The 56,401-nt window shown below is 64.3% G+C and carries 51 protein-coding genes and 1 pseudogene (1 of these 52 cut by a window edge); 29 read left to right on the top strand and 23 right to left on the bottom strand.

What is annotated here, in order from left to right; translation table 11 throughout:
• Nucleotides 1-278: hypothetical protein (locus tag ACIOVF_RS06305; RefSeq protein ID WP_401288254.1), on the top strand; the 278-nt coding region annotated here is incomplete at its 5' end.
• Nucleotides 279-486: 208 nt separating this feature from the next.
• Here the strand turns inward: ACIOVF_RS06305 and ACIOVF_RS06310 are convergent.
• Together ACIOVF_RS06310 and ACIOVF_RS06315 are read right to left on the bottom strand one after the other, a co-directional pair.
• Complete coding sequence (locus tag ACIOVF_RS06310; protein ID WP_045197105.1) at nt 487-1,980, bottom strand: CoA-acylating methylmalonate-semialdehyde dehydrogenase; 1,494 nt, start codon at nt 1,978-1,980, stop codon at nt 487-489.
• A gap of 72 nt (nt 1,981-2,052) precedes the next feature.
• Nucleotides 2,053-3,399 (bottom strand): aspartate aminotransferase family protein, encoded by a 1,347-nt coding sequence (locus ACIOVF_RS06315; protein ID WP_093376384.1) that lies wholly within the window; start codon nt 3,397-3,399, stop codon nt 2,053-2,055.
• 237 nt (nt 3,400-3,636) lie between these two features.
• Between ACIOVF_RS06315 and ACIOVF_RS06320 the strand changes: the two genes are divergently transcribed.
• From ACIOVF_RS06320 to ACIOVF_RS06345, 6 genes are all read left to right on the top strand, one after another.
• A complete protein-coding gene (locus ACIOVF_RS06320; protein WP_401288258.1) occupies nt 3,637-4,656 on the top strand; it encodes an AbrB family transcriptional regulator in 1,020 nt (339 codons plus the stop codon).
• 48 nt (nt 4,657-4,704) lie between these two features.
• Nucleotides 4,705-5,619, top strand: a complete 915-nt coding sequence (locus ACIOVF_RS06325; protein WP_093376392.1) for a LysR family transcriptional regulator — start codon at nt 4,705-4,707, stop codon at nt 5,617-5,619.
• A 62-nt stretch (nt 5,620-5,681) separates the two neighbouring features.
• On the top strand, nt 5,682-6,344 hold the full coding sequence (locus tag ACIOVF_RS06330; protein WP_093376396.1) for a TetR/AcrR family transcriptional regulator: 663 nt from the start codon (nt 5,682-5,684) through the stop codon (nt 6,342-6,344).
• 9 nt (nt 6,345-6,353) lie between these two features.
• The gene (locus tag ACIOVF_RS06335; RefSeq protein ID WP_401288263.1) at nt 6,354-6,938 is read left to right on the top strand and encodes an IMPACT family protein; all 585 of its coding nucleotides are present in this window, start codon (nt 6,354-6,356) and stop codon (nt 6,936-6,938) included.
• Nucleotides 6,939-7,275: 337 nt separating this feature from the next.
• Nucleotides 7,276-7,956: an SDR family oxidoreductase gene (locus ACIOVF_RS06340; protein WP_401288265.1), complete on the top strand. Its 681-nt coding sequence runs from the start codon at nt 7,276-7,278 to the stop codon at nt 7,954-7,956.
• A gap of 115 nt (nt 7,957-8,071) precedes the next feature.
• Complete coding sequence (locus ACIOVF_RS06345; RefSeq protein WP_401288267.1) at nt 8,072-9,427, top strand: 8-oxoguanine deaminase; 1,356 nt, start codon at nt 8,072-8,074, stop codon at nt 9,425-9,427.
• Between the two features lie 4 nt (nt 9,428-9,431).
• On the opposite strand, the gene ACIOVF_RS06350 is transcribed toward ACIOVF_RS06345, so the two are convergent.
• Nucleotides 9,432-10,520: a calcium:proton antiporter gene (locus ACIOVF_RS06350; protein WP_093376411.1), complete on the bottom strand. Its 1,089-nt coding sequence runs from the start codon at nt 10,518-10,520 to the stop codon at nt 9,432-9,434.
• 146 nt (nt 10,521-10,666) lie between these two features.
• Here ACIOVF_RS06350 and ACIOVF_RS06355 point away from each other — a divergent pair, with 146 nt between their 5' ends.
• The gene (locus tag ACIOVF_RS06355) at nt 10,667-11,620 is read left to right on the top strand and encodes an adenosine deaminase (RefSeq protein WP_045197089.1); all 954 of its coding nucleotides are present in this window, start codon (nt 10,667-10,669) and stop codon (nt 11,618-11,620) included.
• A gap of 209 nt (nt 11,621-11,829) precedes the next feature.
• Here the strand turns inward: ACIOVF_RS06355 and ACIOVF_RS06360 are convergent, their stop codons facing one another.
• Nucleotides 11,830-12,546 carry a helix-turn-helix transcriptional regulator gene (locus tag ACIOVF_RS06360; protein WP_045197087.1) on the bottom strand — a complete coding sequence of 239 codons (717 nt, stop codon included), beginning with the start codon at nt 12,544-12,546 and terminating at the stop codon, nt 11,830-11,832.
• Nucleotides 12,547-12,978: 432 nt separating this feature from the next.
• Nucleotides 12,979-13,896: a LysR family transcriptional regulator gene (locus ACIOVF_RS06365; RefSeq protein WP_045197085.1), complete on the bottom strand. Its 918-nt coding sequence runs from the start codon at nt 13,894-13,896 to the stop codon at nt 12,979-12,981.
• Nucleotides 13,897-14,013: 117 nt separating this feature from the next.
• Here ACIOVF_RS06365 and ACIOVF_RS06370 point away from each other — a divergent pair, with 117 nt between their 5' ends.
• Nucleotides 14,014-15,027, top strand: coding sequence for a zinc-binding alcohol dehydrogenase family protein (locus ACIOVF_RS06370; protein ID WP_045197083.1), 1,014 nt, complete (start codon nt 14,014-14,016; stop codon nt 15,025-15,027).
• 125 nt (nt 15,028-15,152) lie between these two features.
• The gene (locus ACIOVF_RS06375) at nt 15,153-15,317 is read left to right on the top strand and encodes a hypothetical protein (RefSeq protein WP_176794194.1); all 165 of its coding nucleotides are present in this window, start codon (nt 15,153-15,155) and stop codon (nt 15,315-15,317) included.
• On the opposite strand, the gene ACIOVF_RS06380 is transcribed toward ACIOVF_RS06375, so the two are convergent.
• On the bottom strand, nt 15,301-16,482 hold the full coding sequence (locus ACIOVF_RS06380; RefSeq protein ID WP_195885615.1) for a multidrug effflux MFS transporter: 1,182 nt from the start codon (nt 16,480-16,482) through the stop codon (nt 15,301-15,303). The genes ACIOVF_RS06375 and ACIOVF_RS06380 overlap by 17 nt on opposite strands.
• 114 nt (nt 16,483-16,596) lie before the next feature.
• Nucleotides 16,597-16,794, bottom strand: coding sequence for a heavy-metal-associated domain-containing protein (locus ACIOVF_RS06385; protein WP_045197079.1), 198 nt, complete (start codon nt 16,792-16,794; stop codon nt 16,597-16,599).
• Between the two features lie 147 nt (nt 16,795-16,941).
• Between ACIOVF_RS06385 and ACIOVF_RS06390 the strand changes: the two genes are divergently transcribed.
• Genes ACIOVF_RS06390 through cueR form a run of 3 tightly spaced genes read left to right on the top strand, consistent with a single transcriptional unit; the run spans nt 16,942 to nt 20,186 of the window.
• The gene (locus ACIOVF_RS06390) at nt 16,942-17,328 is read left to right on the top strand and encodes a hypothetical protein (protein WP_045197115.1); all 387 of its coding nucleotides are present in this window, start codon (nt 16,942-16,944) and stop codon (nt 17,326-17,328) included.
• Between the two features lie 54 nt (nt 17,329-17,382).
• Nucleotides 17,383-19,785, top strand: coding sequence for a heavy metal translocating P-type ATPase (locus ACIOVF_RS06395; RefSeq protein WP_401288275.1), 2,403 nt, complete (start codon nt 17,383-17,385; stop codon nt 19,783-19,785).
• Nucleotides 19,782-20,186 carry a Cu(I)-responsive transcriptional regulator gene (gene cueR, locus ACIOVF_RS06400; protein ID WP_010221738.1) on the top strand — a complete coding sequence of 135 codons (405 nt, stop codon included), beginning with the start codon at nt 19,782-19,784 and terminating at the stop codon, nt 20,184-20,186. The genes ACIOVF_RS06395 and cueR overlap by 4 nt, the downstream gene beginning before the upstream one ends.
• Nucleotides 20,187-20,191: 5 nt before the next feature.
• Here cueR and ACIOVF_RS06405 read toward each other — a convergent pair whose 3' ends face one another.
• The gene (locus tag ACIOVF_RS06405) at nt 20,192-21,085 is read right to left on the bottom strand and encodes a PA4780 family RIO1-like protein kinase (RefSeq protein WP_045197075.1); all 894 of its coding nucleotides are present in this window, start codon (nt 21,083-21,085) and stop codon (nt 20,192-20,194) included.
• 436 nt (nt 21,086-21,521) lie between these two features.
• On the opposite strand from ACIOVF_RS06405, the pseudogene ACIOVF_RS06410 reads away from it, so the two are divergent.
• Both ACIOVF_RS06410 and ACIOVF_RS06415 read left to right on the top strand, forming a co-directional pair.
• Nucleotides 21,522-22,454, top strand: a pseudogene (locus ACIOVF_RS06410) (cache domain-containing protein); the annotation flags it as partial.
• Nucleotides 22,455-22,583: 129 nt separating this feature from the next.
• Nucleotides 22,584-23,312, top strand: a complete 729-nt coding sequence (locus ACIOVF_RS06415; RefSeq protein ID WP_371128660.1) for a methyl-accepting chemotaxis protein — start codon at nt 22,584-22,586, stop codon at nt 23,310-23,312.
• Nucleotides 23,313-23,315: 3 nt separating this feature from the next.
• Here the strand turns inward: ACIOVF_RS06415 and ACIOVF_RS06420 are convergent, their stop codons facing one another.
• Nucleotides 23,316-24,104 (bottom strand): AraC family transcriptional regulator, encoded by a 789-nt coding sequence (locus ACIOVF_RS06420; protein WP_401288279.1) that lies wholly within the window; start codon nt 24,102-24,104, stop codon nt 23,316-23,318.
• Nucleotides 24,105-24,191: 87 nt separating this feature from the next.
• On the opposite strand from ACIOVF_RS06420, the gene ACIOVF_RS06425 reads away from it, so the two are divergent.
• Nucleotides 24,192-25,214: a bile acid:sodium symporter family protein gene (locus ACIOVF_RS06425; RefSeq protein ID WP_401288281.1), complete on the top strand. Its 1,023-nt coding sequence runs from the start codon at nt 24,192-24,194 to the stop codon at nt 25,212-25,214.
• On the opposite strand, the gene ACIOVF_RS06430 is transcribed toward ACIOVF_RS06425, so the two are convergent.
• Nucleotides 25,201-26,478 carry an acetyl-CoA C-acetyltransferase gene (locus tag ACIOVF_RS06430; protein ID WP_401288284.1) on the bottom strand — a complete coding sequence of 426 codons (1,278 nt, stop codon included), beginning with the start codon at nt 26,476-26,478 and terminating at the stop codon, nt 25,201-25,203. The genes ACIOVF_RS06425 and ACIOVF_RS06430 overlap by 14 nt on opposite strands.
• Nucleotides 26,479-26,594: 116 nt before the next feature.
• On the opposite strand from ACIOVF_RS06430, the gene ACIOVF_RS06435 reads away from it, so the two are divergent.
• The 7 genes from ACIOVF_RS06435 to ACIOVF_RS06465 all read left to right on the top strand — a co-directional run bounded on the left by ACIOVF_RS06435 (nt 26,595) and on the right by ACIOVF_RS06465 (nt 33,197).
• Nucleotides 26,595-27,947 carry a 3-oxoacyl-ACP reductase gene (locus ACIOVF_RS06435; protein ID WP_093376441.1) on the top strand — a complete coding sequence of 451 codons (1,353 nt, stop codon included), beginning with the start codon at nt 26,595-26,597 and terminating at the stop codon, nt 27,945-27,947.
• Between the two features lie 2 nt (nt 27,948-27,949).
• Nucleotides 27,950-28,804: a MaoC family dehydratase gene (locus ACIOVF_RS06440; RefSeq protein WP_401288287.1), complete on the top strand. Its 855-nt coding sequence runs from the start codon at nt 27,950-27,952 to the stop codon at nt 28,802-28,804.
• Between the two features lie 61 nt (nt 28,805-28,865).
• Nucleotides 28,866-29,171 carry a MazG-like family protein gene (locus ACIOVF_RS06445; protein ID WP_045197063.1) on the top strand — a complete coding sequence of 102 codons (306 nt, stop codon included), beginning with the start codon at nt 28,866-28,868 and terminating at the stop codon, nt 29,169-29,171.
• Nucleotides 29,168-29,917, top strand: a complete 750-nt coding sequence (locus ACIOVF_RS06450; RefSeq protein WP_093376449.1) for a methyltransferase domain-containing protein — start codon at nt 29,168-29,170, stop codon at nt 29,915-29,917. The genes ACIOVF_RS06445 and ACIOVF_RS06450 overlap by 4 nt, the downstream gene beginning before the upstream one ends.
• 23 nt (nt 29,918-29,940) lie before the next feature.
• Nucleotides 29,941-30,576, top strand: coding sequence for a DUF4136 domain-containing protein (locus ACIOVF_RS06455; protein WP_045197059.1), 636 nt, complete (start codon nt 29,941-29,943; stop codon nt 30,574-30,576).
• A 19-nt stretch (nt 30,577-30,595) separates the two neighbouring features.
• Nucleotides 30,596-31,156, top strand: coding sequence for a DUF4136 domain-containing protein (locus ACIOVF_RS06460; protein ID WP_045197057.1), 561 nt, complete (start codon nt 30,596-30,598; stop codon nt 31,154-31,156).
• A 103-nt stretch (nt 31,157-31,259) separates the two neighbouring features.
• Nucleotides 31,260-33,197, top strand: coding sequence for a pilus assembly protein TadG-related protein (locus tag ACIOVF_RS06465; protein WP_249744380.1), 1,938 nt, complete (start codon nt 31,260-31,262; stop codon nt 33,195-33,197).
• Here the strand turns inward: ACIOVF_RS06465 and ACIOVF_RS06470 are convergent.
• Together ACIOVF_RS06470 and ACIOVF_RS06475 are read right to left on the bottom strand one after the other, a co-directional pair.
• On the bottom strand, nt 33,182-35,878 hold the full coding sequence (locus tag ACIOVF_RS06470; protein WP_045197055.1) for an ATP-binding protein: 2,697 nt from the start codon (nt 35,876-35,878) through the stop codon (nt 33,182-33,184). The genes ACIOVF_RS06465 and ACIOVF_RS06470 overlap by 16 nt on opposite strands.
• Nucleotides 35,875-36,318: a TadE/TadG family type IV pilus assembly protein gene (locus tag ACIOVF_RS06475; protein WP_045197053.1), complete on the bottom strand. Its 444-nt coding sequence runs from the start codon at nt 36,316-36,318 to the stop codon at nt 35,875-35,877. Before ACIOVF_RS06475 ends, ACIOVF_RS06470 begins: the two co-directional genes overlap by 4 nt.
• Before the next feature lie 75 nt (nt 36,319-36,393).
• On the opposite strand from ACIOVF_RS06475, the gene ACIOVF_RS06480 reads away from it, so the two are divergent.
• Together ACIOVF_RS06480 and ACIOVF_RS06485 are read left to right on the top strand one after the other, a co-directional pair.
• Entirely contained in the window at nt 36,394-36,864 is a 471-nt protein-coding gene (locus tag ACIOVF_RS06480; RefSeq protein WP_045197051.1) for a prepilin peptidase, read from the top strand.
• Between the two features lie 138 nt (nt 36,865-37,002).
• A complete protein-coding gene (locus ACIOVF_RS06485) occupies nt 37,003-37,785 on the top strand; it encodes a response regulator transcription factor (protein WP_045197049.1) in 783 nt (260 codons plus the stop codon).
• A gap of 19 nt (nt 37,786-37,804) precedes the next feature.
• Here ACIOVF_RS06485 and ACIOVF_RS06490 read toward each other — a convergent pair whose 3' ends face one another.
• From ACIOVF_RS06490 to cpaB, 8 genes are read right to left on the bottom strand one after another with little or no spacing between them, the layout of a single operon-like run.
• Nucleotides 37,805-38,065, bottom strand: coding sequence for a DUF3613 domain-containing protein (locus ACIOVF_RS06490; protein WP_045197046.1), 261 nt, complete (start codon nt 38,063-38,065; stop codon nt 37,805-37,807).
• Nucleotides 38,066-38,072: 7 nt separating this feature from the next.
• The gene (locus ACIOVF_RS06495) at nt 38,073-38,789 is read right to left on the bottom strand and encodes a tetratricopeptide repeat protein (RefSeq protein WP_045197112.1); all 717 of its coding nucleotides are present in this window, start codon (nt 38,787-38,789) and stop codon (nt 38,073-38,075) included.
• 14 nt (nt 38,790-38,803) lie between these two features.
• Complete coding sequence (locus ACIOVF_RS06500; RefSeq protein WP_045197044.1) at nt 38,804-39,691, bottom strand: type II secretion system F family protein; 888 nt, start codon at nt 39,689-39,691, stop codon at nt 38,804-38,806.
• Between the two features lies 1 nt (nt 39,692).
• Nucleotides 39,693-40,574, bottom strand: coding sequence for a type II secretion system F family protein (locus tag ACIOVF_RS06505; protein ID WP_045197042.1), 882 nt, complete (start codon nt 40,572-40,574; stop codon nt 39,693-39,695).
• Nucleotides 40,571-41,839, bottom strand: coding sequence for a CpaF family protein (locus ACIOVF_RS06510; RefSeq protein WP_401288297.1), 1,269 nt, complete (start codon nt 41,837-41,839; stop codon nt 40,571-40,573). The genes ACIOVF_RS06505 and ACIOVF_RS06510 overlap by 4 nt, the downstream gene beginning before the upstream one ends.
• A complete protein-coding gene (locus ACIOVF_RS06515; protein ID WP_045197038.1) occupies nt 41,836-43,026 on the bottom strand; it encodes a pilus assembly protein in 1,191 nt (396 codons plus the stop codon). The genes ACIOVF_RS06510 and ACIOVF_RS06515 overlap by 4 nt, the downstream gene beginning before the upstream one ends.
• A complete protein-coding gene (locus tag ACIOVF_RS06520; protein WP_401288300.1) occupies nt 43,023-44,276 on the bottom strand; it encodes a type II and III secretion system protein family protein in 1,254 nt (417 codons plus the stop codon). Before ACIOVF_RS06520 ends, ACIOVF_RS06515 begins: the two co-directional genes overlap by 4 nt.
• Nucleotides 44,277-44,296: 20 nt before the next feature.
• On the bottom strand, nt 44,297-45,226 hold the full coding sequence (gene cpaB / locus ACIOVF_RS06525) for a Flp pilus assembly protein CpaB (RefSeq protein ID WP_401288303.1): 930 nt from the start codon (nt 45,224-45,226) through the stop codon (nt 44,297-44,299).
• A gap of 319 nt (nt 45,227-45,545) precedes the next feature.
• Here cpaB and ACIOVF_RS06530 point away from each other — a divergent pair, with 319 nt between their 5' ends.
• Both ACIOVF_RS06530 and ACIOVF_RS06535 read left to right on the top strand, forming a co-directional pair.
• Nucleotides 45,546-45,761, top strand: a complete 216-nt coding sequence (locus ACIOVF_RS06530; protein WP_045197032.1) for a Flp family type IVb pilin — start codon at nt 45,546-45,548, stop codon at nt 45,759-45,761.
• Between the two features lie 61 nt (nt 45,762-45,822).
• The gene (locus ACIOVF_RS06535) at nt 45,823-46,230 is read left to right on the top strand and encodes a response regulator (RefSeq protein WP_045197030.1); all 408 of its coding nucleotides are present in this window, start codon (nt 45,823-45,825) and stop codon (nt 46,228-46,230) included.
• A 34-nt stretch (nt 46,231-46,264) separates the two neighbouring features.
• On the opposite strand, the gene ACIOVF_RS06540 is transcribed toward ACIOVF_RS06535, so the two are convergent.
• Both ACIOVF_RS06540 and pbpC read right to left on the bottom strand, forming a co-directional pair.
• Nucleotides 46,265-47,932, bottom strand: coding sequence for a ShlB/FhaC/HecB family hemolysin secretion/activation protein (locus ACIOVF_RS06540; RefSeq protein WP_093376498.1), 1,668 nt, complete (start codon nt 47,930-47,932; stop codon nt 46,265-46,267).
• A 98-nt stretch (nt 47,933-48,030) separates the two neighbouring features.
• Nucleotides 48,031-50,385: a peptidoglycan glycosyltransferase PbpC gene (pbpC, locus tag ACIOVF_RS06545; RefSeq protein WP_401288307.1), complete on the bottom strand. Its 2,355-nt coding sequence runs from the start codon at nt 50,383-50,385 to the stop codon at nt 48,031-48,033.
• 104 nt (nt 50,386-50,489) lie between these two features.
• Between pbpC and ACIOVF_RS06550 the strand changes: the two genes are divergently transcribed.
• A complete protein-coding gene (locus ACIOVF_RS06550; RefSeq protein ID WP_038997361.1) occupies nt 50,490-50,783 on the top strand; it encodes a hypothetical protein in 294 nt (97 codons plus the stop codon).
• A 50-nt stretch (nt 50,784-50,833) separates the two neighbouring features.
• Here the strand turns inward: ACIOVF_RS06550 and ACIOVF_RS06555 are convergent, their stop codons facing one another.
• Nucleotides 50,834-55,783 (bottom strand): alpha-2-macroglobulin family protein, encoded by a 4,950-nt coding sequence (locus tag ACIOVF_RS06555; protein ID WP_401288310.1) that lies wholly within the window; start codon nt 55,781-55,783, stop codon nt 50,834-50,836.
• A 147-nt stretch (nt 55,784-55,930) separates the two neighbouring features.
• On the opposite strand from ACIOVF_RS06555, the gene ACIOVF_RS06560 reads away from it, so the two are divergent.
• Nucleotides 55,931-56,401, top strand: partial view of an MATE family efflux transporter gene (locus tag ACIOVF_RS06560; RefSeq protein ID WP_401288313.1) — the 5' end (the start) only. 870 nt of this gene lie beyond the right edge of the window; the window shows 471 of its 1,341 coding nt (coding positions 1-471); its start codon is at nt 55,931-55,933; the stop codon falls past the right edge of the window.

The following is a 56,401-nucleotide window of genomic DNA, read 5'->3' on the forward strand; positions in this document are numbered from 1 at the left end:
ACAAGCACCCACACGAATTGCTTGATTCAGTTGTTAAAGAGCGGTTGGTTAAGAGCTTTTCGTCTCAACCGAGGCGCGCATTCTACGCTTTCCTCGTGGCCTGTCAAGCGTTTATTTTGAAGTTTTTCGTTTCACTTCAAACACTTGACTCGCTGCGATCTCTCGTAGCGGGAGGCGAATTCTACAGCGTTTCAAACCGCTGTCAACTGCCTTTTTCACCGCTGCCGATCTTTCGACCGAAGCCCTTCCGGATGACCCTGGAACCGCTAACTCTTTGAAAATCAAGGAGTTTTCAGTTCCGACTGCGCCGGAAGTGGGGCGAATTATAGAGAGATCTGCGGGGGCGTCAAGGACTTATTTCAACTTTGTTTCAGCGGGGGCGTTTTGGCTATAAGCAGCAAGCTTCAAGCTGCAAGTAAAAGCAGAGGCACCGCGCTCAACTTGAAGCTTGTAGCTTGTAGCTTGCAGCTTGCAGCTGTTAAAGCCTTAAAGGCTCGGGAAGGCAAACTGCGACGCTTCATGGCTGGCACGTTGCGGCCAGCGCTGGGTAATGGCTTTGCGGCGGGTGTAGAAACGCACGCCATCCGGGCCATAGGCATGCAGGTCGCCGAACAGCGAACGCTTCCAGCCGCCGAAGCTGTGGTAAGCCACCGGCACCGGCAGCGGAACGTTGACGCCGACCATGCCCACTTCGATCTCGTCGCAGAACAGGCGCGCCGCTTCACCGTCACGGGTAAAGATGCAGGTGCCGTTGCCGTATTCGTGTTCGTTGATCAGGCGCATGGCCTCTTCCAGGCTGTCGACGCGTACCACGCAGAGTACCGGCCCGAAGATCTCTTCTTTATAGATGCTCATCTCGGTCGTCACGCGGTCAAACAGGGTGCCGCCGACAAAGTAGCCGTCTTCATTACCGGCAACCCGGTAGCCACGGCCGTCGACCACCAGCTGCGCACCAGCAGCCACACCTTGGTCGATGTAGCCAACCACCTTGTCACGGGCGGCGGCGGTAACCAGCGGGCCCATGTCCAGGCCGCAGGAGGTACCGGCACCAATCTTCAACGCCTTGATCTGTGGTTCGAGTTTGGCGATCAGCGCATCGGCCACCTGGTCGCCAACGCACACGGCCACCGAGATCGCCATGCAGCGCTCGCCGCAAGAACCGTAGGCTGCGCCCATCAGCGCGCTGACCGCGTTGTCCAGGTCGGCATCAGGCATCAGCACCGCGTGGTTCTTCGCCCCGCCCAGGGCCTGAACGCGCTTGCCGCGCTTGGTGCCTTCGGCATAGATGTACTCGGCGATCGGCGTCGAGCCAACGAAGCTCAGGGCCTTGACCTCTGGCGCCTCGATCAGCGCATCCACCGCTTCCTTGTCACCGTGCACAACGTTGAGCACGCCTTTAGGCAGGCCGGCTTCATGCAGCAGTTGGGCAATCAGCAGGGTCGAGCTCGGATCACGTTCCGATGGCTTGAGGATGAAGCAGTTACCGCAGGCGATTGCCAGTGGGTACATCCACAGCGGCACCATGGCCGGGAAGTTGAACGGGGTAATACCGGCCACTACGCCCAGCGGCTGGAAGTCGGACCAGGCATCGATGTTCGGGCCAACGTTGCGGCTGTACTCGCCTTTGAGCACTTCCGGCGCGGCGCAGGCAAACTCGACGTTCTCGATACCGCGCTTGAGTTCACCGGCGGCGTCTTCCACGGTCTTGCCGTGCTCTTCGCTGATCAGCTGGGAGATACGCGCTTCATTCTGCTCCAGCAGTTGCTTGAAGCGGAACATTACCTGGGCGCGTTTGGCCGGCGGCGTGTTGCGCCAGGCCGGGAAGGCGGCCTTGGCCGAGTCGATGGCCTGCTGCACGGTTTGCTTGCTGGCCAGGGCAACCTTGTGGATGGCCTGGCCAGTGGACGGGTTGAAGACATCGGCGGTGCGCGTGTCGGCAGCAACCAGTTCGCCGTTGATCAGGTGTTGAACAGTGCTCATGCAGAACTCCAGAAAGAGGGTATGCCTGGGCGCGAGATCACTCGCGCCCGCTGCTTATATATAGAGGGAGAATCAATCGACCTGGTTGATGGCCTCGCCGACCGCATCGAACAGGCGGTCCAGTTCCTGCGGCTGGCTGTTGAAGGTTGGGCCGAACTGCAGGGTGTCGCCGCCGAAGCGTACATAGAAGCCGGCTTTCCACAGCTTCATGGCGATCTCGTATGGACGCACGATGGCGTCACCGTCGCGGGCGGCAATCTGGATGGCGCCGGCCAGGCCGTAGTTACGGATGTCGATGATGTTCTTCGCGCCCTTGACCCCGTGCAGCACCTTCTCGAAGTGCGGCGACAGTTCGGCGGCCGATTGCACCAGGTTTTCTTTCTCCAGCAGGTCCAGCGCGGCGAGACCGGCGGCGCAGGCGACCGGGTGCGCCGAGTAGGTGTAGCCGTGGGGGAATTCCACCGCGTATTCCGGGGTCGGCTGGTTCATGAAGGTCTGGTAGATCTCGCTGCTGGCGATCACCGCGCCCATCGGGATGGCGCCGTTGGTGACTTGCTTGGCGATGCACATCAGATCCGGGGTGACGCCGAAGGCATCGGCACCGAACATCGAGCCCATGCGGCCAAAGCCGGTGATGACTTCGTCGAAGATCAGCAGGATGTTGTGCTGGTCGCAGATTTCCCGCAGACGCTTCAGGTAGCCCTTCGGCGGTGGCAGTACACCTGCAGAACCGGCCAGCGGCTCGACAATCAGCGCGGCGATGTTCGAAGCATCGTGCAGCTCGATCAGCTTGAGCATTTCATCGGCCAGGGCGATACCGCCCTCCTCCGGCATGCCTTTGGTGAAGGCATTGCCCGGCAGCAGGGTGTGCGGAATGTGATCGACGTCGAGCAACTGGCCGAACAGCTTGCGGTTGCCGTTGACGCCACCCAGGCTGGTACCGGCGATATTCACCCCGTGATAGCCACGGGCACGGCCGATCAGCTTGGTCTTGGTGGCCTGGCCTTTCAGGCGCCAGTAGGCACGGACCATCTTCACCGCGGTGTCGGCGCACTCGGAACCGGAGTTGGTATAGAAGACGTGATTGAGGTTGCCCGGGGTCAGGTCGGTGATTTTCTCGGCCAGCTGGAACGACAGCGGGTGGCCGAACTGGAAAGCCGGCGAGTAATCGAGCACGCCCAATTGGCGCGATACTGCTTCCTGGATCTGCTTACGGGTGTGACCGGCGCCGCAAGTCCACAAGCCGGACAGGGCGTCATAAATCTTGCGGCCCTTGTCGTCGGTCAGGTAGCTGCCTTCGGCGGCGACGATCAGCCGTGGATCGCGCTGAAAATTGCGGTTGGCGGTGTAGGGCATCCAGTGGGCGTCCAGCTTGAGCTGGCTGGCCAGACCGACAGGAGCGTTTTCAGGCAGATTCATCGGACAAGTCCTCGCAAGGCAATTGGGCAGCGACAAGTGTTGTTGTGCCTAAATTGGCATGGGCTTAAGGTTTGGAAAATCTGGCTTTTCTAATCTTCAGATCACCACCGGCTAAACATTAATTCACAACATCCAGCCGCAACGATGTTACAAAGTGTTTCCATGCACCCCGGCAAGGCGCATGATGCGGGCGGCCCCTTCAGGAGACTTGGCGCAGGACGCGCAAGCACACTCACCATGAAAACCATCCTGTGTTTACTGATCTGCGCCCTGGTTGGCGCCGCCGTACAGTTTGCCGGTGTGCCTCACGGGCTGTTGCTGGGCGCCATCGTCGCCAGCGCCATGTTGGTCAGCCGGCTGCGCTTTACCCCCGACCTGCGCTTTGGTCTGGAATACGTGCAACTGGTCATGGGTATCGCCACCGGCTTGATGTTCGAAGCCTGGGACAGCGACACGGTGGCCAGCATCCTGCCGAGCCTGGGTTTTCTGCTGCTGTGCCTGAGTGCGCAGATTGCCATCGCCGGCCTGTGGCTGTTCAGGGGGTGCGGCTGGAACCTCAAGGATTCACTGCTGGCGGTGTACCCCGGCGCCCTGGCTGCGGTGTTCGACTTGCTCGAGTCGGAACGGGCTTCGAGCAAGGTGATCGTTGTGCACCTGATGCGCCTGGTGTCGATTACCCTGCTGGTCAGCCTGAGCATTCGCGCCGGTAGCGATGTCCCTGCAAGCGCGAGCACCGCGCTTAATCCAGGCCTGTTGCTGACCCTGGCGTCGCTGCTTGCCCTGTGCATCCTGCTCGGGCGCCTGCTGCTCAAGCTTGGTGTTCCTGCGCCCTTCATGCTCACGGCGATCATCGCCACGGCGGCCTATGTAAAGCTGGGCTTGCTCCAGGCGTTTCATCTGCCCGGCTGGAGCGTCGATTTTGCCGCGCTGATCCTCGGTGTGCTGATCGGCGCCAGGTTCAGGGAAATCAGCCTCAAGGAGCTGGTCCGTCACGGCGGCGCCGGGCTGATGTCGGTGGGCCTGATGCTGCTGGTCGCTGCCGTCTTTGCCGGGGTGGCCGCCAAGGTGCTAGGCAGTGATCCATTCACTTTGTGGCTGGCCTACATGCCCGGGGCCATCGAAACCATTGCCATCGTCGCCTTCAGCGGTGGGCTGAATGTGGTATTCATCCTGACGCACCACCTGCTGCGGATGGTCGTACTGCACTTTGCCCCGGCCCTGCTCGTCCAGGCGCGCCGCTGGCGCGAGAATGTCTGATCAGCGTATGTTGTCTGCCTTTCATGTTCCTCAACGCAAAGGCATCGCGTGAAACGTCCACAACCCCTGGCCCAGGTCAGCGATTTCGATATCCGCCTGCTGAAGATCTACCGCAGCGTGGTGGAGTGCGGCGGCTTTTCGGCCGCCGAGAACGTCCTGGGCATCGGCCGCTCGGCCATCAGCCAGCAGATGAGCGACCTTGAGCAGCGCCTGGGCCTGCGCCTGTGCCAGCGCGGCCGCGCCGGTTTTTCGCTGACCGAGGAGGGCCGCGAGGTGTATCAATCGGCGTTGCAATTGCTCAGCGCCCTGGAAAGCTTTCGCACCGAGGTCAACGGCCTGCACCAGCATTTGCGTGGCGAGCTGAACATCGGCCTGACCGACAACCTGGTGACCCTGCCGCACATGCGCATCACCCACGCCCTGGCCCAGCTCAAGGACCGCGGCCCGGACGTGCGGATCCAGATCCGCATGATCGCCCCCAGCCAGGTCGAGCAAGGCGTGCTCGATGGCAGCCTGCACGTTGGCGTGGTGCCGCAGACCAGCCCGCTGTCGGGCCTTGAGTACCAGCCGCTGTACAGCGAACGTTCGCTGCTGTACTGCGCGGTCGGTCATCCGCTGTTTTACGCCGACGACCGGCAACTGGACGATGAGCGCCTCAACAGCCAGGACGCCATCGCCCCGACCTTCCGCCTGCCCGCCGATGTCCAGGCCCATTACCAGGCGCTCAACTGCACCGCCAGTGCCTCGGACCGCGAAGGCATGGCCTTCCTGATTCTGACCGGGCGCTACATCGGCTACCTGCCCGACCACTACGCGACCTTCTGGGTACAACAAGGCCGGCTGCGGGCACTCAAGCCCGCCGAGCGCTTTTATGACCTGAGCCTGTGCTGGGTAACGCGCAAGGGCCGGCGCCCGCACCTGGTCCTGGAAAGCTTCCTCGAAAGCCTGGCGGCTACTCGCTGAGGGCTAATGCTGGTAGGTTAGCCAGTCATAAGAGATACCCATTGCCTTGTCTGGAATCGTTCATGACCTTTGAAGTCCCTGCGCATCGCCTCCAAGCCTCGGGCAAGCCCGCCGGCCGCATTCGCCAGAAGAACGAGCAGGCCATCATCCAGGCCGCCGAGGACGAATTCGCCCGCCACGGTTTCAAGGGCACCAGCATGAACACCATCGCCCTCAAGGCCGGGCTGCCCAAGGCCAACCTGCATTACTACTTCACCAACAAGCTCGGCCTGTATGTGGCGGTGCTGAGCAACATCATCGAGTTGTGGGACAGCACCTTCAACGCCCTGACCGTCGACGACGACCCGGCCCTGGCCTTGAGCAGCTACATTCGCACCAAGATGGAATTCTCCCGGCGCAACCCGCAAGCCTCGCGGATCTTCGCCATGGAGATCATCAGCGGCGGTCAGTGCCTGAGCGACTATTTCAGCGAAGACTACCGTGCCTGGTTCAAGGGCCGTGCCGCGGTGTTCCAGGCCTGGATCGACGCCGGCAAGATGGACCCGGTCGACCCGGTGCACCTGATCTTCCTGCTCTGGGGCAGCACCCAGCACTATGCCGACTTCGCCACCCAGATCTGCCAGGTCACCGGCCGCAGCCGCCTGACCAAGCAGGACATGGAAGATGCCAGCAACAATCTTATCCAAATTATTCTTAAAGGCTGTGGCCTGACACCTCGCGACTGAATCTGCCTTATGCCTTTTACCCTGCTCGACACCTGCGAGTTTCGCGAAGAGATTCGCAAGAGCCGTTTCATCACCCTGGCTGCACCAATCAGTAGCCCGGCCGAAGCCATGAGCTTCATCGAACGCCACAACGACCTCGCCGCCACCCACAACTGCTGGGCCTGGAAACTGGGCGGGCAATACCGCAGCAGCGACGACGGCGAACCCGGCGGCACCGCCGGGCGGCCGATCCTGGCGGCCATCGAGGCGCAGGACTGCGACCAGGTGGTAGTCTTGGTGATCCGCTGGTACGGCGGCATTCAACTGGGCACCGGCGGCCTGGCCCGCGCTTACGGCGGCGGCGCCAACAAGTGCCTGCAGCAGGCAGAAAAGCGCTTGCTGGTCAGCCGCAGCGAACTGACCTGCAGTTGCAGCTTCAGCGAATTGGCACTGCTCAAATTGCGCGTGGCCGAGGCTGATGGCCTGGTGCTGGACGAACAGTTCACCGCCAATGGCGTCGACCTGCGTCTGGCCCTGGGCGAGGAACAGATCGAGGCGCTGCAACGCCAGCTGGCCGACCTCAGCCGTGGCCGCATCCTGCTGGAACGGGCCTGAACATTTGCTCACATTCACTGTGGGCCCGGCTGTGGATAAGCTCTGGGCATTCGCCTGCGAGCCTTTAACCACGGGGCCTGCAGAAGAACGATCATATTTTGATCAAGATTTCATGACAGCGCTTGAACTGGCGAAAAATCAGTAAGTTATCCCCAGTTACTGCGCATGCAAGCCACCACTACACGGCTTGTACCCAGCCTGCATGCTTGCACACAAATACTGTGGAGCAAGCTGTGGATAAGCCGTGCACCCCTGCGCCAACGGCTTGCCGGGCCACGGCTTGGCTAGACTGGTTATTCTTTGATCAACGTTTGATAACCCTCGAAAGGAGTTCTCCATGTCCACGAACAAAACCGCCCTGATCATCGGCGCCTCGCGCGGCCTGGGCCTTGGCCTGGTGCAACGCCTGGTGGAAGACGGCTGGAACGTGATCGCTACCGTGCGCGACCCGGCCAAGGCCGATACCCTCAGCGCCCTGCCCGGCGTGCAGGTCGAAACCCTGGAAATGAACAGCACCAGCCAGCTCGATGCCCTCCAGCAACGTTTGCAGGGGCAGGTGTTTGACCTGCTGTTCGTCAATGCCGGGGTCATGGGCCCGGGTGACCAGAACCCTGAGCGCGCACAACTGGCCGATGTCGGCGAGCTGTTCCTGACCAATGCCGTATCGCCCATTCGCGTGGCCCAGCGCCTGGCCCCGCAACTGCGCGAAGACGGCGTGCTGGCGTTCATGAGTTCGATCCTTGGCAGCGTCGCCATTCCCGACGGCAGCGAGATGTGCCTGTACAAGGCCAGCAAGGCGGCCTTGAACTCGATGATCAACAGCTTCGTTACTCTGCAACAGCCACAGCAAACCGTCCTGGCCATGCACCCGGGCTGGGTGAAAACCGACATGGGCGGGGAAAACGCCGAGATCGACGTGCTCACCAGCACCCGCGGCATGCTTGAGCAGATCAAGGCCAATGCCGGCAAAGGTGGCCTGCAATTCACCAACTACAAAGGCGAAAGCCTGATCTGGTGAAACCTCGCGCGGTGGGTGTAGACTCGACACCTCGCCCACCGCGGCGGACCTGGATCAGCAGACAGGGCAACACTGAGCTGGCTAACCTGAACCCACTTTCAGAGGAGCCGGCACCATGCCTGCGACCCGTATCTGGTTGAAAAACCCCCTGGCCATCTTCACCGCCAACACCCTCGACGCCCGTGGCGGCCTGGTCATCGAAGACGGCCGTATCAACGAAGTTCTCGGCCTAGGGCAAGCCCCGGCCCGCCCCTGTGGACAAGTCTTCGACGCCCGCGAACACGTGGTGCTGCCGGGGCTTATCAACACCCACCACCACTTCTACCAGACCCTGACCCGCGCCTGGGCGCCGGTGGTCAATCAGCCTTTGTTCCCCTGGCTGAAAACCCTCTACCCGGTCTGGGCCCGGCTGACCCCGGCCAAGCTTGAACTGGCGACCCGCGTGGCCCTGGCCGAGCTGTTACTGTCGGGCTGCACCACTGCCGCCGACCACCATTACCTGTTCCCCGATGGCCTGGAAAACGCCATCGACGTGCAGGTCGAAGCGGTGCGCAAACTGGGCATGCGCGCCATGCTCACCCGTGGCTCCATGAGTCTGGGCGAAGCCGACGGCGGCCTGCCGCCGCAACAGACAGTGCAACAGGGCGAAGTGATCCTGGCCGACAGCCAGCGACTTATCCACAGCTACCACGAGCGTGGCGACGGTGCGCAGATCCAGATCGCCCTGGCCCCCTGCTCGCCGTTCTCGGTCACCCCTGAGATCATGCGCGCCAGCGCTGACCTCGCCGCAGAGCTGGACGTGCGCCTGCACACCCACCTGGCTGAAACCCTCGACGAAGAAGACTTCTGCCTGCAGCGTTTCGGCCTGCGCACGGTCGATTACCTCGACAGCGTCGGCTGGCTCGGGCCGCGCACCTGGCTGGCCCATGGCATCCATTTCAATCCGGACGAGATCGCCCGCCTGGGCGCCGCCGGCACCGGCATCTGCCATTGCCCGAGTTCAAACATGCGCCTGGCTTCGGGCATCTGCCCGACCCTGGAACTGACCGGCGCCGGCGCGCCAGTGGGCTTGGGCGTGGACGGTTCGGCCTCCAACGACGCATCGAACATGATCCTCGAAGCGCGCCAGGCCCTGTACCTGCAACGGCTTCGCTATGGCGCCGAGGCGATCACCCCGGAGCGGGTGCTGGGCTGGGCCACCCGCGGCTCGGCGCAGTTGCTCGGGCGTACCGACATCGGCGAACTGGCGGTGGGCAAACAGGCTGACCTGGCCTTGTTCAAACTCGATGAACTGCGCTTCTCCGGTAGCCACGATCCACTCTCGGCGCTGCTGCTATGCGGCGCCGACCGCGCTGACCGGGTCATGGTCGGCGGCCAGTGGCGGGTGACCGATGGCCAGATCGAAGGCCTCGACGTGCAGAAACTGATCGCCGATCACCGTCAGGCCGCCGCCCAGTTGATCGCTGGCTGAAGGCTCAAAGGCCGAGCAATGCCAGCATGATGAAGGTGGCGAACAGCACGAAGTGGGTCATGCCCTCGATCGCGTTGGTTTCGCCATCGTTCAGGTTGATCGCGCTGACAATCAGGGTGATGAAGATCATCACCGTTTGCACCGGTGTCATGGCCATCTGGAACGGCTGGCCAGTGTAGAGCGCCATCGCCTCCATCAGCGGAACGGTCAATATCACCGTGGACAGCGACGCGCCCAGGGCGATATTGACCACCGACTGCATGCGGTTGGCCAATGCTGCGCGCAAGGCAGTGAGAATCTCCGGGGCGGCAGAAATGGCCGCCACCACAATAGCCATCAGCACCGGCGGCGCGCCGCTGCCTTCCAGGCCGTAGTCCAGGGTGTGCGACATGACTTCGGCAAGCAGGCCGATGATCACCACGCCGCTGACCAGAATCGCGATCGAGCGGACTTTATTCACCGGCGCCGGTGTACCGCCCTGCGGGTCGCGGCGCTTTTTCTGTGGATAGCTGTAACTGAAGAAGTAACTGTGCGGCCCGACCTGCATGCGCAGGAACAAGGCATAGAGCACCACCATCGCGGCGATGGTGAACCCCGAATAGAGCTTCCAGTCGGCCCGCGGAATGAACTCCGGCACCACCATCGACACGCCCATGGCAGTCATGATCATCACGCTATAGGTGCGCGCCGAATCATCGTTGTACGACTGCTCGCCATGCTTGAGCCCGCCCATCAGCGCGGCCAGGCCGAGGATGCCATTGATGTCGAGCATCACCGCCGAATAGATGGTGTCCCGCACCAGGGTCGGCGACGCCTGGTTGCTCATCATGATCGCCAGGATCAGCACCTCGACCATCACCGCCGACAGGGTCAGGATCATGGTGCCGTAAGGGTCGCCGACTTTTTCCGCAAGCAGCTCGGCGTGCTGGGCCACGCGCATCGAGGCACAGATGATCGCCGCCACCAGCACCGCGCCGGCAAACAGCGCCAGGCCATGGCCATGTCCGAGCAGCTGGCCCTGCAGCGGCCAGGCCAGCGCGGCCAGCAGCACTGCGAGCAGCAGCGGCTTTTCCTGATTAAGAAGTGCAAGCATCGGCGGCCCTGCGCAGGTGGGTACTGGCTAGTGACTGTAGTCACTGTAGAAGGTTTCCCCGGCCAACCGCCTGGTCAGCTTTCTCCGCGCGGGCAGCGCAAGCTCTGTAGAATGGCGGCAACCGCACCTGATGAGATTTCACCACTATGTACGACTGGCTTAACGCTCTGCCCAAGGCAGAATTGCACCTGCACCTGGAAGGATCGCTGGAGCCCGAGTTGCTGTTCGCCCTGGCCGAGCGCAACAAGATCGCCCTGCCCTGGAATGATGTCGAAGCCCTGCGCGACGCCTACGCGTTCAACAACCTGCAAGAATTTCTCGACCTCTACTATCAGGGTGCCGACGTATTGCGCACCGAGCAGGACTTCTACGACCTGACCTGGGCCTATCTGCAGCGCTGCAAGGCGCAGAACGTGATTCACACCGAGCCGTTCTTCGACCCGCAGACCCACACCGATCGCGGTATCCCTTTCGAAGTGGTGCTCAACGGCATCAGCGGCGCACTCAAGGATGGCCAGCAACAACTGGGCATCAGCAGCGGCCTGATCCTCAGCTTCCTGCGCCACCTCAGTGAAGAAGAAGCGCACAAGACCCTCGACCAAGCCCTGCCGTTTCGCGATGCCTTCATCGCCGTCGGCCTCGACAGCTCGGAAATGGGCCATCCGCCGAGCAAGTTCCAGCGCGTGTTCGACCGTGCCCGCAGTGAAGGCTTCCTGACCGTTGCCCACGCCGGTGAAGAAGGCCCGCCCGAGTACATCTGGGAAGCCATCGACCTGCTCAAGATCCAGCGGATCGACCACGGCGTGCGCGCCATCGAGGACGAGCGGCTGATGCAGCGGATCATCGACGAGCAAATCCCGCTGACCGTCTGCCCACTGTCCAACACCAAGTTGTGCGTGTTCGACCATATGAGCCAGCACAACATCCTCGACATGCTCGAGCGTGGCGTGAAGGTCACGGTCAATTCCGATGACCCGGCGTACTTCGGTGGCTACGTCACCGAGAACTTCCAAGCCTTGCATGAACACCTGGGCATGACCCAGGAACAGGCACGGCGCCTGGCGCAGAACAGCCTGGATGCGCGGTTGGTCAAACCCTGACGGGCGGAAGGTGGGAACGGATTCGCCACGAAGGGTCGCACAGCGGCCCCAAAGACCGGACTGCGATGCAGTCCTTCGCGGCGATCCGACGTACCGGTGAATCTGCTCCCACTCCGCCCCCCGGAAGTTGTGCCAACCCCGAGTGTCACGGCATCTGCCTTCGGGCGCATTGTCAGCAGCGACCTCGCCAGACACCGTACCTCCTGGGTTCAGCCAGCAGTCTTCAACACGGCAACCTGGGCCATACGGTTGATGTGAGCCAGACCTGCGGCACTGATCTGCAGCATGCGCGAGGTTTCACTCTCGCGGATCCAGCCAGACTGCAAGAACAGCTTGAGCAGGCTACTGCCCAGCGCGCCGCCCAGATGCGGGCGATGATCGCTCCACTCACTGCAACAGCGGCAACTGCTGAAGCTTCGACGTTGATGCTGGGCCAGCGCCTCGATGAAAATGCCGTAGGTGGCGAACTGGCTACGTCCATACTGGGTGACTTCGATGTGCTGCTCGCTGCCCTCCAGCCAGCCAGCATCGAACAGGCGCTGATAAAGGTCCGCCGCCAGCTCGCCCCCCAGGTGATCACCGCACAGCCTCGCCCGGCGCATGGACAACGGGATGCCGCCCACCTCTTGTTCGCGGCTGTCTTCGGGGGTTTTGACCTGAACACTGGCCAGCGCTTCGACAGCCGCGCCGACCTCCGGCGCGGCCAGCCTGAAATAACGTTTGCGCCCCCGCGGCTCCAGCTTCAACAAGCCACTGGCCGACAACCTGGCCAGGTGGGCACAGGCCGAAGAAGGCGTCAGCCCGGCCATGCTGGCAAGCTCATCGGAAGGACGGGCCATACCATCGATCAAGGCCCATAGCATTGCACTGCGTTTCGGGTCGGCCAACAAGCTGGCGATCTGGCTGATACTTGTTACTGGCTTCATATCTCAAACTCCCTGCGAGATCATGTCTGATATCGATTGATTAACCATGTCGGCAGCATTTACTGCGAGGTGTCCGATGCCAGAAAAGCAGGAAGTGGAAGTTATCAGAACGTCGTGTGAGAGGCGTCAGTTGCCGCCCTGGACATGGAAGTATCTCTCGCTGGAAATGACTGCTGGATCCATTATAAGCCGCGTTGCGCGAACTTAATCCGGTGGATCTCCATGGTATGGGCAACCTTGGCAGGGGCCGTCTTAAAAGGCTCTGCAGAGACGTTTGCACATCTGCAGCCCAAGCCCCACGTTACATATCTTGCCCGCAACTGGCGGATTATTCTTGACGTTATATCGCCAGATAAAACCTACAATAAATTTTACTGTAACTCACAAATGCTACCTGCTAACCACGTAGGAATGTGGGAAATTCAAATTACTTTAGCCTGTAATACCAGGCAACTTCTCAAACAATGCCTGACAACGAGCTCGAAGCATATTTCGCAACAATTGCACCGGCTTGCCCAGTTGCGCCCGGTGCGTGCACATCAGGTTCAACGGCGCGGCTTCACCATGCACGTGAGGCAACAGTAACCTCAAGCGTCCGGCCTGCACGTCATAGGCCACATCCAGCCAGGACTTGTAAGCGATGCCGACACCCGCCAGCGCCCAGCGCCGAACCACATCGGCATCGTCACAAAAGCGATCGCCGCTGACGCTCACGCCCACCTCATTGGCGCCCTCGCCAAAGCGCCAATGGTCATGCACGCGGTTGCCAAGCTGGTACAGCAGGCAATTGTGCTGGGCCAGATGCGCGACTTCCATCGGCGCGCCGTACCGGGCCAGGTAGGCGGGTGAGGCACACAGCACCCGACGGTTGTCCGCGCACACTGGCAAGGCCACCAGGCTTGAGTCTTCCGGGGCGCCATAGCGCAGGGCGATATCGGCCGGCTGGCGAAACAGGTCGGCATTGCGGTCGCCCAGCAACAGGCGCAGGTTCAGTTGCGGATGTTCGTGCTGCAGTTCATCGAGCCACGGCAACAGTACGTTGCGACCAAAATCGGACGGTGCCGACAACAGCAAGGTACCGCTGACTTGATCCTGCCCATGGGCCAGGATTCGCCGGCCCTCCTCCAGGCTCGCCAGGGCGGAACGGGCATGCTGCAAAAATCCCTCGCCCTCGGCGGTCAACCGCAGGTTGCGGGTCGAACGCGCCAGCAGGCGCACGCCCAATTGCTGCTCCAGACGCTTGAGCGAGGCGCTGGCCACCGCCGGTGACAAGTCGAGCAGGCGCGCCGCCGCCGACAGGCTGCCCAATTCGGCGGCACGAACGAACAACTGCAGATCATCGATACGCACCCAACACACCCGCCATTATCAAAATAATATTGAAAGTATCTGTAGTTTTAGCGGCTTTTAACCGCAAGTGAAAGCACCAATCATGGCCCGCATTGACTACCCCACCGAGGAATCTCCATGAAAGCCATTGCCTACTATCACTCCCTGCCCATCAGCGATGCAGCAGCCCTGCAGGACATCGAACTGCCAGCCCCGGAGCCTGGCCCACGCGACTTGCTGGTGGAGGTGCGGGCGATCTCGGTGAACCCGGTGGATACCAAGGTGCGCCAGAACGTGCAGCCAGAGGCTGGCGCCGCCAAGGTGCTGGGCTGGGACGTGGCCGGGGTGGTCAAGGCGGTGGGCAGCGAGGTCAGCCTGTTCCAGCCGGGTGACAAGGTTTACTACGCAGGCTCCATCGCCCGTGCCGGCGGCAACAGCGAGCTGCACGTGGTGGATGAGCGCATCGTCGGCCACATGCCGAAAACCCTCGGCTTTGCCGAAGCGGCGGCGCTGCCGTTGACCGCCATCACGGCCTGGGAGCTGCTGTTCGAACGCCTGAAAATCGCTGAAGGCCAGCAGGACCTGGGCCAGAGCCTGTTGATCGTCGGTGCCGCCGGCGGGGTCGGCTCGATCCTCACGCAACTGGCCAGCAAACTCACCGGCCTCAAGGTGATTGGCAGCGCCTCGCGCCCGCAGACCCAGGACTGGGTCCGTGAGCTAGGTGCCGATAACGTCGTCGATCACAGCCAGCCGCTGGCCGCCGCACTCAAGGCCCAGGGTATCGAGCAGGTCACCCACGTGGCCAGCCTGACCCAGACCGACCAGCACCTTGATCAACTGGTCGAAGCCCTGGCACCGCAAGGCAAACTGGCGCTGATCGATGATCCCAAACAGCTGGACGTGACCAAACTCAAGCGCAAGAGCCTGTCGCTGCACTGGGAGTTCATGTACACCCGCTCGCTGTTCGAAACCGCCGACATGCTCGAACAGCACAAGCTGCTCAACCGGGTGGCCGAACTGATCGACAGCGGCACGCTGAAAACCACCCTCGGCGAGCACTTCGGCACCATCAATGCCGCCAACCTGCGCCGCGCCCATGCCCTGCTGGAAAGCGGTGCGGCCAAGGGCAAGATCGTCCTCGAAGGCTTCTGAAAAGGCGCGCCCACCTCGTTTACGGGGTGGGCGCGACCGTCAGTCCGACAACTGACCCAGGTCATTCCGCTGCCCGTGGCCGGCGCTACAATGCATCAGCCAACGCCAACCTCAGGTATGCAGATATGAATATCCAGGTCAGTGCATCAGCAAAAAAGCCCGGCTGCCCCTGGCAGGTCCAGCTCGACCAGCACGTGGTCAGCTTTCGCAGCGAGGCCGAGGCCCGCGCCTTCGTCAACACCCTGCAAACCCGTCTCCAGGCGCCCCACCCGCTCAAACGGAGCGGCTGAGGTTCAGCCTGCGGGTGAGCATTGCCACGCTCACCACCGCCAGGCCACACAGGCTGATGACGATGGCCATCGGCACCGCCGTGCCGTCGTGCAGCACCCCCACCAGCGCCGCCGCCGCGGCCGCCACACTGAACTGCAGGCAACCGAGCAGGGCTGAAGCGCTGCCGGCACGGGCGCCCTGCCCGCTCATGGCGCAGGCCGAGGCATTGGGGATGATGCAGCCGAGGCTGGCGATACAGATGAACAACGGAATCAGCAATGGCCACAGCGCTTCCGGGTGCAAGGCGCTGATGCCCAGCAAGGTCAGGCCCGCCGCCAGGTAAACCCACACCGCCCGGGCCAGCAAGAAGGCCGGGCCACGCTTGGCCAGCAGCCGTGCGTTGACCTGCGCCACCAGAATGAACCCCGCTGCGTTACTGCCGAACAGCCAGCCATAGTGCTCGGCCGGCACCCCATAGAGCTTGATGAAGACGAACGGCGAGCCGGCGATGTAGGCAAACATGCCAGCGATGGCGATGCCGCCGGTCAAGGCGTGGCCGAGGAAGATACGGTCCTTGAACAGCCGGCCGTACTGGCGCAGCGAACCGGACAACGGCGGGCGCGGCTGGTTGGCCGGCAGGCTTTCCGGCAGGCCCAGGGCCACGGCCAAGGTGCACAGGGCACTGAACAGGGTCAGGGCAATGAAGATCGACTGCCAGCCGTACAGGTTGACCATCAGGCCACCGAGCATGGGCGCCAGGATCGGCGCCAGGCCCATGACCAACATCAGCTGCGAGAAGACCTTGGCCGATCCCACCGCATCGCACTTGTCGCTGACGATTGCCCGCGACAGCACCATCCCGGCGCAACCGCCGAGGGCCTGAACGAAACGCGCCAGAATCAATGCATCAAGGCTCGGGGCGAAAGCGCAGGCCAGCGACGCCAGGGTGAACAGGGTCACCCCGACCAGCAGCGGAATGCGCCGGCCAAAGCGGTCGGCCACCGGCCCATAAGCCAGTTGGCCCAGCGACAGGCCAAGGAAGTATGCCGCAAGGGTGGTCTGGATGTGCTTCTCGTCGGTGCCAAAGGCCAGTGCCATGGCCGGGAAACCGGGCAGGTAGAAGTCGATCGCCAGGGGCCCGAACGCACTCAAGGCGCCGAGAATCAGGATGGTTCGCAGGTTCATCGGAAATCCGTAGCAGGCTAAGCAAGTCCGCTAGTCTAACCGCCCTGCCGGGGTTTCGCTGACAGAGTTACGCCTGCGCGATGAATCTTTTAGCCACCGCGCGGGCGTCGGCGGTCAGGCTGGCTCGGCGCCGTAGCCCTCGGCACGAATTGCCTTGAGAATATTGTCTGCCGGTAAATCGCTCTGCACTTTAACCTGCTTGCGCGCCAGATCGATCTCGACCACAGCCTCATCATCATGCTCGCGAACGGCACGCGTGATAGCTTTGGCGCAATGGCCGCAGGTCATTCCTTGAACAGTGAATACTTGCATTGCAACAGCCTCCTGTGGGGTTTGAGCGCAGTTTCAAGCTTGCCATCGGGGCAAGGTCAAGTGCGAGGATTGCCTGCCGGGCTGGAAATCAGCGCGCCGCTCCGCCAAGCTGCAAGCCTGAGAATCGATTTGCAGGAGTTTGAATTCATGCGCAGGGCAGCTTTGGGCCTTTTCGGCCTGCTGGGAGTAATGGGCCTGGTGCCCGCGGCCAGTGCCGAGGGCAACGCCGACTACAGCATTCTGACCATTTCCCGCGAGCGCCTGGAAGTGGCGACCTCGTGCGAGATCGGCGTGTACCTTAATGACCAGCTTTCGGCGCGGCTGTTCCAGGAGCAGTCGACCTCGTTCAACCTGCCGCCGGGCAAGGTCGCGGTGCGCCTGCGCCTGCTGCCGGCACAGATGCCGGGCTGCCAGAACGGCCTGGAAAACCAGCGCAACCAGAAGCTCACGCTTAAGGCCGGCGAGATCAATAAATACCGCATCGCCGTGGACCAGAATGGCCTCAAGCTGATCAGGGCCGGCCTGGGCTATTGACCTTCCCCGCATGGCAAGGTTGATGCTTGAGGCCTGTCCAAGGAGGAGTGCCCCATGTCCGCATCTACCACGTTCGACCTGCCGATTGCCGGCATGACCTGCGCCAGCTGTGCTGGCCGGGTCGAGCGCGCCCTGCGCAAGGTCGTCGGTGCCGAACAGGTCAGTGTCAACCTGGCCACCGAACAGGCCCGCATCCAGGCCCCGGCCGACAGCTTGCCGGCGCTGGTCGAAGCCGTCGAACAAGCCGGCTACAGCGTGCCCGCGCAAAACCTCGAGCTGCAGATCGGCGGCATGACCTGCGCCTCCTGCGCCGGGCGCGTCGAGCGCGCCCTGGCCAAGGTCGCGGGCGTGCAGCAAGTCACCGTCAACCTGGCCAACGAACGCGCCCACCTGCAGCTGCTGGGCCAGGTCGACAGCAACGTGCTGATCGATGCCGTCAGCCAGGCCGGCTACAGCGCCAGCCTGCCGCAGAGCGCCAAGGTCAACCAGGCCGACGCCGAACGCCGCCTGCGCAAGGAGCGCTGGTCGGTGGCCCTGGCGGTGCTGCTGGCCCTGCCGCTGGTGCTGCCAATGGTCCTGCAACCCTTCGGCATCCACTGGATGCTGCCGGCCTGGGCGCAGTTCGTGCTGGCCACCCCGGTGCAGTTCATCCTCGGTGCGCGTTTTTATGTCGCGGCCTGGAAAGCCGTGCGCGCCGGGGCCGGCAATATGGACCTGCTGGTGGCCATCGGCACCAGCGCCGGTTACGGCCTGAGTCTCTACGAATGGGCCACAGCCAGCGCCGGGGTCATGCCGCACCTGTACTTTGAAGCATCGGCGGTGGTGATTGCCCTGATTCTGCTGGGCAAGTACCTGGAAAGCCGCGCCAAGCGCCAGACCGCCAGTGCCATCCGCGCCCTGGAGGCCCTGCGCCCGGAGCGCGCGCTGTTGCTGGTTGACGGCCAGGAACGCGATGTCGCCATCAGCGAGCTGCGCCTGCATGACCTGGTGCTGGTCAAGCCCGGCGAGCGCTTTCCGGTCGATGGTGAAGTCGTCGAGGGCCAGAGCCACGCCGACGAAGCACTGATCAGCGGCGAAAGCCTGCCGGTACCGAAGCAACCGGGCGACAAGGTCACCGGTGGCGCGATCAACGGCGAAGGCCGCCTGCTGGTCCGCACCCTGGCGCTGGGCACGGAAACCGTGCTGGCACGCATCATTCGCCTGGTCGAAGACGCCCAGGCGGCCAAAGCACCGATCCAGAAACTGGTCGACCGGGTCAGCCAGGTGTTCGTCCCCGCCGTGCTGGTGCTGGCGCTGATTACCCTGGTGGGCTGGTGGCTGAGCGGCGCGCCGATTGAAACCGCGCTGATCAACGCCGTCGCCGTGCTGGTAATTGCCTGCCCGTGCGCCTTGGGCCTGGCCACACCGACGGCAATCATGGCCGGCACCGGCGTCGCGGCCCGCCACGGCATCCTGATCAAGGACGCCGAATCTCTGGAACGCGCCCATGCAGTGAATCGCGTGGTCTTCGACAAGACCGGCACCCTGACTTCCGGCAGCCCGCGCATCGTCCACAGCCGTGCGCTGGTCGGTGACCAGGCACAGCTGCTGCAACTGGCCGGCGCCCTGCAGCGCGGCAGCGAGCACCCGCTGGCCAAGGCGGTGCTCGATGCCTGTGAAGAGCAAGGCCTGCGGGTCGCTGATATCAGCAACAGCCAGTCGCTGACCGGCCGGGGTATCGCCGGTAGCCTCGACGGTCGCGAGCTGGCCCTGGGCAACCGCCGCCTGCTGGATGAAAGCGGCTTGCAGCCTGGTGAGCTGGCCGTCGATGCCGTGGCCTGGGAAGCCGAAGGCCGGACCCTGTCGTGGCTGCTCGAACGCAGCCCGCAGCCGCAGGTGCTGGGCCTGTTCGCCTTCGGCGACAGCCTCAAGCCCGGCGCCGGGCAAGCGGTTCGCCAATTGGCCAGGCAAGGCATCAGCAGCCACCTGCTGACCGGCGACAACCGCGGCAGTGCCAAGGTGGTCGGCGAAGCCTTAGGCATCACTGACGTGTATGCCGAGGTCCTGCCTGCCGACAAGGCCGCCACGGTTGCCACGCTCAAGCAGTCCGGGGTGGTGGCCATGGTCGGCGACGGTATCAACGACGCCCCGGCCCTGGCCGCTGCGGACATCGGCATCGCCATGGGCGGCGGCACCGACGTGGCCATGCAGGCGGCAGGCATCACCCTGATGCGCGGCGACCCGCGCCTGGTACCGGCGGCCCTGGAGATCAGCCGCAAGACCTACGCCAAGATCCGCCAGAACCTGTTCTGGGCGTTCATCTACAACCTGATCGGCATTCCCCTGGCCGCCTTCGGCATGCTCAACCCGGTGCTCGCCGGCGCCGCCATGGCGCTGTCGAGCGTCAGCGTGGTGAGTAACGCGCTATTGCTGAAAACCTGGAAGCCGACCACCCCGCCTGAGGACGATGCCCAATGAATATCGGCCAAGCCGCCCGCCGCTCGGGCCTGAGCGCGAAGATGATCCGCTACTACGAGTCGATCGGCCTGCTCAAGCCGGCCCTGCGCAGCGACAGCGGCTATCGCCTGTACCAGCAGGAAGACCTGCACCAACTGGCATTCATCAAGCGCTCGCGGGACCTGGGGTTTTCATTAGAAGAAGTCGCCCGCCTGCTGACCCTGTGGCAGGACCGCCAACGCGCCAGCGCCGACGTCAAGGCCCTAGCCAGCCAGCACATCGACGACCTCAACCGGCGCATCGAGGAACTGGTGAGCTTGCGTGACACCTTGAGCGAACTGGTTGCCCACTGCCAGGGCGACGACCGCCCGGACTGCCCGATCCTCAAGGACCTGGCAGCCGGCGGCAGTTGCTGTCACTGACGCGTTTACTGGAGCCAGGGCGGCGCCGGTTCTTCGTCCTTGACCGTACCCCGCTCGGCGTCGGCCTTGGCCGCACGCCGGCGGGCTTCATCGATGCGCGCCGCGTCGATCTCGCGCATGACACCGTCAACGTCGGCACTGTGCTCGTCATCGGCGAACACCCCGGTCAACGGGCTTTCCGGCAGCAGCTTGCCGGCCTGGTACAGGGCCCACATTTCACGGGCATAGCGCGTCTGCTTGAGCTCCGGGGCAAAACGGCCGAAGTAGGCGGCCATGTTGCCGACATCGCGCTCAAGCATGCTGAACGCGTGGTTGTTGCCAGCAGCGTCGACCGCTTGCGGCAGGTCGATGATCACCGGGCCGTCTGGCCCGAGCAGCACGTTGAACTCCGAAAGGTCACCATGGACCAGGCCGGTGCAAAGCATCAGCACGATCTGGCGAATCACGAAGGCGTGGTATTCGCGGGCCTGTTCAGGCTCCAGGTGTACGTCGTTCAGGCGTGGCGCGGCGTCGCCATGTTCATCGGCGACCAGCTCCATGAGCAGCACGCCATCGAGAAAATCATACGGCTTGGGTACCCGCACACCGGCATTGGCCAGGCGGAACAGCGCCGCCACTTCGGCGTTCTGCCAGGCGTCTTCTGCCTCTTTGCGGCCGAACTTGGAGCCCTTGGCCATGGCCCGGGCCTGGCGGCTGTTGCGTACCTTGCGGCCTTCCTGGTACTCGGCGGCCTGGCGGAAACTGCGCTTGTTGGCTTCTTTGTAGACCTTGGCGCACCGTAGCTCCCGACCGCAGCGGACCACATACACCGCAGCCTCCTTGCCACTCATCAGCGGTCGTAGTACTTCGTCGACCAGTCCATCTTCAACCAGCGGTTCAATGCGTTTTGGAGTCTTCATCGGTTTCTGTCGGGGGTCCTGTCTGGCCAAACACGGGATTGTTATAGGTCACAGGTTCTGCAACCTGCTTGTCGCTGAAGCAAGACCGCACTGCGTTGTAACGGCAATCAGCCTGACTTGCCATTCTTTTTCTGCCCGAAGGCGACCAAACGGTCACAAAATTCGGCAATTACCAATAAACACGGGGGATTTCCCCCAAGTAACACTTTATTTCCAGAGCACACGGCCGATGTAGTCTGCAGCAGCCTCGTACGTTTACAAGAAAAATTCTGGAGCGCGGATGAACATAAAACAAAAACTGACCTGGGCCTTCGCCGTAATCGCCGGCTTGCCGGTGATTCTGGTCGCCACCCTGGTGGTCCTCAACCTGCGCAGTGAAGCCCGCGAAGGCTTCGTCGACGGCAGCAGCCGCGAGATCCGCCAGGTGGCCAACGCCATGCAACTGTTCTTCGAAGGCATCAGCCAGAACGTCGACTACCTGGCCGCCCAGCCACTGGTCAGCGCTACCGGCGGCGAGGTGAAAAAGTACTTGGGCGCCGATGCCGCGCAAATCGCCCTGGGCGAGCATGACAAGAAACTCTACGACTTCTTTGCCAGCCTCGCCGCCAGTCATCCGGCCTACTCCTACGTGTCCTACGGTCTGAGCGATGGCGGTTACGCGTTCTGGCCGGGCGATGCGAAAATGGCCAACTACGACCCGCGCCAACGCCCCTGGTACCAGGCGGCCATGGCCACCCCGGGCAAGACCCTGCGCACCGACGCCTATTACTGGGCCGGCGATGACGCCGTGCTGGTGAGCACCGTGCGCGCCGTGGCCAACCAGCTCGGCAACCCCGGCGGCGTGGTCAATATCGACGTCTCGCTCAAGCAGCTGACCGAGATCGTCAAGCAGATCAAGCTCGGTGAAAGCGGCTACCTGATGCTGCTCGAAGACAACAGCAACGTGCTGGTCGACCCACGCGATCCGGGGCACAACTTCAAGCAGCTGGGCAGCCTCGGCGAGGGATACGCGCAACTGGCCAAGGCCGGCAAGGGCCTGGTCGAAGTCGAGCTGGACGGCGAACGCTACATGGCCAACATCTGGCCTTCGGAGCAACTGGGCTGGAATTTCATCGGCCTGATCCGCCATGACGAAGTGATGCACACCGCCACCCAGCTGACCTGGCTGGTCGCCGCTATCGCCATCGTGCTGGCGGCGGTGTTCGCCCTGGTCGGTGCGACTTTTGCCAAGCTCATCGTGCGCCCGATCCATAGCGTCACCAGCGGCCTGGAAGGCATCGCCCAGGGTGAAGGCGACCTGACCCGCAGCCTGGAGGTGCGCGGGCGCGACGAAACCGCACAACTGGCCAACTGGTTCAACCAGTTCCTGGCCGCGATCCGCAACCTGATCCAGAGCATCGGCCAGGCGGCGAACAAAATCCTCGCCACCTCCAGCAGCTCGACCCAGGTTTCCCATGACATGGCCGAAGCCGCCGGGCGCCAGCGCGAAGCGGTGGACATGGTCTCGACCGCCTTCCACGAAATGGTCGCCACCGCCAACGAAGTCGCCCGCTCCTGCAGCCAGGCCGCCGATTCCGCCGACAGCGGCCAGCAGCAGGCCCGCGAAGGCCAACAGCAGATCGACGCGGCAGTGCAAAGCGTTGATCGCCTGAGTCAGGAGATCGAACAGTCGGCGCAGTCGATGCAGCAACTGGAGCGCGACAGCAATGCCATTCAGTCGATCCTCGGCACCATCCGCTCGATTGCCGAGCAAACCAACCTGCTGGCCCTTAACGCCGCCATCGAAGCTGCGCGCGCCGGTGAACAGGGCCGCGGCTTTGCCGTGGTCGCCGACGAAGTGCGGGCGCTGGCCAAGCGCACCGCCGACTCCACGGCCGAGATCGACCACCTGCTCGGCAACCTGGCCAACCGCACCAGTGAAGTGGCCCAGCAGATGCACGCCAGCCTGGAAGTGTCGCAACAGTCGGTCAGCCGTATCGGCCAGGCGCGCAACAGCTTCGGGCAGATCCGCGAGTCGGTGGACATCATCCGCGACATGAACACGCAGATCGCCACCGCCGCCGAAGAGCAGCACCAGGTGGCTGAGGACATCAACCGCCATATCAGCCAGATCCATGGTGATGCACAGCTGGTGGCGGAGCTGGCCAATTCGGCGCGCCAGGACTCGCAGAGCCTGGCCGGCTTGTCCAACGAACTGGATGCGCTGGTACGGCGCTTTCGCACCTGAGGACTACAGGCGCAGCTCGCCCGGGGTAAAGCCGAACAGGCCCTTGAAGGCGGCGATGTAGGCCGAAGTGGAGTCGTAACCGCAGCCCAGCGCGGCTTCGGTGACGCTCTGCCCAGCCTCCAGCGCAGTCAGCGATGACAACAGGCGCATGCGCTGGCGCCAGCCGCGAAAGCTCAGGCCGGTTTCGCGCTGGAACAGGCGCGTCAGGGTTTTTTCCGAGGTGTTCAGGCGCTGCGCCCACTGCGCGAGCGTCTGGCCCTGTTCGGGCTGTTCGAGCAGTTCGCTACACAGTGCGAGCAAGCGCGGGTGCTGCGGCAACGGCAGCGAAAAGCCCACCTCCGGCAGCGCCCGCAACTGGTCGAGCAACACCGCGACCAGCCGCGCCTCGGCGCTGTCGCCCTCGGCATAGTCCACCGGCAACAGGCAGAACTGCTTGATCAGCTCGCGGGCCAGCGGTGTCACCTCCAGCACCCGGCACTGCCCCGGGGCCCAGCTGCCTTCTTCGCGGCGCACATACAGGCTGCGCATCTCAGCCTGCATCGAAGTCAGCACCTCATGCTCGACTCCGGCCGGAATCCATACCCCCCACTGCGGCGGGGCAAAGTAGCTGCCATCGGCGGTATAGACCCCGAGCACGCCGCTGATCGCATACGAGAACTGCACCCAGTCATGCCGGTGGCGTGGCGTCCACGAGCCGGCACCGAGGCTTTCAGCGCGGGCATACAGGGGCCGGGGCAAGCGCTGCAGCTGGGGAATCGCCCGGGCGGTCGATTTTTGTCCGTTACTCGGCATCAGTTGGCCTTATGTCGCAAGACGGTAATCACTTGTCGAGCGTAGCCTCTGGGCTCAATGAATACAAAATGATTCGCAGGCCCGCCTATGCAAGCGCTCAAACACCTCAAACGCGTGGTAACCGACTGGTTCCTCTGCGGCATGTTCCTGGCGACCTTCCTCGCCTGGCTGTTCCCGCAGTTCGGCCGTAGCGGCGGGGCGCTGCACGCCGAGGTGGTGATCAATGCCGGCGTGTTCCTGGTGTTCTTCCTGCACGGCATCAACCTGTCCAGTGAACAGATCCGCCACGGCCTGAAGAACTGGCGCCTGCACCTGATGGTCCAGGGCTTTACCTTCCTGGTCTTCCCGCTGCTGTGGTGGCTGGGCAATAAAGTGCTCGGCAGCCAGTTGCCGGCGCTGCTGATGCTGGGTTTCTTCTATCTGTGTGCCCTGCCCTCAACCATTTCCTCGTCGGTGGCACTGACCGGCAGTGCCGGCGGCAACGTGCCGGCGGCGATCCTCAATGCCAGCCTGTCCAGCGTGCTAGGCATCTTCCTCACCCCCTGGCTGGTGAGCCTGGTGCTCGGCAGCGGCAGCGACGGCATTGATCTGGGCGCAACCCTGCTCGACCTGTGCGCACTCCTGTTGCTGCCGCTGCTGCTCGGCCAGTTGCTGCGGCCCTGGTTGGGGCGCTTTTTCGCCCGGCACAAGCGCTACACCAATGTCATGGACAAGCTGGTGATCCTGCTGCTGGTGTATGCGGCGTTCTGCAACTCGATGGTTTCGGGCATGTGGCAGCAGCAAGGCGCCTCGGTAATCGCCATGGCCCTGGTGGGCAGCGCCGTGCTGCTGGGGTTGATTCTGCTGCTGACCACCCGCACCGCGCGGGCCCTGAACTTCAGCCCGGCGGACGAGATTGCGGCGGTATTCTGTGCCAGCAAAAAATCCCTCGCTGCTGGCGCACCGATGGCCGCGCTGATTTTCGCCGGGCACCCGGGGCTGGGGCTGATCCTGTTGCCGATCATGATCTACCACCCGTTGCAGCTGATCGTCTGCTCGATCATGGCCGAGCACTACGCCAGTCGCCCGGCCCGGCAAGCCAGCCCGGCGGCGCTGGTCAACGCTCGATGATCGCCGTTACCCCCTGACCGCCGGCGGCGCAGATCGAGATCAGGCCACGGCCCTTGCCGGCATTGGCCAGCAGCTTGGCCATGTTGGCCAGAATGCGCCCGCCGGTGGCGGCGAAGGGATGCCCGGCAGCCAGCGAACTGCCCTTGACGTTGAGCTTGCTGCGGTCGATTGAGCCCAGTGGGGCATCCAGGCCCAGGCGGGTCTTGCAGTACTCGGGGTCTTCCCAGGCCTTGAGGGTGCACAGCACCTGCGCGGCAAAGGCTTCGTGGATTTCGTAGTAGTCGAAATCCTGCAGGCTCAGGCCGTTGCGCGCCAGCAAGCGGGGCACGGCATAGGCCGGGGCCATCAGCAGCCCTTCATGGCCTTTGACGAAATCCACCGCGGCGGTTTCGCCATCGACCAGATAGGCCAGCACCGGCAAGCCGCGCTCGCGGGCCCAGTCTTCACTGCCCAGCAGCACCACCGAGGCGCCGTCGGTCAGCGGTGTGGCGTTGCCGGGTGTCAGCGTGCCCTTGTCGCTGCGCTCGAACACCGGCTTGAGGCTGGCGAGTTTCTCCAGGGTCAGGTCCGGGCGCAGGTTGTTGTCGCGGGTCAGGCCCAGGAACGGGGTCAGCAGGTCGTCGTGCCAGCCTTCGGCAAACGACGCGGCCAGGTTGTGGTGGCTGCGCAGGGCCAGTTCATCCTGATCCTGGCGGGGGATGTGCCAGGTCTGCGCCATCAGCTCGCAGTGCTGGCCCATGGACAGGCCGGTGCGCGCTTCGCCATTGCGCGGTAACTCGGGCTTCAAATGCCCGGGGCGCAGGTGCAAGAAGGCCTTGAGCTTGTCGGCGGTGCTGCGCGCGCGGTTGGCTTGCAGCAGTATCTGGCGCAGCCCTTCATTGACCGCAATCGGTGCATCGGAGGTGGTGTCGACGCCACCGGCAATGGCGCTGTCGATCTGCCCCAGGGCAATCTTGTTGGCCACCAGCAGCGCCGTTTCCAGCCCCGTGCCACAGGCCAGTTGCACGTCGTAGGCCGGGGTCTGCGGCGATAGCCGCGAGCCGAGCACGCTTTCGCGGCTGATGTTCATGTCACGCGAATGCTTGAGCACCGCGCCGCCCACCACCTCGCCCAAACGCAGGCCATGCAGGCTGTAGCGCTCGATCAGCCCTTCGAGGGCAGCGGTGAACATTGCCTGGTTGCTGGCCTTGGCATAAGGGCCGTTGGAGCGGGAGAACGGAATTCGATTGCCGCCAATGATCGCGACCCGGCGCAATGAGCGCATACGTAACATCCTCTTTTACGAAACGGTCCGCTACAGCGTAGGTGTTTTTTGCCCAGTCGAACGACCAATGGCCAATCATGGTCCACACTTTGAAGCTATTTCAGGGAGAACCGCACATGAGCGACCGCTATATCGACTTCGCCAACTCCGACCTTGGCCGCCGTCTGGTAGGTGCCGTCGGCCTGCCCAGCCCGGCGCGCCTGGAACGTTGGCAAGCCGGCCGCCTGCGGCCGATCGAGGGCGCCCTGCTGCTCGGTGGCGGGTCGCTGGCGAAGACCGTCGAAACCTTCGCCAAGCGCCTGACCGATGAGTTGTACAGCTTTGCCAGCCCCGACCTTGAGGCCAGCGAATGGGTGGCAGGCTTGGGGCCCAAGCTCAAGGCGGTGGTGTTCGATGCCAGCGAACTGGACGATATCGACCAGCTCAAGCAATTGCGCGAATTCTTCCAGCCGCTGCTGCGCAGCCTGGCGCCCAGCGCCCATATCGTCATTCTCGGCCGCGCCCCGGAACAACTCGATGACCCGCTGGCGCAGGTTGCCCAGCGTGCCCTCGAAGGCTTCAGCCGCTCGCTGGCCAAGGAACTGCGCGCCGGCGGCACCCTGCAACTGTTGTATGTGAACGAAGCGGCCGAAGATCAACTCGAAGGCGCCCTGCGATTCTTTCTTTCGCCCAAAAGTGCGTTCATCTCTGGCCAGGTCCTGCGCCTGGAGGCCTGCGGCACAGCGGTCCAGGACTGGAGCCGGCCGCTGGCCGGGCGCAAGGCGCTGATCACCGGCGCCGCCCGTGGCATCGGTGCGGCGATTGCCGAAACCCTGGCCCGCGATGGCGCCGAAGTGATCCTGCTCGATGTACCGCCGGCCAAGGCCGACCTCGAGGCCCTGGCCGCGCGCCTGGGCGGGCGCAGCCTGGCCCTGGACATCTGCGCGACGGACGCCCCGGCACAATTGCTTGAAGGACTGCCCGACGGCATCGACATCGTCGTGCACAACGCCGGCATTACCCGCGACAAGACCCTGGCCAACATGACCCCGGAATTCTGGGACTCAGTGCTGGCGGTCAACCTCAAGGCCCCGCAACTGCTGACCCAGGCGCTGTTCGACAGCGGCGCCCTGCACGACAACGCACGTATCGTGCTGCTCGCTTCAATCAGCGGCATCGCCGGCAACCGTGGCCAGGCCAATTACGCCGCCAGCAAAGCCGGGCTGATCGGCCTGGCCCAGGCCTGGGCACCGAAGCTGGCCGAGCGCGGCGCCAGCATCAACGCCGTGGCCCCCGGGTTTATCGAAACACGCATGACCGCGGCAATTCCCTTCGCCCTGCGCGAAGCGGGGCGACGCATGAGTTCGCTGGGCCAGGGCGGCCTGCCCGAGGATGTCGCCGAAGCGGTGGCGTGGCTGGCGCAACCGGGCAGCGGCGCGGTCAATGGCCAGGTGCTGCGGGTTTGCGGCCAAGCCGTGATGGGGGCCTGAACATGAGCCGCACATGGATCGAGTTGGGCAGCACGGCGGCGCTTTCCGGGCTGTACCTGCGCGCCGCGCGCAAGCGCAAGATCAGCGGCGACCGCCTGCCCGGCACTGGCTTGCGCTGCCACTTGAGCGTCGACCCGCAGCAGCTTGAGGCTTACCGCAAACTCTGCCATTTCAGCGACGACGGGCGCCTGCCGCCGACCTTCCCGCATGTCATGGCCTTCGCCCTGCAGATGCAGTTGTTGACCGCAAAGGACTTTCCCTTGCCGCTGCTGGGGCTGGTGCACCTGCACAACAGCATTCGTGTGCTGCGCCCGCTGGGCGGCATCAGTCGCCTGCGTTTTAGCGTGCATGTAGAGAACCTGCAGCCCCATGAAAAAGGCGCCACCTGCGACCTGATCACCGAAGCCGAAGACGGCCTCGGCCTGATCTGGTCCGAAACCAGCCGCATGCTCTGCCGAGGGCTGAAACTGAGCGGCGACGCGCCTGCGGTAGACGAGCCCGAAACCCTGCCCTTGAGCGAACTGACCCGCTGGTACGCCGACAGCGATATCGGCCGGCGTTACGCCAAAGTCTGCGGCGACTACAACCCGATCCACCTCAGTGCCGCCAGCGCCAAGCTGTTCGGCTTTCCTACCGCCATTGCCCATGGCATGTGGAGCAAGGCCATGGCCCTGGCCGCCTTGCGCGGGCACCTGCCGGTCAGTGGCTATGAGATAGGGGTGGGCTTCGTTAAACCGGTGCGCCTGCCCAGCGAGGTGATCCTCAATGCCAGCCCGGCCGCGGCCGAGGGCCAGTTGCAGCTCGACGGCCATGGCGAGCTGGTGCACATGCGCGGCGCCTGGCGGCCACTGAGCTGACAGCGCCCTCTTGCGTTGCGACGGCGCCCGCCTGAAGCTATGCCGCTTGAGGAGAGCCCCGATGAATTTGCAAGAACTGACCGAACGCCTGCACCGCATCCGCGACAACAACGATTGGCGCGGCTTTCACAGCCCGAAGAACCTGGCCATGGCCGCCAGCGTCGAGATGGCCGAGCTGGTGGAAATTTTCCAGTGGCTGACTGAAGACCAGTCGCGCCAGTTACCGCCCGAGCAGCTGGAACACGCCGGCCAGGAAGTCGGCGATATCGTCCTCTACCTGTTGCTGCTGTGCAGCGAGCTGGGCCTGGACATGGAGCAGGTGGTCAGAAGCAAACTGGCCGACAGCGAAAGGCGTTTTGCCAAATGAACGACCGTCACTTCGATGAGCTGGCGACCCGTTTTGCCGAAAAAATCTATGGCGGTGCCAAAGGCGCGATCCGCCTGGCAGTACTCCAGGCGGACCTCGCCGAAGCGCTCCCTGATCGCCCGCTGCGGGTACTGGATATCGGCGCGGGCCTGGGTCATATGTCGCTGTGGCTGGCCCAGCGCGGGCACCAGGTGACTCTGGCCGAACCCGCCGCGCCGATGCTCGACGGCGCCCGAGAGCGCTTTGCCGAAGCCGGCCAGCAAGCCACCTTCATCCAGGCACCGTGGCAGGACCTGCTCGGCCAGTTGACCGAGCCCTATGACCTGGTGCTGTGCCACGCGGTACTGGAATGGCTGGCCGAACCTGAGGCCATCCTGCCGGTGCTGCATCAATTGACCCGCACCGATGGCCTGCTGTCGTTGGCGTTCTACAACCGCGACGCGCTGGTGTACCGCAACCTGCTCAAGGGCCATTTCCGCAAGTTGCGCAGCAACGAGCTGGCCGGTGAAAAGCAGAGCCTGACCCCGCAAAAACCACTTGATCCACGCACGCTCAAGGCGCAACTTGAAGGCTTGTGGCAGGTCGAAAGTGAAAGTGGCGTGCGGGTTTTCCACGACTACATGCCCCGCGATTTCCAGGCCAAGGCCGAGCTGCTCGACCTGCTGGAAATGGAGCTGGCGCATCGACGTCACCCGGCCTTCGCCGGCCTGGGCCGCTACCTGCACTGGATCTGCCGACCGCGCTGAAGCGCACCCACCGGGAGGGTGACATGCCGTACCGTTTGACCCTGGGCCTGCTGTGCCTGGCCTTGGCCGCCTGCCAGGGCAGCAACCCGTATGTGGCCAGCTCCCGCCCGTTGCCCCCGGCCCCCGCACAGGCCGCCACGACCTTCGATGCCAGCGCCTACCCGGCCGCGCCGCGCGACTACGCCCGCTACCGCAGCTGGGCCTGGCTCAACGGCCAGTTGCCGGCGGGCAGCACCTATGCAGAGCCTGCACAGCTGGCCGATGCGGTCAGCAACGCCCTCGACCAGCGCGGCCTGCGCCCGGCGCGCAATGGCCAGGCAGGCGACCTGCTGGTGAGCGCCGACCTGCGCCTGGAACGGCGCCTGCGCCAGGTGCGCGAAGACTACTACCCCTACGACAACTACCCCTATGGTGGTTACGGCGGCTACGGCAGTTTTGGCCGCTATCACAATGGCTACGGGGCCTACGCCAGCGTGCCGCTGGTGCGCACATACGAGGTCGAAGTGATGGTGGTGCACGTCGAGCTGTATGACGCCCGCGACGGCCAGCCAGTCTGGAGCGCCAGTGCCGAGACCGCCAGCCAGGACTCCCAGGGCAAGCGCGCGGACGCGGTGCGCGAATCGGTGCAAAAGGCCCTGGCCAGCTATCCTCCCAGTTAAAGGTAATCGGAGAACCATCATGTTGCGCCGTCTCGCTTTACTCTCGCTCGCGCTGCTGCTCGGCGCCTGCCAGAGCAACAATGTCACCCAGGATTTCGATGCCAGCCGCGACTTCGCCGCTTACCGCAGTTGGGCCTGGCAAGAGCCGGGGCTGCAATACCGCCCGGATGATCCGCGGATCAAGAGCGACCTCACCGAACAACGCATCCGCCAGGCGGTGGCCGGCCAGCTTGACCAGCGTGGCCTGCGCCCGGCCCAGGGCAACAGCCGCCCGGACCTCAAGGTGCAGTCCTACCTGATCGTCGAGAACCGCCAGCAACAAGTCACGACCAATTATGGCGGCGCCTGGGGTGGCTACTGGGGCGGCTACTGGGGTGGGCCGATGTACAACGAAACCCGCAGCGTCGACTACAAGGTGGCAACCATCCAGGTTGACCTGTTCGACGCCCGCGACGGCAAGCTGGTATGGCGCGGCAGTGCCGAACAGATCATGAACAACTACCCGCCAAGCCCGGAAGAACGCAACTCGGCCATCCAGAACACCGTCGCCAAGCTGATGGGCAACTACCCGCCACGCTGAACCCCACCCGCCAGTCGCCATGCAGGCGACTGGCCATTATCTTGTCTACACTCCTTTGCACTGCTGCTGCCCCGCGCGGCCTTGGGCCGGCAAAGGAGTGCTCGTGTCTACTCGCTTTCCAGCACGGCAACGTGGCGCCATCGGCTTGATCGCCGCCCTGACCCTGGGCATGGCCTTATTGTTCGGGCTGTTGGTGGTCGACAGCGGGCGGCTCTACCTGGAGCAGCGCAAGTTGCAGCGGGTGGTCGATATGGCGGCACTGGAGGCAGCCGGGCAAAGCGCCGTGTGCAGCGGCCCCGGGCCCCAGGCCGCTGCCCTGGCCCAAACCAGCGCCAGCCGCAATGGTTTTACCCTGGCCGAAGGGCGAACCCTGGCCACCGCTTGCGGCACCCTGCAGACCGGCGTCGACAGCCTGCGCCGTTTTACCGTCAACCCCGCACGCAACGATGCGATCAGGGTTATCGCCCAGAACAGCGTGCCCACCAGCATCGCCGCCGGGGTGCAGGCGCTGGTTCGCGGCAATACCCTGCCTACCACCACCAACCTCACGGCCCAGGCCGTGGCGGCGACGCCGAAGCCACCCTTGGCCGTATTGCGCATCCGTACAACCCTGGCCGACATCGACTCACGCAAGTCGGCATTGCTCAATGCCCTGCTCGATCCGTTGGGTGGGCGGGTGCAACTGGATGCCCTGGGCTGGCAAGGCCTGGCCAACACGGATATCAACCTGCTCAAGTACCTGGACCAACTGGCAATTAACGTCAGTGTACAAGCCGGCAACTACGACGAGCTGCTGGGTAAGCAGCTGTCGGCCACGCAACTGATCCAGGCGGCAATCGACGTATTCAAACAAGGCAGCAACACCGCCATCGACGTCGCCACCAACCTGGGCAAGCTCACCGTCGCCACCGATGACAACCGCGTGCTCAAGCTCAACGAAATCCTCGATATCCAGGCCGGCACCGCCAAGGCCGGGCTGGACACCAGCCTGCAATTGCTGCAACTGGTGCAAGGGGTGATCCTGCTGGCCGACAAGTACAATGCCGCTTCGGTCGAGTTGCCCTTCAATGCCCTGGGGCTGGTCAGCGGCAAGGTGCAGATCAAGGTCATCGAGCCGCCGCGAATTTCCGCCATCGGCAATCCACAGACCGACGACATCAGCGTGCAGACTGCACAGATCCGCACCCTGGTGTCGCTGAATACGCCGGTAGTCGATACCCTCGGCGGCATCGTCACGGAAGTGCTGAAGCTGGCCGCACCGCTGACCAATATCCTTAACAACCTGCTGCACCTGAACCTGCTGGGCACCGTACAGTCCCTGACCTGCGCACTCGGTGTGCCGTGCAAGGTCAGTGACATCGAAGCCCTGAGCAAAGCTGCACGCATTGATATCAGCATCGACACGGTCAAGGCGACCAGCCGTGTCAGCGCCTACCGCTGCAGCCCCGACAAGCAATTGACTGCGTCAACCGACAGCGCGGCAGCCACGGTCACCATCGGCAAGATCGACAACCCGGCGACCTTCTTCAGCACCGGTAGCGGCACGGTCACCCCGATCCCGCTGATCGATATCGGTACCAACATCTGCACCAGTGTGCTCGGGCTGTTTCCCAAATGCGCAACCCGGGTGCCCTGGGTAGGCGGGGGCGTGGGCATCAAGCCGGATCCGCTGCAGGTACTGTCACGCCACGAGAACCTGCTGTTCAGTGGCGCCAACCTGCCGGAGATCGGCAAGCCTGCGCCTTACCTGAGCATGCAACCGATCAACGTGGTGCAAAGCCTGAGCACCACCATCGATACCCTTCCTTTGCAGGTCTACAAACCACAGAACGGTGATGTGCTGGGCGAGATCCTCAGTGTTGCCAGCAGCGTGCTGACCGGGGTGACGAATATCCTCAAACCGATGATCAAGAACCTGCTCAGCCCGCTGGTCGATCCCCTGCTCAACGCCTTGCTCAAGGTTCTCGGCATCGACCTGAACACGGTCGAGGTCAGTGCCAACCTGACCTGCTCCAGCTCCCGCGCTCAACTGGTGCTGTAGACCGGCAACTCGATACAGAACCGCGCCCCCAGCTCGGCGTTCTCGACACTCAGGCTGCCGCCCATGGTGTCGATGATGCCGTAGCTCACCGACAGCCCCAGGCCAGTGCCAACGCCCACCGGCTTGGTGGTGAAGAACGGCTCGAAGATGCGTTCGAGCAAACGCGGCTCGATGCCGCCGCCGTTGTCCTCGACCAGCAGCCGTACGTGCTGCCCTTCCCGCTCAAGCCCCACGGAGATCCACGGCTGCAGCTCGCGGTGCTGCTCGCGGCGGGCCAGCAGGGCATCGCGGGCGTTGACCAGCAGGTTGATCAGCACCTGCTCCAGCTGATCCTGATGACCACTGACCTGTAGCTGCTGCCCGGGGGCCTGCACGCGCAGTTCCACGCCCTTGCCGCGCAAACCGTCGGCCAGCAACGACAGGGCGCCCTCCACCGCCTGCCAGGGCGCGAACGGTTGCTGCTCAAGCTCCGAACGCCGACCGAACACGCGCATGTGGTCGACTACTTTGGAGGCGCGCAGCACCTGGGCATCGATACGTTTTAGTTTGTCTTGCAGGTAGTCGACCTCGGCGTTGCCGTTTTCCAGACGCTTGAGCGCATTGACCACGGCCATGCGCATGACGTTGAGCGGCTGGTTGATCTCATGGGCAAGGCCGGTGGCCATTTCGCCGAGGGTGGCCATTTTCGCGCTTTGCAGCAGTTGCTGCTGGGTGCGCCGCACTTGCGTGTTGTCGCGGCCCACCGCCTGGATTTCCTGCAACTGGCCGTGCTCGTCGAATAACCCGCGATCAGACCACAACCACCAGGCATGCTCGCGCCCTGGCAGTTGCAGGCAGATCTCGGCGCTGCTCACCGGCTGCTCCGGGGTCAAGCCCGCCAGGCGTTCGACAAAGGCCTGGCGCTGGGTCGCGGACAGCCACTGGCCGAGGTTCACGCCGGCCAGTTGCGCGGGCGGGCATTCCAGGTAATCAGCCAGAGGCTGGTTGCCGAACAACAGGCTCAGGTCCGGCCGGTAGCGACAGATCATCGCCGGTGAATCCTCGACCAGCACCCGATAGCGCTCCTCGCTCTGGCGCATTTTTTCCGCAGCCTCGGTGGCCTCGCTGACGTCCAGCCAGATGCCCACCACCTCCACCGGCAAACCGAGGTCATCGCGCAGCAGGCGCGCTTCATCCAGTACCCAGTGATAACCGCCATGCTGATCACGCAGGCGATAGCGGCTGCGGCTCTGACCGTGCTGCAAGAGCATCCGCGTGCGCTCCAGCCACAGCAGCTGATCATCGGCGTGCAGCCACTGCCCCGGTTGCAGGGGCTCGCCGGCCAGCGGCTGCCAGCCGAGCATCGGCGTCAGGCTGGCGCTGCAGAACTCGGTGAGCAATGCGCCCTCGGCGTAGCGCTGGATGTAGATCACCGCTGGCGAGCTGGCGATCAGGTTTTCCAGGCGCGCCTGGGCAGCGCTGGCCTGCAGCTGTTGCGCCTTGATGTCGCTGATGTCGAGCATAAAACCCTGCACCCGGCGATTGCCGCCGCTGCCGTGCACCTGGCCGCACAAGCGATACCAGCGCGGCTGCGCCTGGGTGCTGTGGTCGAGCAGGCGCAGGCTCAGTTGCAAGGCGCAGCCCTGGCGCTGCAGCTCGGCAAACGCCAGCTGGACCGCCTCGCGGTCTGCCGGGTGCACGCGGCTCAGCCATTGGTTAAGGGTAAGCGCCGCCGGAACGCCCAGGCTCTGGGCCAGTGCCGGGTCCAGATGCAACTGCGGCTCGTCCAGACGCCATTGCCACCAGCCAGCCCCCAGTTGCAGCTGCAAGCTGTCCAGGCGTTCGCTCTGCTGATGCAGTTGATGCGCCGCCAGGCGAGCGAGCAGCGGTTCGACAAAGGCGGCGGCGACCAGCAGGGCATCCTCGGCCTGCAGCACCTCTTGCGGCTCGATGCAGATCAGCCAGGCCTGGTTGACCTGGCCCTGGGCAAACGCCAACAGGTAAGTCGCCAGCCCTGGAAACAGGGTCTGTAGCGCGGGCTCACTGGCACTGCTGAGCATGCTCGCCGGCAACTGCCGATCGAGCAACGGCGCAAGCTGTTCGTCACGCAGCCAGTGCAGCGCATCGCCACTGCAGGCGTAGATCTGCCAGCCCTGCTCGGTTTGCACCAGCACTCCCGCGCCACGGGCCCGCCAGTGGCGTACCAGCCAGTTGAGCTGTTCTTCGGCCACCGCTTGCAGGCGTTCGATGCTGCAGGCGCGCAAGGCGCAGGCCAGGTGCGCAGTCAGGTGTTGCTGGCGCTCGGCAGCCAGGGCTTGCTGGCGGTGCAGCAACAGGTCGCCGATATCGAATAGTTGCAACAACCAGCCATCGCCCTGGGCTTGCAACCAGCCGCGGGTGTGCAAGGTGTGGCCACCGGCCGCCTTGAAGTCCAGTTCCAGAAGCTGCCCCTGCCAGTCTGCCGGCTCGCCTTCGAGCACCAGCAGGCTGTAGGGCTGCACGTAGTCGTGCAGACGTACCCCGGCCTGGGTCGGCAGCGCCAGCGCCGCGCGCAGCGGGCCGGCCTGGCGCAACACCCTGGCCGCGCCATCGAGCCACAGTTGCAGGCCCACCGCCGGCACCTCGGGGGCTTGCGCCACGGGCTCTTCGACCGGCGCCGCGCGCCCGCGCCAGCGCTCGAACAGGCTTTGCCCGCCACTCACAGCTGCAGGCTCGCTTCGGCCTTGAGGCTGTCGGGCAGGCGCGGCACCTCACCGATGCCCGGCAGTTTCAGTACCGGCAATACCGCGGTCAGTTTGCTCTTGGCGTAGTTGATCTTCACCGTCAGCAGCTTGCCCGGGGTAAGGACAACCTTGGCATCGCTGCTGAACTGGAAAGCCAACGGCGCTGGCATCCACGCCAGTTGCTCGCCGAGCACGCGCTTGGCCAGCGCCTCGACATCAGCGCCGTAAGTGGCGCTGGCAGGATCCAGCGCCACACAGCGGCGTACCGCTTCACTGCTGGCCTGGTTGAACGATTGCAGCATCAGCATCGGCAGACCGTAGCTGACCACCCCGTAGAAGACCGCGAAGAAGATCACGAATACCGCGACAAACTCGAGGGCTGCCGCGCCTTTTTGCCGCTTGCACAGGCTTGCTTGCATGATCGCGTCTACCCTGACAGTGACACCTGAAAGACAGCATAGAATCATTCACCACAAAGGGATGGCCTTTCGCCAATGCAAAGCATTGTTCTGCTGCTGTGGCTTGCCTTGTGCTCTGAACAAGATCTGCGCGAACGCCAGATCGCCAATACCCTGACCCTCGGCGCCGCCGCCTGCGCCCTGGGCTACCTGTTCGTTACCGGACACACCTGGATTGGCGCCGACGCCAGTGAAGGCGGCCTGGCGCTGGCCATCGTCATGCTGCTGACCCTGCCCGGCTACATGCTTGGCCGCCTCGGCGCCGGCGATGTGAAATTGCTCGGTGCCCTGGCCCTGGCCACTGATCGCATGCACCTGTTGGGGACATTTATCGGTGCCGGGGTCGCAGTTGTCGCCTGGCTGCTGAGCCGCCGTTGGCTGTGGTCCCTTTTAAGTCAGAAGGTTAAGAACCGTCTGAAGCAATTGAGCGAAGAATCGTCAAAAAAACAGCCGTTCGCGCCATTCCTGCTAGTCGGTTTTCTACTGGCGGCGGTCTGGATCAATTAGCCGAATACCGCACGCAAAAGGATGTACAAACCTTGTACATAGTCAAAAAGTGCGACTACTTTCTAGTGTGTGCCAGGAATGGATCCAGGCTCGACCTGGCCGCGGGAACACCAAGGCGAATAGCGCAGGGAGTTGCATGTGAGCAAGCCAGTCAGTGAGTTGAAGGTGCTGGTCGTGGACGACCAGCCACTGATAGTCGAAGAGTTGTGCGAATTTCTCCAGGGCAGCGGCTACCGTTGCCTGCCCTGTCATTCCAGTACCCAGGCCATCGAGCAGTTCAGTGTCGATCAGGAGATTGCCCTGGTGGTGTGCGACCTGCACATGCCCGACTGCGATGGCCTCGAACTGATGCGCGCGCTCAAGGCCATTGCCGGGCCGCAGCGTCAGTTCGAAGCGATCATGCTCACCGGGCGCGCGGCCAAGCAGGACGTGATCAAGGCGCTGCGCGAAGGCTTTGCCGACTACTATCAAAAACCGGTCGACCTCAACGAGCTGCTTGAAGGGGTACAACGCCAGGAGGCCGCCGTGCTGGAGCGGCGCCGCAGCTACCAGCACCTGGGTGACCTGAACCAGAAACTGCAGTTTCTCGCCGAGTCGATCGACGATCTCTACCAGGACCTGGACAAGGCCCGCGGGCTCGGTGCGCACCGGCGCGCCAGCGATATCGAGCCGGAAGCTGAAAGCGACAACCTGCCAGCGCTGTTCGACAAGTTGTCACCGCGCCAGCTGGACGTGGCCAAACTGGTCAGCAAGGGCAAGACCAACTACCAGATCGCCTGCGAACTGGGCATCACCGAGAACACCGTGAAACTCTACGTGTCGCAGGTGCTGCGCCTGACCCACATGCACAACCGCACCCAGCTGGCGCTGGCGTTGTCACCCGGCTCCTCGCCCCTGCATCAGCGAGTCACGGCGCACTGAGTGCGCTTTGGCGGCTGAGTCACTTGTCGGACGCACCGGTACTTTCCCAGCGGTAGAAGTCCGGGATCACATATTTGTAGCTGTCCAGCCAGCGCTGCATGCTCTGGTCGCGCTCCTTGGGCGTGGCCGTCTGCGGGATCTTCGAGGCTTCAAGGTTGCGTGCCTGTAGCTGCAGCCAGGCTTCGGTGGTTTGCTGGGCCTTGGACGAAGGCCCGCCCTCCAGCGCCAGGGCGGCCAGGGGTAGTGCGCTGAGGGCAAGCAGGAGCAATGACCTGTTCATCACGACCTCACTGTTGGGTGACGCTTGAGGCTTCTGGGGTAACCACCGCGACCTGGTCGGTCCGCGCCGCGGGTTTCTTCAGTTGCTCGGCGCGCGCCCGGGCTTCACTGAATTGCGCCGGCGTCAGGCGCAGGCGGCTGACCAGGTCGGCAGCCTGCTGGAATTTGTCCTGGTACAACAGCAGGCTCACCAGGTTGACCGCCGCCAGGGCGTTGTTGTCTTTGAGCTCGATGGCGGTAAGGAACTCGAAACGCGCTTGCTCGACATTGCCCTGGTTCAGGTAAACCACGCCGAGGTCGTTGCGCACCTTTTCGTCGGTCGGCGCCAGGCGCACCGCGCGCAACAGGTGGCGCTGGGCCTGGAGGTTGTCGCCACGGGCCGAGGCCAGTTGCCCAAGGCCATGCTCGCCTTCTGCTGCCAGGCAGCCACCGAGCAGGCTGCGGTACAACGGTTCGGCTTCGCTGCGCCCGAGCAGGCGCGACACCCGGGCCTTGCGCAATCGCACCTGGGCCATGTCCGCCGGCAACGCCTCCAGGTGCGCCAGGCTGGCATGCGGGCGGCCCTCGGCGAGCATCTCGTCGGCCATGCTCAAGGCCAGCTCCTGGGCCGAATCCGGCTTGCTGCAACTGACCGGCATACCCGGCAAGGCCAGCCACTGTGCGCCGTCCTGAGTGGTACAGCCAGCGAGCAGCGCCAGGCTCATGATCACCATGACTGCTTTCATGCACATCCCTCCGCTCATGAACCCAAGGCCTTGGCCAACGCCGTAAAACCGGGCCCTGCCAACACAATTAGCAAGGCCGGAAACAGGAACACCATCATCACTATCGACATCTTCCCGGACATCTTCGAAATTCGCTCCTGCATGCGCGTCAGGCGCCGGTCATCGAGCAGTTGCTTGAGTGCCAGCAACGACTTCATCGCCCCGCCGCCCTGGCTCAGCAGTTGCTGGAGGATCACGCAGCTGTCGCTGAACTCATCGACGCTGAGCAATTGCGCGGTTTTTTCCAGCTCCGGGGCCAGGGCCAGGCCGGAGTCGACCCGCAGCAGAATCGCCCGCAGCTCCTCACTCAGCACCGGCAACAGTTGCCGTGATTCCTGGCTCAGCACGCGCAAGGCCTGCTCCACCGCCAAGCCCGATTCGAACAGGATCCGCAGCAGCGGAATAAAGGTCGACACCTCCCGGGCCACCTGCTGCTGACGGCGCGCCGCCGCCCAGGCCAGCAAGCGCTTGGGCAACAGGTAACCGGCGCCCATGGCGCACAGCGGCAGTACCAGCCACGGGGTCTGGCTGGTGTGGTACAGGGTTTCCTGCGCGATCACTCCCAGGCCCAGCGCCAGAAGCGGCGCCCCCACCTGACAGGCAGCGAACAGCGCCCGTTGCCGGCTACGCCGCCAGCCGATGCGATCAAGCAGCAAACGTGTCTCGCCGTCCAGACTCAACGAACGCTGGCCCAGGCGGCTGGCGCCGAGCTGCTGCAGCCAGTTGCCCAAGCGGTTGTCCGCGCCCAGCTGGCCCTGCAAGCGCTGGGCGACCAGGCGCTGACGATGCCGCTGGCGCAGGAACTGAGCCAGCAGCAAGGCAAAGGCGGCAAACAACATCAGGGCACTGAGCAGCAGGGCCATTTCAGATACTCCGCAACATGCGCCACAGCGCCAGGCAGCCCAAGGCCTGCAGGAGGAAGGCCCCGAGCAGGAGGAACTGGCCGTTGCTGTCGCGCCACATGGTCAGCAGATAGTTGGGATTGCTGATCAGGAAGTAACCGGCCATGCCCACCGGCAACAGGCCCAGGACCATAGCCGTCATGCGCGTTTCGCCGGTCATGGCGCGCAACTGCCGCGCGCCCTGCTCGCGTTCGCGAATCAGTTTGATCAGGTTCTCCAGCAGCTCGCTGGCGTTGCCGCCATAGCGATGGTTGATACGCAGGCCCAGGGCAAACAGGCGCAGTTCGTCCTGGTCATACAACTCGGCCAGCTCAGCCATGGCATCGTCGAGGCTGACGCCCATCTGCACATTGCGCCGCACCCGTTGCAAGGCGCCGTGCAACGGCTCGCGGGAAGCATCGATGGCACCGAGCACGGCATCGCTGAGGGTGCGCCCGGCCTTGAGGCTGCGCACGCTGTGATCGAGCAGCACCGGCAGTTGCTCGATCATCCGTTGCAGCCGCTGCCGATAGCGCCAGCCCAGGTACAACCAGGCCAGCAGCGGGCCGATCGGCAACAGGCCAAGGCCTGCCACCCAGCCCACGACCCGCCCGGTCAACAGCGCGGCCAGCAGCCAGAGGGCCAGCCAAAACCACAACAGCTCGTTACGCCGCTCGATACCGGCACGCTGCAGCAGGCGGTCCAGCCAGTCGTGCCCGACCGGCGCCAGCGCGGACGCTTCCTCGATCTGGCCGAGGCGCCGGAGGATGCGCTCCTGGGCAGACTTGCGCATGCCGCGGTAGAACAGGTGCACCGACAAGCCGAGCAAGGCCAGGCAAATCAGCCCGAGTATTGCCGCAATCACGGCTGCAGCTCCGAGTAATCGCGGCGCAGCTTGTCGCCGGCCGGGTTCGGCGCTTCGCGCAAAAAGCCTTCGCCCGTGCGCCGATCGAGCCGGAACAGGGTATTGGTGACGTACACGTCATCACGCACCCCGACCACCTCCAGCACCTCGCTGACGCAGCGGCGGCCATCGGCCAGGCGGGTCAGCTGGATGACCACATCCAGCGCCGCGCAGATCATCTGCCGCAGGGTTTTCTCGGCCACCTGGCGACCGGTCAGGCCGACCAGGGTTTCCAGGCGCAGCAAGGCATCCTGGGCAGTGTTGGCATGCACGGTACTCATCGAACCATCGTGGCCGGTGTTCATCGCCGTCAGCACATCGAGCACTTCGACGCCGCGAATCTCGCCGAGCAGAATACGGTCGGGGCGCATCCGCAAGGCGTTGCGAATCAACTCGCTGGCCTTGATCTCGCCATGCCCTTCGGCATTCGGCGGACGGGTTTCCAGGCGCACCACGTGCGGGTGATCGAGCTGCAGTTCGGCCACGTCCTCGATGGTCACCAGGCGTTCGTGGGGGCTGATCAACTGACTGAGGATGTTGAGCAGGGTGGTCTTGCCGGTGCCGGTACCGCCGCTGACCAGGATGTTGCAGCGCCGCGCCACCGCCAGCTGGATGAAGTCGAGCATGCCCTGGTCGATGGTGCGGGTGGCCAGCAGGTCGGCGCTCTTGAGCATGTCCTTGCGAAACTTGCGGATAGACAGGCACGGGCCGTCGAGCGCCACCGGCGGGATGATGGCGTTGACCCGGCTGCCATCGGGCATGCGCGCGTCGACCATCGGCGAGGACTCGTCCAGGCGCCGGCCCAGGGGCGCAAGAATCCGCTGCATGACCCGCTCGACATGATGGGCATCGATAAAACGCAGGTCGGTCTGTTGCAGCACCCCGGCCCGCTCGATGAACACCCGGTGCGGGCCGTTGACCAAAATCTCGGTGACGCTGGCATCGCGCAGCAGCACTTCCAGCGGGCCGAAACCGGTCAGCTCGTCGACGATTTCCTCGGCCAGGCGTTCCATCTCGTAGCGCGACAACGCCAGGTGCAGGCGGGCAATGTATTCGCCGACCTGCTCCACCACGAACTGCGCCAGGGCCGGGCGCGAACCTTCGAGCAGGTTGCGGCCGCTGTCCTCGATGGCGTCGATGATGTAACGGTGCAGGGCGCGTTTGAGCGCCTGTGGGTCGGCCCCCAGGTTATGCCGTGGGCCACCGAACAGCTCGTCGCCGCTCACTTGTGCCCCCACAGCCGATTGAGCCAGGTGGCGGCCACCGGCGGGTTGTTTTCCGAGCGCCGCGCCAGGCGTTCACCGAGGCTTTTCAGCTGTTGCGTAAGCGGCTCGCGCGGCGCCAGCTCGAACAGGGTCAGGCCCTGGTTCTTGGCGTTCAGGCGCACCTCCGGGCTATAGGGCAAGACCCGCAGAACCGGCAGGCCGTAGCGCTTGCCCAAGGCTTCGGAATCCGGCGCAACACCGCGCAGGTAGCGGTCGACCAACAGGCTTGCGTGTTCGAGCTTCATGCCCTTCTCGCGCCACTGGGTCAGCACTTCGAGGTTGCGCCGGCAATCGAGGACGTTCTGGTCGGTGTACCAGATCAGCTTGTCGCAGTGGCTGACGAAGGTGCGCAGGGCTTCGCTGTCAGCCTGGCCGGTGAGGTTCACGACGATGTGCTGGAAGTGCTGGCGCAAGGCGCTGAGCAGCATGTACAGCTCTGCCGCGCTGGTGCGCTCCAGCGGCTCGTCGGTCTCGGCATAAGCCAGCAGGCGCAGGCCTGAGCTTTCGCGGGTGAAGGCACTGTCGATCAGGGTGTTGTCGAGCCGGCGCAGGTGGCGCAGGGCATCGCCGAAATGAAACGAGGCTTCCAGGCCGAGCAGCGCCAGGCTGTCACCCCGCGGCAGGCCAAGGTCGAGTAGCAGGGTCTGCTGGCCGCTGGTCTGCACCACCCGCGCCATGTGCGTGGTCAGCAAGGCGCCGTCGGCGGCGCACTGGGCCCCATAGAGCACGGTCAGCCCGCCCAGGCTGGGGTTGCTGGTCACTGGCGGCAGGCGTTTGCTCAAGCGCCGCACCAAGCCTGCGACTTCACTGGAACGCGAGCCGTAGGCGACAAAATCCCGCGCCCCGGCACGCATGGCGTTGAGCACCAGTTGATTGTCCATGCCATCGCCGAGGGCGACGATCGCCAGCATCGGCTTGGCTTCCAGCACGCCCTCGATCAGCGCGCACTGGTTGACCACCTGCTCGCGGTCGAGGCCGACGAACACCAGGCTGGCGAAAGTGACATCGACCAGCGCCAGCAACTCGTCAAGGCTGCCGCTGCCGGCACCGACCACCTGCCCCAGCGGCGCCAGTGCGCCCTGCAACCATTGCAGGTCGCCATCGTTGCGGGTGATGGCGAGGAAGGTCTGGCTCAGGCTTTCACTCATTGGGATAACCCGCTGCGACGTTCAAAGTCGCCGTTTTCCAGAAAGAACAGCCGGCCCCAGCTCGGGTCGTAGTTACGCAGGCCCTCACCCGGCAGCGACGGTAACTGGGCATCGGCCGCCAGCGGCTGGACCAGGTGCGGGGTCACGATCATCAGCAGTTCGGTCTCGTCGCGCTGCACCGAGGACTGGCGAAACAGCGCGCCAATGATCGGCAGGTTGCCAAGGCCTGGAAACTTGTCGACGGTCGAGCGCGACTGGCTGCTGATCAAGCCACTGATGACGAAGCTCTCGCCATCGGCCAGGGAGATGCTGGTATCGGTACGCCTGACGGTCAGGCCGGGCACCTGGGTACCGGCGATATTCACCGCCTTGTTGTAGTCCAGTTCGCTGACTTCCGGCGCCACTTTCAGCAGGATGCGATTGCGGCTGACCACGGTGGGCGACAGGGTCAGGCGGATACCGAACTCCTTGTATTCGATCGAGACACTGTCGCTGCCGCTGCTGGGCACCGGGATGGGGATCTCGCCGCCGGCCAGAAAGCTTGCGGTCAGGCCGCTGAGCACCACCAGGCTGGGGCGCGCCAGGGTGTAGGCGAAGCCACTGGTTTCCAGGGCGTTGATCGCGGCCAGAAAGCGACTGCTGCCGCCACCCCAGATGATGTTGAACACGCCGTTGTCCAGGGGGATGTTCGGCATTCCAGGCAAGGTGGGCACCTGGCCCGGGCTCACGGAGGTGTTCGGCACAGTGCTGGGCGCGCCAATCAGGGTGTTGTTGGAGCCCTTGAAGAACAGCCTTGCGCCGGCCTCCTTGTACTTGGTGCGGTTGACTTCGACAAAGCGGATGTCAGCCTGCACCTGGCTGGGCAGCAGCGGATCTTCGGAGGGCGGCAGCGCGCTGGCGGCCATCTCGCTACTGGCAACCCCTTTGACGAACACCATGGCCTGGCGCGGCGCTTTGGCGCAGGCAGTCCACAGCATCAGGCTGGTGGCGCCGGGGCCGACCGCCGTCAGCAGCACCGCGTCAGTGCCACTGGCATGTACGTCGGCAATCTTCGGCTCGCCAATCGCCGCGCGGGTGATTGCCACCGGCAGGCGCACCTCCTGCTGCAGGCCCTGATCGATCTCGATGACGCCCGGCACCTGCTCCAGCGCCGCGCAGCCGGACGCCGCCATCGCCGTTGGGGCGAGCGGCACGGCGCACAACAGGGCGCAGAGCATCTGCTTGATTACCCGCTCGGAACGACTGCTCATTGAAGGGCATCCTTGCTTGGTCAGGGGGTTGGCGTGTTGGCTTGATTACCGCGGATGATTTCCATGCCGCGTGGCGGCGCTGCGCTGGCCACAGGTCGGGCGGCCGGTACCTGGGCGAGCTGGCTGAAGCGATAGAGTTCACGGTTGGCGTTGTCGACGGCCTTGGCGCTGGCATGCGGGTCAGTCCAGTACTGGGCCAGGCGCTTCTCCTCGGCGCTGCGTACCGCCAGGCGCAGACTGCCGGCCTGAGCGGCCAGCAGCAGGCGGCTGGCCAATGCCTCGGGGACCGCCAGCACCACAGTGCGCACCGGGTTGCGCTGTTGTTCCTGACGGGCCTTGTCATCCATGGGCGCCTCGGCAGGCTGGCCATCGTTGGCCAGGCCCAACTGCGCACCGACACTGAGCAGGCGCAAGGCCGGCAACACTACCTGGGCCGAGGCTTGCGGGTTGCTGTTGTCTTCACGCAGGAACACCAGCACATCGACATAGTCACCCGGGCGCAGTTGCCCGGCGGCGCCGACCACTTCGTCCACCGCCACCGCCAGCGCCCGCTCACTGGGGTGAATCATCCGTGCCAGCGGGCCACCGGCCTCGAAGCTGCCCTGCTCCAGCCAGGTGCCGGCGCTCAAGGCGCGCCAACTGCTGCGCCCGAGCACTTGTTCAAGGGTCTGGAAACTACCCGGCGGCGCCACCTGCAGGCGTTCGATCAGCAGGTCTTCGGCCACCAGCGGGGTATAGGCACTGACATCGCGACGCAGCACGACAACCGGCTTGCGCAGTTCGTCTGTTGCTTCAGTGACCACCCGGGTCACCGGAGCCTGCGCGGGTTCGACGGCGGCTGCCGGCGCCGGCTCGCTTGGCGGCTGGCTGAACATCAGCCCCCAGTAGCCGGCCAGCAGCGCACCGATCAAAAAGAGGCCTGCAAGGATGATGGTAATGCGACTGCTCATGCTGGCCCTCCTTCTCCCCAAGCTGTCCTTCAGGCTCACTTTTGTGAAATGGCCCACAGCACTGCAGTCGGAAACAACTATTTCGCTATTTGACGGTAGCGCAGCTAGGACAAAATGCCATTACCCGTCAGATTTTTTTCCGTCGCAAAGCCGACACCCCCATAAAACAACAGCTTATTGGCGTCGGTATTTGGTTATAACTTTAGTATTAATACCTTCTTACATTTGCCGAGATTTGGCCCGTTGACGATGCTGTGGTGGCAAAGGGGAATCACTGAATACCCCTGCCATCTGCGCCTCCGGCGCAAGGAGAAATGCCATGCGTCTTTCCCGAGTCCTCAAGAGCTGCAAAGAATTCTTCTACCGCAAGGATGGTGCCTCGGGCATCGAGTACGCGATTGTCGCGGCCATGGTTGCTGTAGCGCTGACAGCGTTCATTACGCCCATTTCTACCAATGTGTCTGGGGTCATGACCAAGATTGAAAACGCGCTAAAAGCGCCGCCTGCTTCGGGCGGTGGCAGTGGTGGTAGCTGACGAGTGGCTTCATCGGTTCACGCCAATGCACTGATCAACTCCCCCATCACAGGACCGCCCCATGCCGACCTCTTCCCCCCGTCAACAGCTACTCCTGGTGGATGACGAAGAGGACGCCTTGCTGGAACTTGCCGAATTGCTGGAGGGCGAGGGTTTTTGCTGCTACACCGCCACCTCGGTGAAACTCGCCCTGCAACAACTCACCCGCCACCCGGACGTGGCCCTGGTCATCACCGACCTGCGCATGCCGGAGGAGAGCGGCATATCACTGATCAGGCGCCTGCGCGAGCACACCTCGCGCCAGCACTTGCCGGTGATCGTCACCTCCGGGCATGCCGACATGGACGACATCAGCGACCTGCTGCGTCTGCAGGTGCTGGACCTGTTCCGCAAGCCGATCTACCACAACCGCCTGCTGGAAACCCTCGACAACCTGTTCCCCAAACCGCGGATGCAACTGGTGCAATGAACCTGCGGGGGCTACGGCCCCTGTAGGAGCCGGTTCACAGCTGCACGCTGAAACTCACACTCAGCCGTGGCTCGCGGTCAAAGCTGTCGAGGGCAACATCCGACAGCGGCTTGGCCAGCTCCAGTGCCAGGTTGTAGAAACGCCCGTCACCGATGCGCAGCCCCAAAGCCACTGAACTCAAGTGTGCATCGCGCAGGTCCACCTCGTTGAACCAGGTGCGCGCGGTGTCAAGTACGGCATAAGGTTGCAGCAACTTCACCCAGCGGCCATCGCCGTTGAAACTGTAATTGAGCTCATAGGCCAGGCCCCAGCCCTTGTCGCCCAGGGCCTGGTCGGCGGGGTAACCGCGGGCAAAGCTCTGCCCGCCGAACACCACCCGCTCGCTGTCGGGCAGGCTGTCGCGGCTCCAGTACAAGGCCGCCGACGCCACCCCCTGCCAATTGCCGAACAGGCGATCGCTCTGCAAACCGGACAGGCGCAGGCGGAGGAAATCCAGGTCGAAATCGCTGTTGCTTTTCGCCCCCAGGTAATCCAGGCCCTGATAGGCGCCACCACTGACAATCCGCAGTTGGTCGGCATCGGCCTTGCGCCACTCGCCTTCAAAGCCCAGGGCACGCACATCGGTGCGATTGCTCAGCCGCAAGGGCGCGTCGACCGCGCGATACTCAACATCGTCATTGACCATGTAGAAACGCGCAGCAACGTTGAGCGACTCACCGGGCGCGGCCAGCAGCACCTGGCTGAGGCCCGCCGAAAAGCGGTCGTTCTCGCGATGGGCCTTGAGCTGGGTGCCATCGCCGAGCAGCACCTGGGCACTGGGGTCGCTGTCGTAACGCGAGGCCGACAGGTGCAGCTGGCTGCCCTGATCGTCCAGGTACTGGGAGTAGTCCAGGCGAAAATAGCTTTCGTGATCTTCCCCGCGCGGCGCCAGAGCGGTGACGCTGAACTGTTCGGCCAGCGCCGTCTGCGCGTTGCTGCTCACGCTGAGCAAGGCCTGGGGGTCATCGCGGGTACCATCAGTGACGGTCAGGTTGCCGCTGAACGGCCGGCGCCTGGCCTCGACGATCAGCCGGCTGGTACCACTGACAGGGTTGGCAGGCGCAAGGCTTGCCTGCACGCTGAAGCCGGGCAGGCGGCTCATCAGCGCGACGTAGCGCTCGAAGGTGGCGCGGGTCAGCGGCCGTTCGGCCTTGAGCCGGCCCACCAGTTGCTCAACGTAGGCCGCCGCCGGGCCCACCTCGCCGTGCAGCTCGAGTTCATCGATGTAGCCTTCGACCAGCACCACCCGCACCCGGCCATCGGCGAAGTCCTGCTCGGGCAAGTAGGCATGCGACAACAGGTAGCCGTCCTGCTGGTAGCGCTGGGTCAGGCGCTGGGTGGCGTCGATCAGCTCGCCGAGGCTGACCTCGCGGCCGGCCAGGCTCTGGTAGTTGTCGCGCAGGTCACTCAACGGATAGATGCTGCCGCCTTCGAAGCGCACTTTGCGCAGGAAGATCCGCGTGTCGCGCAGCAACGGCCGGGCCTGGGTTACCGGCACCGGCACCAGCACTCCCGGGTTGCTTGGCCGGTAGGCATCGGCCGGCAGATTGGGGGCCGGCAGGTTGCGTTCGATTTCGTGGCTGTCGAGAAAACGCGGCAGGGGTTCGCTGCTGGCAACGCTCACCCAGGACAACCCCACTATCGCGACGGCCAACGCACGCATCGGACACTCCATGATCCCGAACAGTACAAGGCCGCCAGGGCGGCGGCCTCGTCAATCCAAGCGTAGGTGCTGGCCCTGTCATCGTCTAATAGAGAGCGTCAGTCATTGACCTGGAATTCGACCCGGGCGGTTTCGCCGCTTTCATCCAGGGCGCTCAGCTCGAAACGCCCGGCCTGCTCGAAGCTTGCCGTGAGGTTCTCCTGACCGCTGGTTTCGCCCAGCGGCGCACCGTTGAGGAACCACCAGTGGCGTCCGTTACCGCCAAGGGCCGAGACCTTGAAACGCAACGGTTCGCTGCTGGTGGCCGGGCGGCGCAACTGATCGCCCTGGCGCACACCGACAATCGACAGCGGCGGCGCACTGGCCGGCACCTGCGGCGGGCATTGCGGGTCGACCTTGGGCAAGCGCGCCTCGCGGCGTTCCACCCTTGGCAGCCACGGTTCAAGTGGCGACGGCCAGAGGGCGACTTCCCGGGCCTGGGCGCCGGCGCAGGTGGCGTCGACACGCAAGCCCTGATCGTTGACCCAGACCGTCTCGCGCAAGCCGACACTCAAGGGCTGGTCCTGGGCCAGCAGGGTTGGCGGCGTGGTACCGTCCAGGGTCCAGGCAAAACGCTGGCGCCGGCAATTGGGGTCCTGGCGGGCCATGGGTTGGCCGAGCGGCCAGCAGATCGCCGCAACCCCGACGTTGGCCGGCACCGCCGCCACGGGTGTAGCGATGCCGCGCTGGCTGTCGCGGTTGCTCAGCACATCATGCACCTGCAGCATCAACGGCGCCGCCGAGGCCAGGCCGAACTGGCCGGGCACCGGCGTGCCATCCGGGCGGCCGATCCAGATCCCGATCAGGTAACGCGGGCCAACGCCAATCGACCAGGCATCGCGAAAGCCATAGCTGGTGCCGGTCTTCCACGCCAGTTGCGGGCGCTGCACTAGCTCTGCGTGAGGGTCGCGGTCCGGGCGCGCCTGGCCGCTGAGAATCCGCCGGATAATCCAGGCACTGCCGGGCGACAGCAGGCGTCGCTCAAGCAGCGGGTCATTGGGTTGCAAGCGGATCGGCGCACTCAGGCCATCGCGGGCAAACGCGGCGTAGCCGCCCACCAGGTCTTCCAGCCGGCTACCGGCGCCGCCGAGAATCAGCGACAGGTTAGGCTCGGCCAGCGGCGGCAAGATCAATGGCACGCCGCCACTGCGCATCTGCGCGGCAAAGCGTTTCGGCCCGTAGGCTTCGAGCAGTTGCACCGCCGGCAGGTTCAACGACAGGGCCAGGGCGGAACTGGCCGCCACCGGCCCGCTGAAGCCCATGGAGAAGTTGCCCGGGCGGTAGTCGCCGTAGCGGCGCGGCACGTCCTGCAGCAAGGATTCGGAATGGATCAGGCCATCGTCCATGGCCATGCCATAGAGGAACGGCTTGAGGGTCGAGCCGGGGGAACGCAGGGCGCTGATCATGTCGACGTGGCCAAAACGGCGCTCGTCATTCAGGTCCACCGACCCCAGGTAGGCGCGCACCGCCATGTTCTGCGCCTCGACCACCAGAATCGCCGCCGAGGTCCGCTCGGGCAGGCGCGCACGCCAGCCCAGCAGCAGGTCTTCCAGGCGCCGTTGCAACGAGGCATCGAGGGTGGTGCGAATCAACGGAGGGCTATGCGGGCGGTTCAGCCGTCGCGCCAATAATGGCGCCAGCGCCGGCTCCTGACGTGGTGCCAGCAACAGCGGTTCCTCTTCTGCTTCGGCGACCCGTTGCTGCGGCCACACCTGGTACTCGGCCAGGCGCTGCAAGACCTTGTCCCGCGCCGCCTGGGCGCGCTCCGGGTGCCGATCCGGGCGCAGGCGGCTGGGCGCCTGGGGCAACACCGCGAGCAAGGCCGCCTCTGAAGGCGTCAGGTGCATCGGCGACTTGCCAAGATAGGCCCAGCTGGCCGCGGCGACACCCTGCAAGGTGCCGCCGAACGGCGCACGGTTGAGGTAGATCTCGAGGATCTGCGCCTTTGACAGGTGCCATTCCAGTTGCGCGGTACGCCACAGCTGGCGCAGCTTGCCAGGCAGCGTGCGCGAGTGTGGGTCGAGCAGGCGCGCGACCTGCATCGACAGGGTGCTACCACCAGACAGCACCCGGCCACCGCGCAGGTTCTGCCAGGCCGCGCGGCCCAGGGCCAGCGGGTTGACCCCGGGGTGATGGTAGAACCAGCGGTCCTCGTAGGTCAGCAACGCCTCCAGGTAATAAGGCGAAACCTGCTCGGCAGTGACCGGGTAGCGCCACACCCCGTCGGCATCGGCAAAGCGCCACAGCGGCATGCCGTCTTCGGCCAGGACTACCCGGGCGAGGTCATCGGCCGGCATCGGCAACGGCCAGATGCGGTCGGCAAGCCATAGCAAGGCAATCAGCAGCAAGGGGATGGCGAACAGCAAGCCCAGGGGTTTGCCGATGACGCCACGCAGGCGAGCTAAGATGTGCATCAGGCCCTCCTGGCGTAGCAGCTACGCAGGGAACCGACCCGGCCCTGGCATGGCCAAAGGCTTGGCAACGGCGCATTCGCCGAATTGATCATCAGGAAGCAACTATGCATGTAGAAGGTTTTTTCGAGTGGCTCGGCCAGGCGCTGGGGGCGGTGATCCGGTTTATCGTCGACGGCCTGAGCGGGTTGTTCAACCTGCTGGCCAACGCCGGTGGCAATTTCATCGAGGGCCTGTCACGCACCCTGGGCATGGACACTTCGCTGGTCAGCATCCTCGCCCTGATCATCGGCCTGATGTTGCTGTACTCGGCGATCCGCGCCTTCATGCGCGCCTCGATCATACTCGGCATCATCTGGCTGGTGCTGGGTTTGTGGGTGCTGAGCTGGATCATTCACTGACTAAATAGAAGGTGTGGGAGCGGATGAGCCCGCTCCCACAACGCCCTGTGTCAGCGGCCTTTAACCACCAACTCGGCAGGCGATTCGCCCACCGCGTTGTAGTTCGGCCGGTACATCGACTCGACCTGCGGCGGCGGTACCTTGTAGGTCCCCGGGGTGACCGCGCGGGCCAGGTACAGCAGGTGGGTGGTGGAGTACTGGTCGATACTCAGCGCCGCCACGTAGCGGTCATCACGAAACTCCTGATGCACGACCGCGGCGTTCTGCATCGACTCGCGCCATTGCTTCACTGCACTGCTGGCGTTCTCAAGGCTTGCCGCGCTTTGCGCCAGGTTCTGGTTTTCCAGCTCCAGGCCCGCCGGTAGCAGGTCGACCACCAGGGCATCCGGCACCTGGGTATTGGCCGTCACCGCCAGGTGCACCAGCACCAGGTCACCGCTCTTGAGCGCCTTGATGTCCAGGGCCTGGCCATTCATGCCGAGGAACTCGCGGCGGATGGTCATGCCGCTGCCGCGGGCAACCGGGGCCTGGCGCGGATAACCGGACAGGGTCAGTTGCTGGAACAGCGTCTCGCTGCCTTCGTTCTGGATGGTCAGCGGCGAGGCCAGCAGCGGGCCTTCGAGTTTCATCCCCGATTGCTCGTTGTTGAATTCGCGCACTTCACCGGCGCTGTCCAGGCGTGCCGACCAGTTGCCTTCAGGCTTGCGCAGCAGGCCACGACCGGCAAGGTACAGCGCGTTGCGCTCCTGGGTCGACAGCCAGCGGTTACCCGCCATCTGGTCGGAAAGCTCGAACAGCCGTGCGTCGAGCTTGTCGCTGGCCAGGTTGTTTTCGGTCAGCAGCGACAGGATCAGCGCCTGGTCACGCACCGGGCTGCCGTAGTCGGCCAGCCAGCTGTTCTCGCTACGGGTGACCGCCAGGCCAGCCTGCAGCGCCTGTTGCGCACGCGGCTTGTCGCCCATCTTGTCGAGGGCGATGGCCAGTTGTACCAGCGGCAAGCCGGAACGCGCATCGCTGCGCCGCTCGAACAGGCTGCGCAGGGCGCCCAGCGGCGCTTGCTGGGTACGCGCCAGCACCAGGGCAGCATAGGACTGCACGGCAAAGCGGCTGTGCTCGGCGTTCTGGCTGTAGCTGATCTCGATCAGGTTGCGCTCCTGCAGGTAGCGCAGCAGGCGCTCGCTGGCTTTTTTCAGGGCCTCGGGCGGCACGGCATAACCTTGCTCGCGTGCACGCAGGAGGAAGTCGGTGACATAGGCGGTCAGCCAGTATTCTTCCTCGTCGTCAGCGCTCCACAGGCCAAAGCTGCCGTTGTAGCGCTGCATGCCCAGCAGGTGCTCGATGCCCATCTCGATCTTGCGCTTGCGCACGTCCGCCGGCTCACCCTTGATGCCCAGGCGCTTGAGCGTCGCGGCATCGGCGTACAGCGACGGGTACAGGCCACTGGTGGTCTGTTCCAGGCAGCCGTACGGGTAGGCTTCGAGGGCGCGGATCTGCTCGGCCAGGTTCAGCGGCGGGCGGCTCGACAGCGCCAGTGAGGCCTCAAGACCCACCGGCTCGAACAGCGCCAGGTCAGCTTCCGGCAGGGTCCAGGGCTGGTCTTTGAGAGCGACGCGATAGTGCTGCAGCATTGCCGGGTAGGCCGGGCGAATGCCCAGGGTCCAGTCGCGGCTGAAGGCCGTGGCCGACTCGCCTGGCAGTTGCAGCCCTTGCACCTCGACCTTGACCTTGCCCTGGCCCAGGCCACCGCTGGCCTGCACCGGCACCAGCAGGGTGACGCGCTTGCCTTCGGTGAGGCTCAGGGTTTGTTCGGCGGCGCCGAGCAGATTCAGCTGGCCTTCGGTGCTCAGGCGCACGGTCAGGTTCTGTGCCTTGCCCGACAGGTTGGAGAGGTCCAGGGCCAGGGTCGTGCGGTCGCCGCCGGCGAGGAAGCGCGGCGCCGAAAGCTCGGCAATCAACGGCGCGGCGACCACGGTCTTGCCTTCGGCCATGCCGTAGCGCTCGTCGGTCCAGGCCTGGGCCATCAGCCGCAGCTCACCGTTGAAGTCAGGGATATCGACCGTCGCTTCACCTTCGCCCTTGTCATTGAGGGTTACCGGGGCGCTTTGCTTGGCAACGATGGTCACCGTGGTGTTCGGGCGCTTGCCGCCCTTGGCCATGGCCGCGTCACCACCGAAGGCCAGGCTGGCCAGACGGCCCTGCCCGGCTTCGATCAACTGGCCATAGATATCCAGTTGGTCAGCACCATAGGCCTTGCGGCCAAACATGCCGGTGAACGGGTCGGGGGTTTCGAACTCGGTGATGTTGAGGATGCCCACGTCCACCGCTGCCAGCAGTACATGCACCTGTTTGGGCACGCTGCCGTCGGCGTTGCGCGCTTGCACCTTGACGGTCAGCGGCTGCTTGGGACGCATTTTTTCCGGGGCATTGAGGGTTACCGCCAGCTTGCGCTCGTGGCGATCCAGCGGCAGGTGCAGCACACCCACGGCACGTTTCGGCGTGGCATTGACCTTGCGCTCGCCCGGGCGAATCACCAGGGCGCTGACATACAGGTCATGGCGCGCCCACTTCGGATCGAGCTTGACGGCAAAGCTCTTGCCTTCGGCCGGTACATCGATTTCTTCCCACCACAGCGGGCCTTCGCTGGACTCGACCATCAAGTAGCCGGTGCCTGCGGCAGGCGGAGTGACGGTGATATTGGCGGTAGCGCCATCGGCATACGACGGTTTGTCCAGGGCCAGTTTGACCTGGTCCGGACGTACGGCGCCGCCGTCGGCGTTGTCCTGGGCACGGTAGCCGGCCCAGAAACGCCCGCTCGACACCAGGCCGGTCTGCGGGTCTTCGACCTCGACGCGGTACGGGCCCCAATCAACCAGGAAGTTGACCCGGGCGGTGGAGCCGGCCTTGACGTTGACCGTCTCTTCGCTCTGGATGAGGAATTTCTCGTTGTAGTTGTAGCTCCAGCCGTCGCTCTGCGAGTAGTTCCAGTAGTAGTCGCGGCGCTCGCGGATCAGGCGCACCTTGAGGTTGTTGACCGCCAGCTTGTTGCCTTGCGGATCGGCCACCAGCACTTCGAACTCCACCGGGCCTTCGCCATCGGTTTCTTCACCCTCGAACAGACCGCGCAAGCCAGGCAGGCGCCCGGCCGGCCAGATCGGTTGCTCAAGGCGGCGGGTGATCGGCCGGCCACCGGACTCCTGCAGGCTGGCCTGCACGGTCAGTTGCAGCGGCGAACGGGCTTCGGACCATTTGCTTTCGATGTTCAGGGTGGTCTTGCCGTTGCTGTCCAGGTTGACTTCGTCCAGCTCCAGGTCCTGGCTCAGTTCCTCTTCAGTGATCGAACCGAACTGATAGCCCGGCAGTGCCGGCACCGCTTCACGCAGCGGGCGCACATAGGCCTGGCCGCTCAGGCGATTGCCCGAAGCCGGGGCGCCGTACAGGTAGCGACCGTTGACCTTGATCTGCGCAGTCTGGTCCGGGCTCAGCGGCTTGTCGCTGCCCTTGAGTTCCAGGGCCAGACGCTCGGGCAGGAAATCTTCGACAAGGAACTCGAACACCTGCTTCTTGCCGCCGCCGAGGTCGAACAGCAACTGCCAGCGCCCGGTCGGCGCTTCATCGGCCAGTTGCAGCTGATACTGATAGAAGCCATTGGCATCGGCTTCCCAGACGAACTTGCGGCTGATCTGCTCATCCGGACGGCGCACTTCCACGGTCACCGGTTGCGGCTTGAGCGGGCGGCCATCCTGGTCACGCAACAGGCCGTTGAGCAGCACGGTTTCACCCGGGCGATAAAGGTCGCGCGGGCCGAACACGAAGAACTGCAGCGGGTTGGCCTGGGGGCCGGTGATGTCGAATTCGGCCAGGTCCAGGGCAGCGCTATTGAGGCGCAGCATGGTGGTGTGCACGCCCTGATGGGCCAGCAGGGTTTCGGCCTTGGGTGGCGTCGGCAACTGGGCATGGCCGTCGCTGCCGGTCTTGGCCTGGGCCAGCACGCGGCCTTCGCCGTCGAGCAGTTCCAGCTCGACACCGCTCAGCGCCTTGCCGCCTTCCAGGCCTTGGGTGAAGACATCCAGGCGGTTCTGGTAACGGTGCGCCGAGACGCCGATGTCACTGAGGGTGAACAGCGTCGCCGGTTGCGTGTAGTCGTAGGTTCCGGAGGCGCGCATTACCGCCAGGTACACGCCTGGCTCTTGCAGCGGCTTGATGCCGGCAATCGGCAGCAGCACGGTTTCGCGGGTGTTCTTCGCCGGGTTGAGGTCGAAGCGGCCGCTGTAAACCAGCTCGGTCATGTCCAGGATTTCTTTGGACGTGTAGTAGTACAGGCTGCTGTTGCGGCCCCAGGTGGCGAGGAACGGCGACAGTTTGTCCGACTTGATGCGGAAGAACTCGACATCGACCTTGTTGACGTTCAAGGCGATCACCGGCAGGCCTTCGGCCAGTCGCGTCGGCAGCAGCGAGCCACGGCTGGCGAAGCCGATGGTCGATTGCATGTCGCGGGTTTCCAGGCGGCTGATCGACTCGGCGGGCAGGCGCTTGCCATTGACCGCGAGCAGCCCGGCGTCGATGGTCAGCACCAGCTTGCGCTGGGGCTCCAGGTGGCGCAGGCGCAGCTCCATCTTGTTGGCAGAAAGCTCCCAGGCGCCGTCGACCTTGCCTTTGACGGTATCGACCAGGTGCACCTTGTCAGCGAAGTTCTGCTGGTCATCCAGCGGCACCGAGAAGGTCAGGGCCAGGGCGCTGGCGCCATCGACCTGCACTTCCGAGACATCCACCACGCTCAGCTCGCGACCGGCATAACGCTTGGCCAGGGTCGCGGCATCGTCCTTGGCCGCAGCGGGCTTGGTCGCGTCTGCGGGTGCAGCCGGAGCGGCCGGGGCCGGGGCTGCGGGTTGGTCCTGGGTCTGCGCAGGCGGGGCCGCGGGGGCCGGTTTGTCCGGGGCAGACGAATCGCAGGCACTGAGCAAGGCCAGCGCGCAGGCCAGCAACAATCCTTTGTTGAGCATGGGAGTAGTAACTCTCGGGCAGCGGAATCTTAGGGGTGCACTATATATCAACCGCGCCGCAACAGTGATGCGGCGAGCGGATGTGAGACCGCCTTCGCACGATTTGGTGCCCGCAGCGGCTACAATGCCGGCTTGCCAGGAGCTTTCATGTCCCGTTTGCTGACCGACTGGCGCGACCGCCCGACCCATATCAAGGTCTGGGCGCTGGCCGCGCCGATGATACTTTCGAACATTTCCGTACCGCTGGTGGCCCTGGTCGACAGCGCCGTGATTGGCCACCTGCCCCATGCTCATCAGCTCGGTGCGGTGGCGGTGGGCGCCAGCCTGTACACCTTCCTGGCCTGGGTGATGGGCTTTCTGCGCATGGGCTCGACCGGTTTCGCCGCCCAGGCGACGGGTCGTGCCGACGGCGCAGCACTGCGCCAGGTGTTGCTCCAGGGCCTGTTGCTGGCGCTGTTTTTCGCCCTGCTGCTGGGTGTTCTGGCCCTGCCGTTCAGCCACCTGGCGCTGCAACTTATGCAGCCCTCGGCAGCGCTGGAGCAGTTGACCCACGACTTCTTCCAGACCCGCCTGCTTGGCCTGCCGGCGGCGCTGGCCAGCTTCGCCCTGGTCGGCTGG

It is taken from the genome of Pseudomonas sp. NPDC087612, from assembly GCF_044743505.1.
Taxonomy (GTDB): domain Bacteria; phylum Pseudomonadota; class Gammaproteobacteria; order Pseudomonadales; family Pseudomonadaceae; genus Aquipseudomonas.

Bases quoted from the DNA above. Each gene is read 5' to 3' on its own strand.
- ACIOVF_RS06375 (WP_176794194.1), top strand. From the start codon at position 15,153: ATGAATATCCAGGTCAGTGCATCAGCAAAAAAGCCCGGCTGCCCCTGG.
- ACIOVF_RS06480 (WP_045197051.1), top strand. From the start codon at position 36,394: ATGCAAAGCATTGTTCTGCTGCTGTGGCTTGCCTTGTGCTCTGAACAA.
- ACIOVF_RS06475 (WP_045197053.1), bottom strand. From the start codon at position 36,318: ATGCAAGCAAGCCTGTGCAAGCGGCAAAAAGGCGCGGCAGCCCTCGAG.
- cueR (WP_010221738.1), top strand. From the start codon at position 19,782: ATGAATATCGGCCAAGCCGCCCGCCGCTCGGGCCTGAGCGCGAAGATG.
- ACIOVF_RS06440 (WP_401288287.1), top strand. From the start codon at position 27,950: ATGAGCCGCACATGGATCGAGTTGGGCAGCACGGCGGCGCTTTCCGGG.
- ACIOVF_RS06435 (WP_093376441.1), top strand. From the start codon at position 26,595: ATGAGCGACCGCTATATCGACTTCGCCAACTCCGACCTTGGCCGCCGT.
- pbpC (WP_401288307.1), bottom strand. From the start codon at position 50,385: ATGCACATCTTAGCTCGCCTGCGTGGCGTCATCGGCAAACCCCTGGGC.
- ACIOVF_RS06315 (WP_093376384.1), bottom strand. From the start codon at position 3,399: ATGAATCTGCCTGAAAACGCTCCTGTCGGTCTGGCCAGCCAGCTCAAG.
- ACIOVF_RS06420 (WP_401288279.1), bottom strand. From the start codon at position 24,104: ATGCCGAGTAACGGACAAAAATCGACCGCCCGGGCGATTCCCCAGCTG.
- ACIOVF_RS06345 (WP_401288267.1), top strand. From the start codon at position 8,072: ATGCCTGCGACCCGTATCTGGTTGAAAAACCCCCTGGCCATCTTCACC.
- ACIOVF_RS06550 (WP_038997361.1), top strand. From the start codon at position 50,490: ATGCATGTAGAAGGTTTTTTCGAGTGGCTCGGCCAGGCGCTGGGGGCG.
- ACIOVF_RS06340 (WP_401288265.1), top strand. From the start codon at position 7,276: ATGTCCACGAACAAAACCGCCCTGATCATCGGCGCCTCGCGCGGCCTG.
- ACIOVF_RS06500 (WP_045197044.1), bottom strand. From the start codon at position 39,691: ATGGCCCTGCTGCTCAGTGCCCTGATGTTGTTTGCCGCCTTTGCCTTG.
- ACIOVF_RS06445 (WP_045197063.1), top strand. From the start codon at position 28,866: ATGAATTTGCAAGAACTGACCGAACGCCTGCACCGCATCCGCGACAAC.
- ACIOVF_RS06330 (WP_093376396.1), top strand. From the start codon at position 5,682: ATGACCTTTGAAGTCCCTGCGCATCGCCTCCAAGCCTCGGGCAAGCCC.
- ACIOVF_RS06385 (WP_045197079.1), bottom strand. From the start codon at position 16,794: ATGCAAGTATTCACTGTTCAAGGAATGACCTGCGGCCATTGCGCCAAA.
- ACIOVF_RS06455 (WP_045197059.1), top strand. From the start codon at position 29,941: ATGCCGTACCGTTTGACCCTGGGCCTGCTGTGCCTGGCCTTGGCCGCC.
- ACIOVF_RS06450 (WP_093376449.1), top strand. From the start codon at position 29,168: ATGAACGACCGTCACTTCGATGAGCTGGCGACCCGTTTTGCCGAAAAA.
- ACIOVF_RS06415 (WP_371128660.1), top strand. From the start codon at position 22,584: ATGGTCTCGACCGCCTTCCACGAAATGGTCGCCACCGCCAACGAAGTC.
- ACIOVF_RS06540 (WP_093376498.1), bottom strand. From the start codon at position 47,932: ATGCGTGCGTTGGCCGTCGCGATAGTGGGGTTGTCCTGGGTGAGCGTT.
- ACIOVF_RS06555 (WP_401288310.1), bottom strand. From the start codon at position 55,783: ATGCTCAACAAAGGATTGTTGCTGGCCTGCGCGCTGGCCTTGCTCAGT.
- ACIOVF_RS06515 (WP_045197038.1), bottom strand. From the start codon at position 43,026: ATGAGTGAAAGCCTGAGCCAGACCTTCCTCGCCATCACCCGCAACGAT.
- ACIOVF_RS06390 (WP_045197115.1), top strand. From the start codon at position 16,942: ATGCGCAGGGCAGCTTTGGGCCTTTTCGGCCTGCTGGGAGTAATGGGC.
- ACIOVF_RS06370 (WP_045197083.1), top strand. From the start codon at position 14,014: ATGAAAGCCATTGCCTACTATCACTCCCTGCCCATCAGCGATGCAGCA.
- ACIOVF_RS06520 (WP_401288300.1), bottom strand. From the start codon at position 44,276: ATGAGCAGTCGTTCCGAGCGGGTAATCAAGCAGATGCTCTGCGCCCTG.
- cpaB (WP_401288303.1), bottom strand. From the start codon at position 45,226: ATGAGCAGTCGCATTACCATCATCCTTGCAGGCCTCTTTTTGATCGGT.
- ACIOVF_RS06495 (WP_045197112.1), bottom strand. From the start codon at position 38,789: ATGAAAGCAGTCATGGTGATCATGAGCCTGGCGCTGCTCGCTGGCTGT.
- ACIOVF_RS06405 (WP_045197075.1), bottom strand. From the start codon at position 21,085: ATGAAGACTCCAAAACGCATTGAACCGCTGGTTGAAGATGGACTGGTC.
- ACIOVF_RS06430 (WP_401288284.1), bottom strand. From the start codon at position 26,478: ATGCGCTCATTGCGCCGGGTCGCGATCATTGGCGGCAATCGAATTCCG.
- ACIOVF_RS06350 (WP_093376411.1), bottom strand. From the start codon at position 10,520: ATGCTTGCACTTCTTAATCAGGAAAAGCCGCTGCTGCTCGCAGTGCTG.
- ACIOVF_RS06310 (WP_045197105.1), bottom strand. From the start codon at position 1,980: ATGAGCACTGTTCAACACCTGATCAACGGCGAACTGGTTGCTGCCGAC.
- ACIOVF_RS06320 (WP_401288258.1), top strand. From the start codon at position 3,637: ATGAAAACCATCCTGTGTTTACTGATCTGCGCCCTGGTTGGCGCCGCC.
- ACIOVF_RS06380 (WP_195885615.1), bottom strand. From the start codon at position 16,482: ATGAACCTGCGAACCATCCTGATTCTCGGCGCCTTGAGTGCGTTCGGG.
- ACIOVF_RS06460 (WP_045197057.1), top strand. From the start codon at position 30,596: ATGTTGCGCCGTCTCGCTTTACTCTCGCTCGCGCTGCTGCTCGGCGCC.
- ACIOVF_RS06395 (WP_401288275.1), top strand. From the start codon at position 17,383: ATGTCCGCATCTACCACGTTCGACCTGCCGATTGCCGGCATGACCTGC.
- ACIOVF_RS06425 (WP_401288281.1), top strand. From the start codon at position 24,192: ATGCAAGCGCTCAAACACCTCAAACGCGTGGTAACCGACTGGTTCCTC.
- ACIOVF_RS06530 (WP_045197032.1), top strand. From the start codon at position 45,546: ATGCGTCTTTCCCGAGTCCTCAAGAGCTGCAAAGAATTCTTCTACCGC.
- ACIOVF_RS06535 (WP_045197030.1), top strand. From the start codon at position 45,823: ATGCCGACCTCTTCCCCCCGTCAACAGCTACTCCTGGTGGATGACGAA.
- ACIOVF_RS06335 (WP_401288263.1), top strand. From the start codon at position 6,354: ATGCCTTTTACCCTGCTCGACACCTGCGAGTTTCGCGAAGAGATTCGC.
- ACIOVF_RS06360 (WP_045197087.1), bottom strand. From the start codon at position 12,546: ATGAAGCCAGTAACAAGTATCAGCCAGATCGCCAGCTTGTTGGCCGAC.
- ACIOVF_RS06355 (WP_045197089.1), top strand. From the start codon at position 10,667: ATGTACGACTGGCTTAACGCTCTGCCCAAGGCAGAATTGCACCTGCAC.
- ACIOVF_RS06490 (WP_045197046.1), bottom strand. From the start codon at position 38,065: ATGAACAGGTCATTGCTCCTGCTTGCCCTCAGCGCACTACCCCTGGCC.